Below are 57,671 nucleotides of genomic sequence, written 5' to 3'. Positions count from 1 at the left end.
GTGGGTATCCACTGTCCGTAAATCGCCGAAAAATTCATAATGCCAAACTTCCTTCAGCAGCTGTTCCCGGTCAAATACTTTATCGGGAGACTTCGCCAGGAAATAAAGCAATTCATATTCTTTCGGTGTTAAATTTACCTCTTTGCCTTCAGCTGTAACACGGTGCGCGTCATGATCGATTGTCAGCTGAGGGAATACTACCAGATCTTTTGAGGTAGTGGATGCTGAAACGTTTGGGAAAGAAACCGATCTTCTGAGCATCGCTTTAACCCGCAGGACCACTTCTCTCGGACTAAACGGTTTGACGATATAATCATCCGCTCCGCTTTCGAAGCCTCCGACACGGTCTGCTTCTTCCCCTTTTGCAGTCAATAGAATGACAGGAGTCATCTGCTTATTTTCACGCAGTTCAGCAAGCACTTCCAAGCCGTCTTTTTCCGGCATCATTACATCCAGCAGGATACAGTCATACTGTTCGGAAAACGCTTTCTCCAATGCTTCTGCACCATCTACCGCTTCATCAATTTCATAGCCTTCACGAGATAAATACATATTCAGAAGCCGGCGGATTCGATCCTCATCGTCGACTACTAATAACTTCACAGTTTCTTCCACAAATCATTACCCCTTTCGACAGTCTTCTATGTTCTATTGTACAATTTATCATCTTTAAAAGAAATAAAAAGACTGCATGACAATATTTGCCATGCAGTACGCTTATTATGCGTATGAATGCAACCCGGCAATAATCAGGTTTACCGCAATCAAGTTAAACATAATAATAACGAAACCTATTACCGCTAGCCATGCTGATTTCTGACCTTCCCAGCCGCGTGACAGACGCAGGTGAAGGAATGCAGCGTAAAACAGCCATGTAATAAGAGCCCAAACTTCTTTCGGGTCCCATCCCCAGAATCTCGACCATGCCTCATGTGCCCAGATCATAGCGAAGATCAGCGCACCTAAAGTAAAGACCGGGAAACCTATCAACACAGCACGATAGCCGATTTCATCCATCAGCTGAGAATTGGCCTTTTTCGCAAGCGGCTGGAATACCGCCGCTAATGGCTTGCGTGCAATTAGGCGCAATAGGAGATACAGCACGGAACCAACTACGATAGACCACACGAGAGTGGAAAGCTTTTGTGCGTTTAGAATAGGTGGCAATTCAATCAATGGTGTCATACCATCAGGTGTCATCGCTTCGTATTCATTCATACCGAATAACGGTGGAACATGATACGTAATTTCTGACGGCGCTTGATTTTTATCTATATACGTGAATTCCGCTTCATAATTCATTACCTTGAATGTAGTGGATGTTACCACGAAACCAAGTACAAGAATCAACGTATACATAACTGCTTCAATCCAAAAACGCTGCTTAGATTTCTTAGTCATATCGATATTTTTCACTAAGAACACCAGACCTGCAATCGCACTGATCGCAAGGATTGATTCACCAATAACCGTTGTGATTACATGGATGAACAACCATTTACTCTGCAATGCAGGAATCAGCGGAGTAACTTCCCGCGGAAACATTGTTGCATACGAGATAATGATAATCGCAACCGGCAAAGCAAATAATCCGAGCGACGGTGTTCTGTAGATAACATACAACAGAATGAATGCTCCTACGAGCATCATCCCGAATGCAGTCGTGAACTCGAACATATTACTAAGCGGCGCATGACCTGACGCGGCCCATCTTGTAAAGAAATAACCTAAGTGAGTTAGGAACCCGATGATTGTAATGATTAGACCGATCGTTCCCCACTTGCTGTTATGATACGCTTTTTCTGTATTCGATTTTTTAATAGCTCCTCCAAAAAACAGTGTCGCTACTAAGTAAGAAATAAATGATACTAAAAGTAAGTTACTACTGACAGCAACTAAATCCATTACTTTTCGTCCCCTTCCTGTTCAAGCTTGTCTAACTCAGGATCTTGACGATCAATATAAGCAGGCAAGACGGCAGACTCTTTTAATTTATCCAGCTCTTTTCGTAAAGAGAACCAGTTTTTATTTGTATGCGCTGCAATCAACAGATGACCGTCTGCATCTTCTTGAATCCATATTCTGCGATGCTGCCAATACATTCCTTGAATGACGCCGATCATGAAGACCAGTCCGCCCAATAATAAAATATAAAGTGTTTTATCTTTGCGAATCGTTAAACCAGAAATGTTTCGAGTTTCAGCAGCCGCAAACTTCACGGCATAGTCGTTTTCCTCAACTTCTAAAGTCTTTTGGATCGCAACAAAACTTTTTTCACCTTCTGGTTTGTCAGGAGTGTTCATTTGGAAAATAAACGCCGGATTGTTTGGTACAGGTGATTTGGAATAAGGTTCCCCGTCTTTAATGCCGTCATAATCAGGATAGAATCCAAGCATGTTGACAGTAGTTCCATTTCCAAAATCATATTTCTTTTCAGGATTGCTTAAGTCGATGGTAAATTCACCCAATGATTTTTCCGTAGACTTATTAACAAGATTAAACTTCATAGATTTCAATTCGTTCAGCTTGTAATCCATCTGGAAAACACTGTAGCCATTAAATGTTAGCGGCTTATTTACCACAATGGAGTAATCCTTTACCTTCTCTAAGTCGGCACTTCCCGTCAAAGCCCCTTCTTTTTCTTTATATAGGGTTACATCCGTTTGATAGTTTTTTACGACGCTTCCTACTTTATCAAGCGCATCTCCGAAAACTTCCGCTGCTTCTTCTTTTGTATAATTTTCTAAAATGAAACCGCGATTTTCAAGAACATAGCCGTCTGCACCAATAATATTTCGGGTTTCCCCTTCGCGCAGCCACATCGTTTCATCTACATAGAAACCGGGTATTCCCCGTAATAGTACACCGATAAAAAAGATTATTAATCCCGTATGGTTTACATAAGGACCCCAACGGGAGAATCGATGCTTTTCAGCTAAAATCGCACCGTTTTCTGTTTTCACGTTGTAATGAAGCTCTTTCAGTTTCTTTTCGGCATTAGCAAAAGACTCATTTGTATTCGCAATGTCGCCTTCTCCAAAAATACGCTGACGTTTCATGAAGGATGGATGACGGCGGGTGCGTTGTTTTTTTAGTGATTTATACAACGGTACGACACGGTCGATACTTGCTATAATTATAGAAGTTGCCAGCATGCCGATTAATATTTTAAACCACCAGCTATTGTACATATCATAAAAACCAAGTTGATAATAAAGCTTTCCGACAACACCGTACAGGCGTTCATAGTATTCCAAATACTCCGCATCAGTTGTTGCCGGTACATAGAACTTCTGCGGGAATATTGTACCGATTGCAGAAGCAATAAGCACAGCGGCAATAATGCTCACACCAATTTTCACACTCGAGAAAAAGTTCCATATCTTATCGACGATGGAACTGCTATATGTTTGAGATCTTCTGGAAGATCCTTCATACCGCATGTCTACAACGTCACTTTTCTTCGCCTTTTCAGATAAAGGACGCCCGCACTTCTCACAAAGCTCCGTACCATAAGGGTTTTCATGACCGCATTGGCATTTAATATTGCTCATTGAGTAACAAACTCCTTACTTCGGTTGAATACTTTCTAAGTACTCCCTAATTTGTTCTTCTGTCATCCCTTGTTTGATAATTTTTGTAATCTTACCCTCAGGGTTGATCAAGAAAGTAGTAGGCAGCGGTTTAATATTGTAAAGATCCATTACCGATTTATTCTTATCCCATAACATTGGAAATGAGAGACCCATGTCATCTCTGAAGAGCTCAACCTTAACTTTTGGCTCCCCGACATTCACTGTCAGTATATGTACGCCCTTCTCTTCGAAGTCTTTATACATATCCTCCATATGCGGCATTTCTTTCTTACAAGGCGGACACCAGGTACCCCAGAAATTTAAGAATACACCTTCACCTTTATAATCTGATAAGCGATGTGTATTTCCATCCAGATCCACAAGCTCAAAATCAGGAGCTTTGTCTCCTTCCGCTAATACTTTTATTTTATCCTTTGAAGTAATCGCGTATACAATAATTGCTGCCATAATTACCAGAAGGACTGTCCTGTAAACCAGCCGATTCTTCTTTTTATTCTGTTTGTTGGCCAACCGCTATACCTCCCGTCAAATTTACGTTCAACAGCTATTATACCAAAACGAAAAAACAGTTTACGAAGCACTAGTGATAGGTTTGTGAACTTTTACTGCTTTTATTAGCCGATTCTGCCGGTTTCCGCAAGTACACGAAGCTGTTTAAGTTCATGCGTTGTCAACTCTCTCGCTTCTCCTGCGTTCAAACCACGCGTCGTTAAGTTTGCAAACTGTTCACGTTTTAATTTTTGTACGGGACAGCCTATCGCATCGAACATTCTACGGACTTGTCTATTACGGCCTTCGTGGATCGTAATTTCGACAATAGCAGAATTAGTTTTCTTATCAACAGTCGTCATTTTCACTTGTGCAGGTGCTGTCATTCCATCTTCGAGTTCAATTCCTGTCTCTAGTTTTTTCAGGTTTTCCCGTGTTGGAATACCTTTCACTTTCGCGACATAGCGCTTTTGAATTTCAAATTTGGGATGAGTCATTAAATAGGAAAAGTCTCCGTCGTTCGTCAGCAACAAAACGCCTGACGTATCGTAATCTAATCTGCCGACAGGAAAAATTCGTTGGCTTACTTCGGGTACCAGATCAATGACCGTTTTACGTCCCTTTTCATCATCGACAGTGGATATGTAGCCTCGCGGTTTATAAAGTAAGTAGTAGACAGGAGTTTCTTTCGTTAATTGAACATCCTCTACTGCAATTGTATCCATTCTGCTCACTTTTGTTCCAAGTTCTGTTACCACTTTACCGTTCACTTTAACTAAGCCGTCAAGAATCAGTTTTTCAGCTTTTCTACGAGACGCCACACCAGCTTGCGCCAATACTTTTTGTAATCTTTCCATGGGTTCCTCCTTGATGTTACATACATAGAAAAATTATGTCACACTTTGGGTCAAATGAAAAGAAGACTGACCTAGACCGGTCAATCTTCGAAATTGTTAATTTTATAGTTATTTATCGCTTTCGATATCGACTGCTACCGTCTTGATGGGTTCTTTTCCTAAATAGATGTTCCAAAAGCCTGTTTTTTGTTGTTCGTCGGTTTGTGGGATTTGTAACACATTCGACAACTTCTTCTTCTCTTCTTTGCTGACAAGCAGCTTAATTGGCTGATCAATGGATGCCGTAAGATGAGGAAAAACTTGATAGCGTCCCTTTTTCACTGCTGTATAATGCTGATATTCGGAAAATGCCTGCTGGGAAAGATGTTTATGCGTTTTCCAGTCATCTCCGTTATTCAGCGTCACCACAATAACGGACTTGCCATCTTTCTCAAAATAAGTAGCGAGTGTTCTGCCTGCTGCTTTCGTAAAACCTGTTTTGCCTGCAATTGCAGTGGGCTCGGATAAAAGTAAGCGATGTTTATTCTGCCAGCTGTTTTTCCCTTGTTCATTTTCAAATGGATAGTTTACTGTCGTGGCGATTTTTCGGAAGTCTGGATTTTTCATTGCATAATACAACATTTTGGCTGTGTCGTATGCAGATGAAAGATGTTGTTCATGGTGTAGTCCCGAGGGATTTGTAAAATAAGTTTGGTCCAGCCCGTGATGTTCTGCCTGTTCATTCATCAGATAAACGAACCCTTCTAATGAGCCACCTGCATGCTCCGCAAGTGCCTGTGCCGCATCATTGCCGGAGCGCAGCAACAATCCATACAGCAGGTCATGGGTTTTTACCGTAGAGCCAGCTTCCAGATAAATCGACGAGCCTTCTGCCGCAGCAGCTTCATTTGAAATAATTGTTTCCTGATTATCCGGTTGCAGTTCTAAAAACGTGTAGGCAGTCCACATCTTCGTGAGACTTGCAATCGGCAGCGGGGTATTTTCATTCTCACCCTTTAGCAGCCTTCCGTTCTCCGCATCAATCACTGCCCAGGAAGAACCTGATGCCTCAGTAGATAGTGGAATAAACAGTAGTAAACACATGAAAACGACTACAAACATCGAACGCTTTCTCAAGCATCATGTCCTCCTTCTCCCTGTAATGAAAATGCTTCCTGAAATTTCGTCATGAATAGATCAGGATCTTCTGTTTCCTGTTCTTCTTCCAATGAAAGCGGCGGGAGCTCAGCAATCGACCCGAGTCCGAACCGGTCCAGAAAGAACTCCGTTGTGCCGTATAAAATCGGTCGTCCAGGACCTTCCATTCTTCCGACTTCCTCGACAAAGCCCTTACCTGTCAATGAATATAATGCCCGCTCAGACTTCACGCCCCGAAGATCGTCCACTTCCACTCGTGTGACCGGCTGTTTGTATGCGATAATCGCCAGCACCTCAAGCGCCGCCTGTGTAAAGGTCGATGGTTTAGGATTTTCGAGCATTTTTTTGATTTCATCAGCCAGCTCGCTCTTCGTCACCAAGCGGAAGTTTCCACCATAACATTTGACTGTAATACCGTGTTTCTCGTCATCATCATAATTCTGCTGTAAGGCAGTGATAATCTGATCTGCCTGTTCTTCGTCACATTCTAGCAAAGCAGCCAGCTGAGCAAGTGTCAGACCTTCATCACCCGCCACAAATAAAAAACTCTCGGCTTTGCCAAGCTGTGTTGTTTCTATATCCATTTCATTCATCTCCCTGAATCAACGAGATTGTCAATTCTTCAAAATTATCACTCTGCCGGACTATGACTTCCTGGAGTTTCATAAGTTCCAGCAAAGATAAGAATGTTAGAACAAGCTCTGCAGTATTGGTCATGTCAAAAAGCTCATGAAATTCACATTCCCCGCCGCATGTTTCAAGCTTGCCCATGATAGCAGACATCTGATCACCGACAGACTGCTCCGTTTTTGTTATACTCGCTGTAAGAGGCAGACGAAGTTTCTTTCGTCGGAGCATCTTTTGAAACGCGCCGATTAAATCAAAGACATTTAGCTGTTCTTCTGTGTCCGGCATTGGTAATTCACCGTAATCTGCAAGGTCTTCAGGCTTTTTTGTGAAATGTTCATCGCGGTCTGCCGCAGATTCACGCAACGAGTTGGCGGCTTCTTTATATCTTCGGTACTCGATTAATCGGGTAATCAGTTCCTCCCGAGGATCTGCTTCTTCATAATCGAACTCGTCATCAAATGCTTCTTCTTCATTTACTGGCAGCAGCATTTTACTTTTGATTTCGAGAAGAGTGGCTGCCAATACAAGGTACTCGCTTAATTCGTCTAATTTCAGAACACGCATGGCATGCAAATGCTCTATGTACTGATGAGTTAACTCTGCCATTGGAATATCATAAATATCAATCTCTAATCGATTGATTAAATGCAGCAGTAAATCTAATGGTCCTTCAAACACTTCTAGTTTTACACTATAGCTCATTTTGCTTACCTACCTTAACAGAAAGGAATGATTTAGTTGAACCCTTACTACCATCCTCTTTTTCTACATTTTATTGTGTATTTCAATGACAATCAAGACTATTTCGAATGCCACGAAGTTCTGGAGGAGTATTGGAAAATGCAGGACGGTTTTTCAAAGGATCATCCGCTGACTGCTTATATCCTGCTGGCAACCGGTATGTATCACTGGCGCAGAGGAAATGTGACAGGTGCTTCAAGAACCATGAACAGAGCGATGCTTCGCTTCCGGCAGATTGCGCCTGAATTTGATGTCTATCACGACGAAGTTGCGATAGATGAAATTTTGTATCATATCAAAAACAGCTTGGACTGCATGCAATCAGGAGATTGTTTTAACGCATTCCCGCTTCCTGTTTCACCAGCGCTTCTGGCAGCAGCTGAAAATGCAAAGTCTTCCCTGATCCTCTTGCCCAAAAACAGTGAGTCTGTCATTCATAAGCATATGCAGCGGGACCGGTCAGATATTCTGCTGCAACGCGAAGAAAAGAAGAAGGGCAGCAGTTAAAAATCTGCGCCTTCTTCTTTTCTTTTACAGCTTTGTATAAATTGCTCTGTAAAGTCGGTACTTTTACATTGATAGCCTGGATAGATCAATGCCAGCTCTTTGACCATTTCGTAGCCAATCCCTTCCCCTCGGAAAGATGGATTAACAGAAATGTGCTGGATTGTGTAGGTCTTATTGAGTTCATCCAGCTCTACACCAATCAGCCCGATATAATCTTCTGCTTCTTTGTAAAGAAATAGCTGGCTGTTCTCATCGCATAAATATTGCTGAATAGTCTCTTGTAGTTTTCGCAGCATTTTTTCGCTGGGTATATAAGAAAGAAAACCCATAGCAATTTTTTCTTGCGCTTTCTTAAAACGGATAAGTTTCAATAGTAACCCCTTCTTTTCAGAAATCCTCTGTACAGTTTACACGAACATTCCATTATATTCAACTCATCGCCTTATTGATAATTCGGATCGATGACAGGAACAACAAAATACCAATAGACGACACCCCAAATCATTGCCATCACAATAATTCCTAAAAACAGATAAAGATTTTTTTTCTTCATTCGTAAATCTCCTTAGCTAGTTGCTGAAGCGGGAGGTCTAATTTGATAAGGTCTTCAAATGTTTCCCGTCTAACGACTAGCTGATGCTGTCCCTTTTCGGCAAATACTACCGCAGGACGTGGCAGACGATTATAGTTGCTTGCCATGGAGTACGTATAGGCACCTGTACAGAAAATTGCAATCAGATCGCCTGTTTCAACATTTGGCAATAATGCTTTTTCTACTAGCTTATCGCCAGACTCACAGCACTTTCCTGCAATAGTCCATTGTTGATCATGAGGCTCATTCATTCGATTTGCTGCAGCACTTGAATAGTGCGCATCATATAAAGCAGGACGGATATTATCAGACATACCACCGTCAACCGCCACGTATGTGCGAACATTCGGCACTTCTTTCGTACTTCCGGCAGAATAGATCGTCGTCCCTGCGTCGCCTACAAGTGAACGGCCCGGCTCAATCCAAATTTCCGGAACAGGATACTCACATTCTTCAGACATCGCTTTGACAACCTCTGCCATTTCTTCTACATAGACCGCAGGCTCAAGCGGCTGATCTTCTTCTGTATAACGAATACCAAATCCGCCGCCTAAGTTTAACACAGGGCATATGAACTGATACGTTTCACGCCATTTGACCATTTTCTCCATCAGCACTTCTGCAGCAAAGCGAAAAGCATCTGTTTCGAAAATTTGTGATCCGATATGACAGTGCATACCGAGGAAGTTAATATATTCATGATTATGCAGCGCATTAAATGCCTGGTCAGTTTGTCCATTTTTCAGATCAAATCCAAATTTGGAATCTTCCTGTCCAGTTGTAATATAATCATGCGTATGAGCTTCCACACCTGGTGTGACACGGATCAGTACATTCATCTTTTGTTTGCGTTCTGTCGCAATTTCTTTGATGAGCATTATTTCTAAAAAGTTATCGACAACCATACAGCCGATCTTTTCTTCAAATGCATATATGATTTCTTCCCTGCTTTTATTATTTCCATGGAAATGAATTCGCTCACGCGGGAAACCTGCTGCAACCGCTGTATACAGTTCGCCTCCTGAAACGACATCTAAAGACAGTCCCTGCTGTTCTGCCAATTGATAGATCGCAATTGAAGAAAAAGCTTTGCTTGCATAGGCAACCTGTGCTTTAATGCCTTTGTCCTCAAATGTTTTCTTAAAAGCATTCGCTCGTTTCTTGAACAGCTCCGTATCATAGACCATCACGGGTGTCCCATATTGCGAGGCAAGTTCAGAAACATCGACGCCCCCTATTGCTAAATGACCTTTTTCATTCACCGTTTGTGTCCCATAAAGATGCATCTTACATCCCCCTCCCAAATTCTCTCTAAAACAATTACGCCTCGGCGTAATTGCGTCTGGATTTTGAATTGAGGCCTGCGCGAAGCAGGTCATGCAGTCGCTGCCGCACGAAGCGGCGGTTTTAGACTGCCTGCCTCCTTTCAAAATCCATGACATCCGCCGGAGGCTATACCTTAATTCAGCTATAATGATTTTTTGCTAAACGGAAAAATTCATATATATATCCTACCACTTATAGATCTGGAGGTCATCTGCTGAATTAAGGTAAACTTTATCATAACAAGATAGAGGGAGGCAATCTTCTATGGGAATGAACGTAAATTATGACATTCGGTCACGGTTCGGTGATTTCGTAATAAATGGCCTCGGGTCATCGATTGTCATAGGGAAACGTATCAAGACTCTCAGCAGTGCTTTTGGGAAAAACGGTGTGAACGGCCACAAATATGGCACATTCATCGGTTTCAGTGAGCATAAATAGAAGTACATTACTGCGAAAGCTACGAAAAATCCGGGTGCTCCGAATAAAGCCGTTGATACAAGTAAAAAGATGCGGAACACTTTCGTTGTAATGCTCAATTCGAATGAAGGAATGGCAAACGTTAAAATTGCGCTGACAGCGACATAGAGCACGACTTCCGAAGAAAACAGCCCCACGTCAATCGCTACCTGACCGATGACAATCGCAGCCACTAAGCCCATAGCGGTCGACAGCGGGGTAGGCGTATGAATGGCCGCCATCCGCAACACTTCGATTCCAACATCTGCCAGAATGAGCTGTACGAATAGCGGCACTTCTCCCCATTCATTCGGTCCGATATACTTGATCGCCTCCGGAACGAACTGCTTTTCAGTCGACAGCAAATACCAGAACGGCAGCATAACCAGACTTAGAAATGTACCTGTAAAGCGCACCATTCGAATGAACGTCCCGATCAGCGGCGCTTGCCTGTATTCCTCTGCGTGCTGCATATGGTGTACAAGTGTAACAGGCACGAGAATTACAGAAGGCGATGTATCCACGATGATCGCAATATGTCCTTCTAGCAAATGGGCTGCGCAAATATCCGCGCGCTCCGTATAGCGTACAAAGGGCATAGGATGGAACCCTTGCTTGAACAGGAATTCCTCAAGCGATTTATCGGTCATTGTCAGACCATCCGTTTCTAGATTATCGAGCCGTTCACGGACAAAATTCAGATGTTCTTCATTCGCTGCACCTTTCATAAAAGCGATGGCGATATCCGTCTTGCCTTTTACAGATGTTTCATGCATTTCGAATCGCAGTTCCGTCGCACGCAACCTTCTGCGGATCAATGCGGTGTTCGTTAAGATATTTTCCGTAAAGCCGTCTCGCGAGCCCCGAATTACTTTCTCGGTGTCCGGCTCTTCAGGTTGCCTGCCGGGATAGGAACGAACGTCCAATATGAACGTAAAGCCGTCTTTCATTACGAAGACGGCCTGTCCGCTCAAAATAGATTTAGCAATTGAATCTTCGTCTTTCGCCACTTCAAGTGCATGATACGGAAAGTAATCGACCATTGCACGATCTGTTTCTTCATCAGATGAAGCAGACTTGAATAATTCATTGCGGTATTGCATTTCTGTCAGTAAGGTTGTCAAGACCTCTCCATCTACCAGTCCATTTATATACAGAAGAAGTATTTCTTTATCCCACAGGTGGATCCGTCGGCGTGTCGCGTCAAATGACTCGTCTTTGCCGAACTGGTTGATAAACCACCTTTCCCCTTCTCTTATAGACGTAAACAGATTGTCGGTCAAATTATTTTCTCCTCACCTTCTCAAGTTGATCCTCAGCATTTGCACCCATCCAGGTTTTTATTTGCGCGAGGATTTTCTTCTCAAGCCGTGATACCTGAACTTGAGAAATACCGATACGTTCGGCGATATCACTTTGTGTGCAATCTAAGTAATAACGCATGTAAATGATGGTTTGGTCTCGTTTATTCAGACGGCTAATTACATCTCGCAATGGTATATGATCAAATACTCGCTCCGACCGGTCGTCACGTAGTTGATCCATGAGCGTCAAACTGTCTCCTTCACTTTCATACAACTGTTCATGAAGCGAAGCAGGATCCCGCAATGCGTCCGTCGCTAAAATAATATCTTCTACTGTCACTTCAAGAATTTCCGCCACTTCTGAAATCGAAGGAGACCGCCCTTGTTTCTTAATGAAATCATCCGTCGCGTGCCGAATTTTGTAGCTTAATTCGCGAATGGTCCTGCCTACTTTCACCATGCCGTCATCGCGCAGATAGCGCTGGATTTCTCCGACAATCATCGGCACAGCATATGTTGAAAACTTCACTTCATATGAAAGGTCAAACTTGTCTATGGATTTCATCAAGCCGATACAGCCAATTTGAAATAAATCTTCTAAATCCGCACCACGCGAAGCAAATCGTTGAACAATGGACCACACTAGCCGTGTGTTTCCCTCTACCATCATTCGCCTGGCTTCTTTGTCACCCGCTTGTGATTCTAGGATGAGTTCCCGCATTTTCTCTTGTGACAATAGAGCGTGCTGCTTCTCAACAGATGCTTCCATATGTCACCTCATTCTGCTTACTTCTATAATGGGAGAAAAGCTTTTTTCAAATGTTACGACGGTCCCGTTTCCAAGGGTCGAATCTACACGGATACAATCGGCAAAACTCTCCATAATGGTGAAGCCCATACCCGAACGCTCCATTTGAGGTTTGGTCGTGAACATCGGCTCCATTGCCTGTTCCACATCAAAAATCCCCATACCTTCATCTGTTACGGTCATTTTAATATTACGGTCTTCAATTGTTGCATGGATTGTTACAAGGCTTTTGCCGTCACATTCATAACCGTGAATAATTGCGTTTGTAACAGCTTCTGACACGATCGTTTTAAATTCTGATATTTCTTCCAGTGTCGGATCCAGCGGCGTGATGAAACAGGTCATCGCCATTCTTGCGAGTGCTTCATTTTCTTCTATCGCCAGAAACGATAATGTTAACTCATTTTTCATGTACAACCCCTCCGATTTCGTCGATTGCTTGTTCGACTGTACATTTTCTAATTGCATCGCCAAGTCCCGAAAATTGAAAGATCTTTTCCATTGTTGGTGACGGATTCAGTATCAATGTTTCACCATTGACGGGTGCCAAATCGCGCATTCTCCCTAAAATTAATCCAATTCCTGCACTGTCCATGAATCCTAAGAGGTTCAGGTCCCATATGATTGCGTTGGTTTTTCCTGTATAAATTGCCGTGGATACTTCTGCTCTAATTTGATTGGCTTCATGGTTATCGAGTTCACCTGCTAACGTTATTACGACGACGCCATTTTCCAATTGGGTAATATTTGCCATATGTTTAAACGCCTCCTTCATGAAGGTATCATTACATATTTAGAACCCGAATCCTTTACTTTAGACAAAACTAGTCATCAGCCCCTATAACTTCTTAGTTTGCGACAGGCATTAACAGTCCTAATATCGCTTCGGCGCTGGCGAATTGCCTTACGCCATGAGCCAGCCAGCACGTATTCTCAGTATTTATTAAAATGACTAGGTTTTTTAAGAACTATTGTTGAGTATGTACAACGAAAATCATTTCTACACATAGATAACAAAAAAAGCCATACAGTCTGTCCAAATCCTTTTTCAAGGGTTCAGACAGCTGTATGGCTTATATTTTTTAAAGTGTGTGGATTAGTGATGGTGTTTGTATTTTTTCTTTGGTGATGCTGATGTGGTCCTGGAGCAGTTTGATGGAATCTTCCGCGTTTTTTTTGTTGGTATGCAGAATAGCTAATGTCTCGCCTTCTTTTACGCTGTCTCCGATTTTTTTCTGGAGAACAATTCCTACTGCGAGGTCAATGACATCTTCTTTTGTGGCACGCCCTGCACCGAGCAGCATGGCTGCGACTCCAACTTCGTCCGCATCGATTTCGCTGACGTAACCGCTTGTCTTAGCCGGCACTTCAATTTGATACTCTGCTTGAGGCAGAAGTTCTGGATTTTTTATGACTTCTGGATTTCCACCTTGCGCTCTGATTAGCTCACCGAACAAGTTAAGTGCTTCACCATTTTCCATGACGCTTTGCAGCTGACTCCGTGCGTCTTCTTCTGTTTCCGCTTTATTTGCGGCTAGCAGCATTTTACTGCCGAGCACGAGACAAAGTTCTGTCAGGTCTTCCGGTCCATTACCTTGAAGAGTTTCGATCGCTTCTTTGACTTCTAAGGCATTGCCGATAGCGAGACCTAATGGCTGACTCATGTCGGAAATGACAGCGCTCGTATTGCGGCCAACCTCATTGCCGATTGCTACCATGGCATCAGCCAATTGCTTCGAATCTTCCAGAGTCTTCATGAATGCACCAGCACCCGTTTTAACATCGAGCACGATGGCGTCTGCGCCCGCTGCCAGCTTCTTGCTCATGATAGAGCTGGCAATCAGAGGAATGCTGTCTACAGTCGCTGTAACGTCCCGTAACGCATATAGTTTTTTATCGGCAGGCGTCAAATTTCCGCTTTGTCCGATGACAGCAATCTTCAGATCATTAACTTGTTCAATGAATTGTTCTGTTGAGATTTCAACATGGAAGCCTTCGATTGCTTCCAGCTTATCGAGCGTCCCCCCTGTATGACCGAGTCCGCGACCACTCATTTTCGCTACAGGCACACCGCAGGCAGCTACTAGAGGAGCAAGGATTAAAGTCGTCGTATCGCCTACTCCTCCAGTAGAATGCTTATCCACTTTCACGCCTTCAATAGCAGACAGGTCAATCTGATCACCTGACTCCGCCATTGCCAATGTCAAATACCCCTGCTCTTCAGTCGTCATCTTCTGGAAATAAATCGCCATCAGGAACGCACTTGCTTGATAATCAGGAATGGAACCGTCTGTATAGCCGTTGACGAAAAACTCGATTTCTTCTTTCGTCAGCTCTTCGCCGTCGCGCTTCTTTTGAATAACATCAACCATTCTCATACTATTATTCCTCCTCAGTTAATGATGATAAAAAACTTTCGCCATATTCCGGAAGATCTACTTGGAAGTTCTCCGCAATGGTTGCTCCAATATCAGAGAATGTCTTACGGATCGGCAGTTTACCTGAAGCTCTATTGCTTGGTGAATACACTAAAAGCGGTACATACTCTCTTGTATGATCCGTCCCTTCATGAACCGGATCGTTTCCGTGATCTGCTGTGATGATTAATAAATCATTCGGTTCTAAAGCTGCCATAATTTCAGGCATTCTAGCATCGAACTCCTCTAGCGCTTTCCCATAGCCGATCGGATCGCGGCGGTGACCGTACAACGCATCAAAGTCTACGAGATTCACAAAGCTGATTCCTTCAAAATCTTTTTTCATTACATCAACTAATTTATCGACACCGTCCATATTGCTGCTGGTTCGGACAGCTTCTGTCACGCCTTCACCATTATAAATATCAGCAATCTTACCAATTGCAATGACGTCAAAACCTTGATCCTTCAGTTCGTTCATAACCGTTTTGCCAAATGGTTTCAACGCGTAATCATGACGGTTCGTAGTACGCTTGAATGTACCAGGTTTCCCAACAAAAGGTCTTGCGATGACACGGCCGACCAAATATTCCGGCTGAAGTGTCAATTCTCTTGCAATTTCACAGATTCGATATTGTTCTTCGATCGGAATAATATCCTCGTGCATCGCAATTTGCAGCACTGGATCTGCAGAAGTATAGACAATGATTGCACCTGTTTCCATATGCTCAGGTCCAAACTCTTCAATTACTTCTGTTCCGCTAGCCGGTTTGTTACAAATCACTTTGCGGCCCGTTTTCAATTCCAGCTCGTCAATTAATTCTTTCGGGAAACCGTTCGGATAAACTTTGAAAGGCTTGTCTATACGTAAGCCCATGATTTCCCAGTGCCCTGTCATCGTATCTTTACCAACAGATGCTTCTTCCATTTTCGTATAATAGCCCTGCGCTTCTTTTTGAGGAGACAGACCCTTAATCGGCGCAATATTCGCCAGACCAAGACGTTCTAGATTCGGCAGATGAAGACCGTCCATTTCTTCTCCAATATGTCCAAGTGTATTTGAACCAACATCACCAAAAGCTTCAGCATCCGGTGCTTCACCAATTCCTACAGAGTCCAAGACGATTAAATGAATTCGATTATAACGTAAATCTCTCATAATAAAACCTCCAATATTTTTACGCGCGAGGATGATACATGCTATAGACATCCTTCAGACGTTTTTTACTGACGTGCGTATAGAGCTGTGTTGTCGAAATATCTGCATGACCCAGCATTTCCTGGACTGCCCGCAAATCTGCTCCATTTTCAATGAGATGTGTAGCGAAAGAATGGCGCAATAAATGCGGAGAAATTACTTTACGGATATTGGCTTTTTGTCCAGCTTCCTTCAGTATTTTCCAGCATCCCTGTCTCGTCAAGCGTCTGCCATGCATATTGACAAACAATGCCTCCGTATCTTGTCCTTTTCCAATAAATTTAGGACGGGCTTCATTTAAATAGTCAGTACACGCTTCAATAGCAGAGCGTCCGAGCGGCACAATGCGTTCTTTGCTCCCTTTACCAAACACCCTTACAAACCCCATCGTCAAATGAAGATCAGCCAAATCAATCGCTATCAGTTCACTTACCCTCATTCCTGTTCCGTATAACAATTCCAGCAATGCTAAATCTCGTAATCCCTGCGGAACAGAACAATCTATTATATCCATCAATTGCTCGATCTCTGGAATTGACAGGACATCAGGCAGCTTCTGTTCAATTTTAGGAAGTTCCAAATGAATTGTACAGTCATGTGTTATCACTTGCTCTCTCACTAAAAACTGATGGAACGAACGAATAGAAGATATGTGCCGCGAAAGTGTACGCGAAGACTTACCGCTATCTTTCAGCTTCTGGATATACTGCAGTATAACAGCACGGTCGATCGAATTAAGCGTCTCCAGCTGTGTTCCTTTTAAAAACTGTAAATAAGAAGCTAAATCCCGTTTATACGATTTAATGGTATTTTGCGCGAGTTGCCGTTCTACTGTCAAGAAATGTATGTAATCTTCCAAAGCGAATTGTGCATCCTTCATCAAAATGATCTCCTCCTTTGCCGGAAAAGTAAAAAAGGACAGCACTTATGCCATCCCGTCGTCCTCTTTGCTTTTTTCTGCATCTTTACATCGTTTACAGATGCCGTGAAAAGTCAGCCAATGGTCTTTTACCGTAAATCCATAACGGCCTTCCACCACTTTCTCCACTTCTCCAAGTAAGTCTTCTTGAATCTCATCGACTACTCCACACTCTAAGCAAATCAAATGGTGATGGAAACGTGCTGCGCCTTCTTCTCGAAGATCATAGCGCGCCACTCCATCGCCAAAGTTAATTTTATCAACAACTTTTAATTCAGTCAGTAATTCCAACGTACGATAGACAGTAGCCAGTCCAATATCCGGCGCTTTCTCTTTCACTAAGAGAAATACATCTTCCGCACTCAAATGGTCTTCTTTATTTTCCAGAAGAACTGCTACAGTCGCTTCACGCTGAGGCGTCAACTTGTAGCTGGCCCCGTGCAATTGCTTCTTGATTCGTTCAATTCGGCTTTCCATACGACGCCCCCCTCAAATTGTCTCCATTATACCAAACTGTCTTTCAAGAAGACAATAGAAAGGAAATGTTTCGTTGATTCGGTGTAATAATAGAGTTATTTCAGAAAATGAAAGATCGATAGTTCCAGTAACTGAACGATAAATATCATACCGATCAGCAACGGTACAGCAGACAACGGTCGATCTTTTTTTACAGCAGGTGAAGCAAAAAACGGTGGGTGCAGCACGGTACACAAGATTAAAAACAGTAAACTTCCCGCCAGCTGAAACGGAAACCACCAGACTGCATACATAATGAATTTCATGCTGCCTGACAGTAAATATGTAGAAGACAGGCCAAACAGGACGCATTTCACGGCACCAAACAGCATAATGATGAACCGAAGCTTTTTATAGCGAGACAGGAAAAGCACTACCGCAATAAATAGAATTGTTGTAATGAACGGAGACCACATGGCAGCCTCCCGACCTTTTACTACACGCTGGTCGTACAAGCCGACAATTGTATCCATAGCGGCAACCGGCCACTCTCTAAATAGTAAAGCCCCTCCTATATAACTGATTGCGAGTATAACGAATAAATAGATAAAAGACAATGATCGAGCCATAGTACAGGACACCTCCGCATCGTTTTTACAACATATGCTTGTCCGTACTAATTTATCTTCAAATCATAGACTTTTTGCGTACCAAACCGCCACAACGGTTTTCGCGTCATAGATCCTCTCGTTTGCGATCATTTCCTCTGCTTCTTCTATCGTTACTTCGACTACATGAATAAATTCGTCTTCATCGCCGGCAGCAGGGTTCTCTACTACTTCTAAGTCTTCTGCTATGTACAAGTGTATGATTTCATCCGCAAAGCCCGGCGAGGTCGAGAAGGATTGGAGATATTTGAACGAGTTCGCTCTGTAGCCTGTTTCTTCTTCCAATTCTCTGATAGCTGTCAGTTGTGGTTCTTCCCCGGGCTCGATCTTTCCTGCCGGGATCTCCAGAATGGTGCGCTCAAGCGCTTTTCTAAATTGTTCCACGAGGACTAGTTTACGATTTGCAGTAATCGCAATAATTGCGACTGCTCCCGGATGTTTCACCAGTTCTCTCTTTGCAATTTTTCCGTCAGGCAGTTCTACTTCATCAACTTGCATTGAAATTACTTTACCTGTAAAGATCTGTTCTGTCGAGAGGGTTCGTTCCTCAAACTTCATAAAACCACAACCCTTTCCATTGGTTTTCTTGTCAGTATTCATTGTACCATGAATGGTAAAGGAGCGATGCAAATGAAGAAGCGAAAAGTAGGTTCAAGTGATTTATACGTTTCCGAGCTTGGACTCGGCTGCATGTCTTTGCCTACAGAACTGGATTCAGCTCGATCCGTTCTTGATGAAGCGATAGAAAATGGAATGAATTATTTCGATACGGCAGACCTCTATGATAAAGGGACAAATGAAGAATTGGTTGGAGCTGTATTAAAAGAAAAAAGAAAAGATCTAATCATCGCAACAAAAGCAGGAAACAAGTGGACGTCTGGTGAAACTGGCTGGAAATGGGATCCTTCGAAAGAGCATATTATGTCTGCTGTTAAGCAAAGTCTGCTGCGGCTGCAACTGGATTATATTGATTTGTATCAACTTCACGGAGGTACAATGGAAGATAACGCAGACGAGACAATCGAAGCGTTTGAGACATTGAAAAAAGAAGGTATCATTCGTGAATACGGTATATCTTCTATCCGTCCGAATGTCATTCAGCGTTTTCTTGAAAACAGTAGTGCGGTTTCTGTTATGATGCAATACAATCTGCTCGACAGACGTCCTGAGGAATATTTCTCGCTGATTGAACAACATGGCGCTTCTGTCGTGACACGCGGAACGATTGCCAAAGGCCTGCTGACAGATGAAGGTTTGGAACGCGTAAAAACAATGGATGGTTTTGTGTCCTATTCACAAACTGAACTGCAGCAGACTGTCCAGGCTCTTTCTGAAAAAACGACTGACCTTCATGCTGCTGCGCTGGCGTTTAATTTGAGGCAGCCGGTGATCGCTTCTGCTTTAATCGGTTCGAGAACATCTGAACAGCTCCGAGAGACACTTAATGCTTATAGAACACCGGTTGATCCTAATTTGTTGGCTGAGCTGACTAAGCTTACTGAGCAGCATCGCTATGATCAACATAGGATCGAAAGCTGAATACACGCGAGCCAAAAACGCCAATTCATCTTTGAAAAGGATGAATTGGCTTTAATTATATGCGGCCGTCGATTTCCGTCTCCATCGACTCCAAAATCGACCGATACTTAGCTATAGAGATTCCAAAGAATTATTTGATCATATTGGCCATCCCCTCTATTGTGAGCTACTGCAGAAACTCTTCCTTCAACTTCACCTCATACAGCCGCATTTCACACAAATCACCCTGATAGTCAAATACGCCTTGTACAATCAGTTCCCGTACTCTGAACTCAATCCACTGATCTCCGGTGTATTGCTCCATATGACCGATCACTTCGCCAATTAACCGGGCTGATTTCATGAATTCATGCTCACCCTGTTCCTGATGTAATCGTTTGGCACATTCAATGATAAAATCATCATGGCGGTCGCTGTCTGAGCCCCATAATTCATCATGTTCCCAGGTCCGCAAAAGGTCCTCCGTGAACAATACGTTTTGCCCTTCCTTATAAAGCGCGCGTCTTCTAACTGCTCTCATCGGACGAAGTTCAACGTGTTCATAGAGTTCAAGCAGCTGTTCAGGTGCCATTTCTCCGGATGTACGATAGAAGTAAACTTTCTCTGGTTGCACGTATACATGAAGTTCGTGAAATGCCTGCAACGTATTCATTTCATAAATATCATTCGGTTTATTATGCAGTAGATACATGGCAATGCGCAGACCAGTCTGCTCTGCAGCATTTTCTCCTGTCCAGATGATAACCTTTTGAGTGGGAGCGACTGCTTTTATTTGTTCCAAAGCTTTTCGCATATCTGATTCTTCCTGTTCAACATCACCGAAGAATGAATGATTATTTTCTCTAAACCACTGAACTCGATTCTTTACTCCTTTTTCTGTATGAAGCGCTTCAACAGGTCCTGTAGATAAGACACCCGGTACGACAATAATATCTTCTGTATTTTTGTAAGCTTTTTTACGGAAAGCCGCTTTTAAACTGCCCCCTGCCGACCCGCCGAATATAATGTGTACTGTTTCCGCCGTCTTCACTTCTTTGTTTGCAGTTTGAAGTAATGACTCTTTTACGGACCGCAACGTTTCATTCAGTTCTTGTTCGCTACATTGTTCAGAACGAATGAGCAACAGTTGCAAAATCGACTTCGCATCCCGTTCATCCAGCTTCGAAATCTCCTGTTTTAGTTTATTGATATTTTCCATTTTCTCCAACACAGCCCCATTCTTCATCGACTAATGAACTTGTAGCGAGCACATCTAAGCTCTTTGCCGGCTTCCGCTCCGCTCAACTAAATATTTACCAAAAAACTTGTTCCACAATAGTTTGCGATAGGTAAGCCTTTGAAGTTATCGCCAGCTCCCCCCCACTTCACATCGTACGTGAGACTTTCACCTCACACGGCGTTCCAACTAACCTATTTTTTGTGAATTCATCATTGTACCTCCCTTTTAAAAAACCAACTACAATTTCCTCCTCTGTTCTTTTGCCCGTTTGTTGAATAAAGAATACCCTTAATTCATGAAACACAGCCTTTACAATCTATCAACTAATTTTATCCTAATTCCTTTAAAGGATTTTTACAATAAGCACCTTCAAAGTTTAATATATCAACAAAAATGGGGACGCTATTCATATACGAATAGCGTCCCCATTTAGTTTATTAATTAATGCTTTCTTCTCAACAAGCAAACTCGTTAGTGAAGAACCAATGTTATCTTTGTAAAGAGTTATTTACTTTGTACAGAAGCACTTACCAAGACCGAAGAAGAACCTTCATTCATCGCAGGTGTCTGTGTGTTCACTACCGTTGTATTCTGCTCAGTCTGCTTCTTTTTTGAAGGAATCATGTTGAAAATGATGTTCAAGAAAATGGCTGTAATACTGCCGAGCACAATTCCGTTACTTGTCAAAATCTGTACACTGTCCGGCAATCCTGCAAATAAATCCGGTACAACCGACACACCAAGGCCAATACCGATTGAACAGGCAACGATCATCGCATTATCTTGAGATTTTGTGATGACTGGACTTAGCATCTTAATCCCTTGAGACACCACCATACCGAACATCGCTACCATTGCTCCGCCAAGTACCGCATTGGGAATGACTGTCGCCAAAGCAGCGACTTTCGGCAAGAAGCCTAAAGAAATCAACATAATCGCTGTTACAAGAATAACGCGTCGTGATTTCACACCTGACAGCTGCATCAGGCCGACATTCTGAGAAAATGTCGTATAAGGGAACGCATTGAAAATTCCCCCGATCACAGACGCCAAACCTTCTGCACGGTATCCTTTTTTCAGCTTTTCCTGATCGATCTCTTCCTCACAAATATCCCCCAGTGCAAAATACACACCTGTTGACTCGACCAATGAAACCATAGCTACCAGTACCATGATGATGATAGGCAATATGTGAAAGGTCGGTGTTGCTAGATAAAACGGCATCACCATATGCACATAAGAGGCTTCCTGGACATTAGAGAAATCTACAATTCCAAGGAATATAGCCGCCACCGTCCCCCCTACTAACCCCAGTAAAATTGCGATGGACTGTAAGAAACCAGTAGAAAATCTATAAAGCAATACAATAAACAGCAATGTACCGAATGAAAGACCAATATTTGTCATGGAACCAAAATCAGCAGCACCCTGTCCGCCGCCCATATTATTAATTGCTACTGGAATCAATGTGATACCAATAATCGTCACGACGGATCCTGTAACAATTGGCGGAAAGAAACGTACAAGACTTCCAAAGAGCCCGCTAATCATAAAGATGATTACACCGGAAGCAATGACTGAACCATAAATAGCAGAGATGCCATATTCATTACCGATCAAAATCATCGGGCCGACAGCGGTAAATGTACATCCAAGAACGACAGGAAGACCAATACCGAACACTTTATTACGGGAAATTTGAAAGAGCGTTGCGATTCCGCACATTAAAATATCAATTGAGACTAGATATGTTAGTTGTGTAGGTGTCAAACCAATCGCATTACCAACAATTAATGGGACCAGTACCGCGCCGGCATACATGGCCAGCAGATGTTGAAAACCAAGTAAGGTAGTTTTCATCAGATAGTTTCCTCCCCAACGAATTGGACTTTGCCATTTTGTAAAGACTGAACTTCAGCCAGTGATTCAACGCGAACACCCGCTTGACGTATCAGATCTGCACCTGTCTGGAATGACTTTTCAATTACGATTCCTACGCCTGCAATCGTCGCACCTGACTGTTGTGCGATGTCTATTAACCCCAGTGCCGCTTGCCCGTTCGCCAGGAAATCATCGATCAGCAGCACCGTATCTTCGTTTGAAATAAAGTCTTTGGAAACTGAAATATCATTCGTTTCTTTTTTTGTAAATGAATAGACTTTTGCGGAGTACAGATGATCTGTCAATGTAAGGGATTTTCGTTTTCTCGCAAAGACGACAGGCACACCTAAAATTAAACCAGCCATCGCTGCAGGAGCAATACCCGAAGATTCAATTGTGACGATTTTCGTGATGTTGTGATCGCTGAACCGTGAAACGAATTCCTTACCGATTTCATACATCAGTACAGGATCAATCTGATGGTTCAAAAATGAATCGACTTTCAATACCTCTTCTGATAATAATTTACCTTCTTGACGAATCTTTTCTTTTAACAACTCCACAATGTTGTGCTCCCTTCGAATATAAGCAAATATAAAAAACGCACAGGCCAATCCCTCATATAAACTATGAGAGAGCGGCATCTGCGCTGTAAAGATGAAAAAGCATTTTCTTGCCGAACGGCAAAAAAAGCTGTTTTCAAACTCCTCATAGGCGATCCATTTACGGTAGACCGGTAGAAACTTGCGGGCCATATTCCCGCGATTATATGAGTCTTATTTAACTGAATGCTAACAGTATAGCACGATTCGACAAATTTTCAATATGTAAATTTTTCATAAAAACCGACAACTTTGTTGCAATCTTTTTTTCATTACGCAAATATAATAGACGACAAATAAATAACGACACCTACAGTAAAACTACTCGCTACAGTTGTAAACAGCACAATCTGTGCCGCAAGCTCTGCTTCTACATCATATTCCAGCGCCAGTGTCGAACTGTTGCGCGAAGTAGGGAAAGAACTGGCAATCCATAGCGACTGGGCGGTCACTCCATCCACTTTCAGCAGCAGAATGAGCAGCAATGCTACGACCGGCGATACAATCAGACGGCCAAACGCACTGAGGAAAATCAGCCGGTTCCATAACGTTTTCACTTTAATCTGTGCAAGTTGAGCGCCCAGTGTAATCAAAGCAATCGCAATAAAAGCATCCGATAAATGACTGACCGGCAGTTCGATGAAACCAGGCAGACGGATATCCGCCAGATTGAGCAGCGCACCGATCCACAGAGCGTGAATGATGGGCATCTTGATGAATTGCTTAAAAATAGAGGTTCCTGACTGCGTAGAGGAAACCAGATTAAACAATCCATATGAATACGTCAGCAAATTTTGATAGACAATGATGATGATTTGAATTGATACGCCAAGGGGGCTCGAATGAAACACCAGCTGACTGACAGGCAGTCCATAATTCCCTGAGTTGATCAGTACGATACTATTCTTCATCACGGCTGACTGCTGGCGGTTCAGACGCAGCATTTTACTAAAGACGTGCCCGATTATAATAAGTGAAGAGCTGAATAAAACAACAAAAAACAGTACATCGAGCAAGACTTCAATATTAATGACAGTATGGTATAAATTCATGAAAACAGCAGCGGGAATCAAGCAATACGTTAGTATATTTCCTAACGCCTTGACGTTAAATGTAAATTTTATTTGCAAAACGACGCCAATTGCTAATAAAATCAGCATTGGTGTGATAACATTTACAAAGACTATGAGTAAGTACTCCATAAAGGATTCTCCTTTCTGCATTTGCAGCTGCCTACTTCTCAGAACAATCTTCATAGAAATATAGGAGGCTTCACAATTTTGAATTCACAACCAGAACGTAAGAACAAACATTTACATTTTCCAAGGAGTCAATGGATTCTTTTAGCCGGTATCTTATTTATTGCTTCAACTATTCGATCTCCGCTGACTTCGGTAGGTCCTATTATTGGATCCATTCGCGATCAATTGCAAATATCCAATTCATTAGCCGGATTTTTAACAACCATACCTTTACTTGCTTTTGCAATTGTTTCACCTTTTGTACCGCGTATTTCAAAACGTTTCGGACTGGCATCCACACTATTTTACGCACTATTAATCTTAATGGCAGGAATTTTGATGCGCTCTGAAGGCTCAAGCAGTCTATTGTTACTAGGCACATTTTTAATAGGTGTCGGGATTGCGTTTGCTAATGTTCTTTTGCCGAGTCTACTAAAATTGAGTTTCCCTTTACATATCGGACTAATGACTGGTTTGTATTCCGTTTCAATGAATATTTCTGCTACGCTCGCTTCAGGTATTTCTGCGCCTATTGCCAATCAAACTTCATATGGCTGGCAGGGCGCACTCGGAATTTGGGGCATTATCACGTTTTTAGCAATCATTGTCTGGGTTCCGCAAATACGCAAAAAGCCTGAGTCAGAAAAAGAGATTTCAAAAAACGTCAAAGTTCATGTAAAGACTCCACTTTGGAAATCTCCCATCGCTTGGAGCATCACATTTTTCATGGGCTTACAGTCCTTTTTATTCTACACGACTGCCTCATGGATCCCGGTGATTCTTCAATCTTCTGGATTTACGGATGAAGCGGCAGGCTGGATGCTTTCATTAGTTCAGTTTGCACAGTTGCCTATGCTGTTCATCATACCAGTAGTGGCAGACAAATTAAGAAACCAAGGAGTACTGGTCGTAGCAATTCTAGTCTGTTATCTGATTGGGTACGGCGGTGTACAATTCGGCAGCGAAAGCCTGACTGGTCTCTGGATGATCTTTATCGGACTTGGTGGAGGGGCAGCATTCGGTCTATCCATGATGTTTTTAACACTGCGAACATCAACACCCGAACAGGCAGCGTCGCTTTCAGGAATGTCACAGTCATTCGGCTATCTGCTGGCAGCAGTAGGGCCCGTATTATTCGGTTACTTGCACGACTGGACTGGCTCCTGGACAGTTCCACTCTATATATTTATGGTCATTGCATTCATCATCTTCCTAGCGGGGATGTATGCAGCAAAAGACCGGGTCATCTCTCAAGAACAGCAAACTTCATAAGTAAAGGAGCAAGTGCCTAGCGCATTTGCTCCTTTTTCATTTATTCAAATGAAATTTCAGCAGAAATCGGGCAGTGATCACTGCCGAGGATTTCCGAATGAATTTGACTCGCTTGCAGCGCAGGCTGAAGACGTTTTGACATCAAAACGTAATCAATACGCCAGCCAATGTTGCGCTCTCTGACGTCACGCATATAGGACCACCAAGTATAAGCGCCTTCTTCATTCGGTTGGAGAGTTCTGAAGCTGTCAATGAATCCTGCTTCTTGCAAGCGGGTCATTTTCCCGCGTTCTTCGGTCGTAAAACCCGAATTCCCGTAATTCGATTTGACATTACATATATCAATTTCTTCATGAGCGACATTGAGATCGCCGCAATAAATGACAGGCTTTTGCTTATCAAGAGCTGTCAGATGGGCATGTATTTCATCTTCCCATTGCAGGCGATAAGATAAACGCGACAAATCTCTTTTCGAATTTGGAGTATAGCAATTTACTAGAAAGAACTCTTCGAACTCCAGCGTCAGCACCCGGCCTTCCGCTTCATGATCACTGCCGTTTAATCCGTACTGCACCGAAAGCGGAGACTGCTTCGTAAAGACAGCAGTCCCTGAGTAGCCTTTTTTCTCTGCATAATTCCAATATTGTTCATAGCCTTCAAACGGCAGTTCAACCTGCCCTTGCTGACATTTGATTTCCTGCACACAGAAAATATCTGCCTCTGCCTGTTTGAAAAAGTCATTGAATCCTTTTTTTACACAAGCCCGTATTCCGTTAACGTTCCATGAAACAATTTTCAAATCTACACAACCTATCTGTTAAATCAATTAACTACCATTAAAACTGACTGCCAATTTCGCCGCCAGTTCTGCATTCGATTTCACTAATGCGATATTTGCTTCAAGACTTTTGCCGCCAGTCAGCTCCTGAACCTTTTTCAGCATGTAAGGCGTTAACTCTTTACCACTTATTCCAAGCTTTTCAGCTTCCTCTAAGGCATCTGCTACAAGGCGCTCCATATACTGCTGATCCATTGCGTATTCTTCAGGAATCGGATTGGTTATAATCGCACTACCCTCAAGACCCAAGTTCCATTTCACCCGCAACATCTCTGCCATTAATTCGATGTCGTCCACTTGATAGTCTACACTGTGTGAACTGCCTCTCGTATAGAAAGCAGGGAAAATGTCTGTCTGATACCCCATGACCGGCACTCCTTTGGTCTCCAGATACTCGAGTGTTTTGCCAAGGTCCAATATGGATTTGGCTCCTGAGCAAACCACCGCCACACTCGTCCGTGCAAATTCATCCAAATCTGCTGAAATATCCATAGTTTGCTCCACTCCACGATGCACTCCGCCGATTGCCCCTGTCGTGAATACACGGATACGTGCCAAGTCTGCAAAAAACAACGAAGCGGCGACTGTTGTAGCCCCTGGTTTTTTTGTTGCGATGAGATAGCTGATATCCCGTCTGGACGCTTTAACGACACCTTTACTGTCTCCAAAACGTTCCAATTCTTCATCAGTTAGACCGATTTTAATTTTTCCATCCATAATTGCAATCGTTGCCGGTACCGCTCCATTTTCACGGACAATCTGTTGTACTTCACGTGCTGCTTTGACATTTTCAGGATAAGGCATGCCGTACGTTATGATTGTTGATTCCAACGCGACAATCGGTTTGCCATATTTCATCGCTTCTTTAACTTCTTCTGAATAAGACACATATCTCCTCATCTGAACCTTCCCCTTTACCGTTCAATGACTCTATCTTCATAATAATCATTATATACTAATAGTTCAATGCTCAGCGTCAATTATCTGGGAGAGCGCGTAACTTTCTAAGTTCCAGCCAGTGTCCTCTGCAAGTACTAATTGTGATAGTAATTTACCAACCAAAGGACCCACTGTTAAACCTGAGGACCCTAACCCGTTTGCCGCAAAAACATTTTCATAGTCAGGCAGCACGCCGATGACCGGCATGAAGTTAGATGTATGCGGCCGTATTCCTACACGGACTTCCGCTATTTCGGCTTTACTTAGACCAGGGGCCATCGGGATTACATGGTTTAATATCTCCAGCACACCGCCGGCTGTCGGCTGAATAATAAATTCAGCCGTTTCTTCATGTGTTGCCCCTGCAACGAATCTGCCGTTCTGAAACGGTACGATATATTGTGTAGCCGGTGGCATGATGACGGGCCATGACTCTGTTACCGTTTCATCTGACTGCAAATGAAGTATTTGAGCTTTCTGACCGGATACTTGTAGTATCTTTCCTAGTGGTGCTGTAAATTCATTAACCCAGGCACCTGCTGCTAGAATAAATTGATCCCCTTTTATTGTATTTCCATCTACTATTACACCTGCAACCTGTCCGTCCTCTACAAAGGGGAACGCGGACCCCTTGATGAGTTGAACGCCTTGCTGGACCGCTGCACGTTCGAGAGCATCCCGCAACGCCTTGCCGTCCACTTTTGCGGCTCCTGAGATCCAGACTGCCTGATAGTCTTCAGACAGCAAGGGAAACCTTTCTTTCATTTGCTCTGTGCCGAGTAATTCCACATCGCCAATTTCAGGTGCAGTTTTTCTTCGTTCCTCTAACAATAAAACCTTTTTCTTCAATTTTTCAATATCCGTATGTATCGCCAAAGCGCCTGCTTGCTGATAACCAGTTTCCGTCTCTCCGGCTTCTTCTAATGAATGAATCAGTTCTGGATAATAGGCAGCTCCTGCTGAAGCGAGTGCGTACCATGCTTTATTTCTACGCTGGGAAGCCCATGGGCAAATGATGCCTGCAGCAGCTTTCGTTGCCTGCCCGGGCTCTTCCCTGTCGACGACAACCACTTCAACATCTCGCCCAGCAAGATGATAGGCTGCAGAAATCCCTACAATTCCTGCACCAATAATGATGATTTTTTTCAATAATTTCCACTCCTTTTTGTATACGTTTCAAAATCGACAAATTTTTCACTTTATTTTTTTAAAAAAAGCAGTATAATAAGTCTATTCGAAATTATATTTTCGGAATATTCTATATCTGAGGAGATCTGATGATTATGACGAGATTACCTATACAAATACAGCTTACGCAAAGCAAAAAAGAAAAGCCCGATCCTGGAACGTTAGTTTTCGGTAAAACATTTACGGATCATATGCTTGTCATTGATTACGAAGAAGGCAAAGGCTGGCACAGTCACCGCGTCATTCCTTACGCTCCTCTCACACTAGACCCGGCAGCGATTGTCCTGCATTACGGTCAAACCGTATTTGAAGGAATGAAAGCCTACAAATCCGAAGACGGAACGATCCGTCTGTTCCGACCTGAAGAAAACATGAAACGACTGAATTACTCACTTGACCGATTATGTATGCCGAGAATCGATGAAGAGAACGCTATGTATGCACTCAACCAGCTTCTGCAGATCGATAAAGACTGGATTCCTACTCTCGACGGGACTTCATTATATATTCGTCCTTTTGTAATTGCAACGGAAGCATTTCTCGGCGTAGCGCCTGCTAAAAAATATCAGTTCTATATGATTTTGTCGCCCGTCGGCTCATATTATAAAGAAGGCATTCATCCCGTCAAGATTTTAGTAGAAAATGAGTTTGTCCGTGCAGCAAAAGGCGGAACAGGCAGCGCCAAGACTGCTGGCAACTATGCATCCGCTTTAAAAGCCCAGGAAGTTGCGGATCAGCAAGGCTATTCGCAGGTATTATGGCTCGATGGTGTAGATCGAAAATATGTAGAAGAAGTCGGCAGTATGAACATCTTCTTCAAAATTAACGGAGAAGTGATCACACCCGCAATTAATGGTAGCATTTTAGAAGGAATTACACGAAAGTCTATCCTTCAAATGCTGCGTCACTGGGAAATTCCGGTCGCTGAACGACAAATTTCGATGAATGAAATCCGTACTGCCTATGAAACCGGCGAGCTGGAGGAAGTTTTCGGGACCGGCACAGCTGCTGTTATTTCCCCAGTTGGTGAACTGAATTGGGATGGCTACAAGATGGTCATCGGCAACGGCGAAACAGGCGAGCTTTCCAAAAAGTTATATGATACGCTTACGCAAATACAGACAGGCAAAGAAGCCGACCCATTTAATTGGGTGTATGAAATCAAAAAATCATTTGCACAGCTTGCCTAATATCTAATCAGCAGTTGTCCTATAGACAGTAAAGCGGCTCCTGTTCCATATCGGAACAGGAGCCGCTTTATTTTATACAGACAGCAATGCAGCGTCACTTGTCAGTTGCTCACCGCGAATCCGCTGGAACTCGTCCATTAGTTTTGCAATCGTTAAGTGTTGCTTTTCTTTTTCTGCAACTTCCAGAATGATCTGCCCCTTATCCATCATAATCAGACGATTTCCAAGGTCCAGTGCCTGCTGCATATTATGAGTAACCATTAGCGTTGTCAGCTGATCCTGTTCGACCAGCCGCTTAGTTAAATCTGTAATAAGCTCTGCCCTTGATGGATCAAGTGCAGCCGTATGCTCATCCAGCAATAAAATCGAAGGTTGTGTAAATGTAGCCATCAGCAGTGACAATGCTTGGCGTTCACCGCCAGACAACAAGCCTACTTTCGCTGTCATTCGATCTTCTAAACTTAAATGGAGGGTTTCGAGCGACGTACGGAAAAGATCCTTACGTTTCTTATCGACTCCGCGGTGAAGTGACCGCTGTTTATTGCGTGAATACGCCATCGCCAGATTTTCTTCAATTGTCATAGTTGGCGCTGTACCTGCCATCGGATCCTGAAATACCCGCCCCATCATTTTAGAACGCTTAAACTCCGCCAGTCTCGTAACATCTTTTCCATCAATTAAAACACTGCCGAAATCCGGTGTTAGAGCGCCGGAAATCATATTCATCATCGTGGATTTTCCTGCTCCGTTACTGCCGATGACCGTTACAAAATCACCCGGCTTCAAATGAAGGTTGATTTGATCCAGCGCAACTTTTTCATCAGGGGTCGCTTCATTAAAAACCTTATTGATTTGGTCGAGTTTCAACAATACTGTGACCCCCTTGTGCTGTTTTCATTTGCATTCGTTCTGCCTGTCGCTTTGCTTTGCGTGCTTTTTCCCGTCTCTTCTCAAGGATTTGTGGAATGATCAGCGCTGCAATAACAATAACAGCCGTAATTAATTTCATATCGCCTGAATCCAAGATCTTCACGCGCAATGAAAGTCCTAATACAATACGATAAATGACAGCCCCGATTACGACAGCCAGTGTCGTGCGGAAAATTGTCTTTGTTCCGAAAATAGCTTCTCCGATAATAACAGATGCAAGACCGATGATGATCATCCCGATTCCCATACCGTTATCAGCAAACTTCCCATACTGTGCAATAAGAGATCCGGAGAATGCAACAAGGGCATTCGAGATACCCAGACCTAAAATAACTAGTGTATCGGTATTTGCAGAAAAACTGCGGATCATCTTTTTATTGTCTCCTGTTGCACGGATTGCCAGACCTACTTCTGTCTGTAAGAACCAATCCGCAATGACTTTAATAAGAATCACGACAAGAATCATTAAAAACAATGTACCCCAAGTAGAAGGTAAATGTTCCAAGCCAAGTCCTGACAGGAAACCATTGATGGCTCCGTCAATACCCGTATCACTCCAGAAGCCCTGGAACTTGCTGAAGATCGTTTCCGAATTTAAAAGCGGAATGTTCGGACGGCCGACTGAATTGTCAGTCGTCAAACCCATTATCCGAAGGTTTATTGAGTAGAGGGCTATCATCATGAGTATTCCGGATAAAAGTGGGTTGATTTTTCCTTTGGTATGTAACAAACCTGTGATACATCCTGCAAAAAACCCGACCACGATAGCGGTCAGTGTCGCAACAAGCGGATGATAATCAAATACAATCATTGTAGCCGCTACAGCAGCCCCTGTTACGAAACTTCCGTCAACCGTTAAATCTGGAAAATCAAGCACCCGGAATGTAAGATACACTCCGAGCGCCATGATCGCATAGATGATACCCTGCTCAACTGAGCCAAATACAGCTGAAAACATGCAAGACCATCTCCTATATTATTCTACCGTTTCTGCGTTCCAGTCATCCTGAATTTTAAGACCGATCATTTCAGCAGTTTTACCGTTTAATACTAACTTCAAGTTTTGCGGCACTTGTACCGGAAGTGATTCAGGAGTGGCTTCACCTTTAAGGATTTTTGCCGCCATTTCACCAGCTTCGTAGCCGATATCATAGTATTCAAAACCGTAAGCTCCAAGACCGCCGCGTTCAACAGAATCAAACTCGCCGACCATCATTGGAAGTTTGTTGTCATTCGCTACAGAAACTACTGATTCAAGAGCTGATACCACTGTATTGTCTGTAATGATATAAAGTGAATCCACTGAACCAATCAATGATTCGGCAGCTTGTTTTACGTCAGCAGACGTGGCAACTGAAGCTTCCACTACTTCCATATCCATATCTTTTAAAATCTCTTTTACTTGGTCTACTTGTAGACGAGAGTTTTGCTCTCCAGAGTTGAAGATCATGCCTACTTTCTTGGCACTAAGTTCTTCTTTCAAAAATTTCATTGTGTTTGGAATCGCTTCAGGATGGTTATCGATTGTTCCTGTCACGTTGCCGCCCGGCTCTTCATTGGAAGCAACCAATTCTGCAGCTACTGCATCTGTTACAGAAGTAAAGACAATCGGAATATCTTGTGTAGCACTTGCTGCTGCCTGAGCGCTCGGTGTAGAGTTCGCGAAAATCAAGTCAACGCCAGCTCCAGCCAAGTTATTTGCGATTGTAGAGTTCGAGCTTTGATCATTCTGTGCGTTTTGCTTATCGTACTCTACATCCAGTCCTGCATCTTCAATAGCTTTTTGGAAACCTTCAAATGCAGCATCCAAAGATGGATGTTCGACAATCTGTGTTACACCAATCGTGTATTTTTTTGCATCGCTTTCTTTATCATCATTTTGATCGTCTGACGATGAACCTGATGACTCCTTATTCCCTCCGCATGCAGCCAATACAAGCACGATACTAAATAGTGCGGCTGCGTAAGTCATCCAACGCTTTTTCATTCAAAATCCCCCTATACTTTTCTCTCTATTACCTTGTCGATTTATTCAGATAAGGCAATAATTATACGTTATCGTACACTCTAGTTACCTATTCGTCAATGCATTATTCAATATTTTAAGTAAATTCCCATAAGTCAAGTAACTTTTCGTGAACTATTATTTATAAATTCAAACAACTTAACCTAAAAGAATCTCTTATACAAAAATCAGCCAAGCACATACCTCAGCGCTTGGCTGCGTTTCATCTATTGCTCTTATAATTCATAGTTTAAAAATTGCTTCGTGCGCTGCTGTTTCGGTGTCTGGAAAATTTCTTGAGGCGTACCTTCCTCCATAATCTTCCCTTCATCCATAAAAATTACGCGATTGGCAACATTGCTCGCAAACTCCATTTCATGCGTGACGACAATCATCGTCATATGTTCTTCAGCAAGTTTTTTCATAACGGACAGCACTTCTTTAGTCAGCTGAGGGTCCAGTGCAGAAGTCGGTTCGTCAAATAATAAAATATCTGGATTCATCATGAGTGCCCTGGCAATTGCAACACGCTGCTTTTGACCGCCGGAGAGCCTGGATGGCAGCTCGTCACGTTTATCTGCAAGTCCGACTTTCGCTAGTAACTCGATGCTTCTGTCGCTATATTCTTTCGCCTGTTCTTTTTTCACTAATTTTGGTGCTAGTTCAAGGTTCTGCTTCACTGTCAGATGGGGGAACAGATTGAACTGCTGAAACACCATCCCCATCCTCGCTATGATCTTTTTACTGTCTGCAGGCCTTGCATAGACACCGTCCCTTACCAGATCATCGCCGTCAACAGTAATACTTCCGCCGTTAACTTCTTCCAGCTGAATCAAGCTTCGCAGCATCGTGCTCTTGCCCGATCCAGATGGCCCGATAATCGCCAGCACATCATTTTTTTCTACTCCAAAAGTTAAGCCCTTCAATACTTCTAACGGACCGAATGATTTTTGTAAATTATTTACTTCAATGAAAGACATACATTTTCTCTCCTCAATCGTATTGCAACTTTCTCTCTAGATATTTGAATACAATCGTCAGTCCGAAGGCAATCAGCAGATAAATACCTGCTGCAATGAAAAATGGAATGATTGTAAAATCACGGTTGACTACAGTCTGTGCATAATGCAGCAGTTCAGGCACCGCTACTGCATACAGCAATGCCGTATCCTTGACTAACGATACAGATTCATTCGCAATAGGTGGCAGCGTAACACGGAACATCTGAGGTAAAACAACACGGACTGTTGTCTGCCATTTTGACAGCCCCAGTACTTGTGAGGCTTCATATTGTCCTTTATCAATCGAAATCAGGCCGCCCCGGAAGATTTCAGCGAAATAGGCCGCATAGTTCAGGATAAATGCCAGTGTTGCTGCAACGAACCGGTCTAAAACCAAGAACTCTCCAATTACCGGCAGAAGTGGCAAACCAAAAACAAAGAACAAAAGCTGCAATAACAAGGGGGTCCCACGCATGATATAAATATATGTCTGCGCCAAATACGAGATTGGTTTAATACTACTTCTTACGGCAAGTGTCAGCATGAAACCAAGCGGAATCGACAGCACAATTGCGAGTACAAATAGCAGTACAGTCGCTTTGGCGCCTTGCAGCATTGGTATCAGCATGGACATAAAATATTCTATCGTCATTTTTTATTCCTCCAAAAAACACTCATTGCAAATTTCACTATTTCATGAATAGCAGAGCTGCAGAAAATGATTCTGCAGCTGCTATCACCTTCTTAACGAAGTACCTTATCTTCACCGAACCACTCAGTTGAAATTTCAGCTGCGGTTCCGTCTTCATTCATCTTATCCAGTGCGTTTTGAAGGTTTTCAAGTAATGCTTCATTGCCTTTCTTCACACCGATACCGTATTCCTCAACCGCTAATGACCCGTCAAGCTTCTTAAAGACACCTTGTTCTGTTGTCATATAATAATCAATAACGACTTCGTCAATAACTACTGCGTCAAGGCGTCCAGTTTTCAAGTCCGTCAGCGCGAGAACGTTATCCGCGAACTCCGTGATCTTTTTGATTTTTTCATGAATCGGATCACTTTCAAGTGCCGGTCCCGCTGAAGAAAGAGCCTGCAGACCAACTTCTTTACCTTCCAAGTCTTCTACTTTATTAATGTCTGAATCCGCTAATGTCACGACTACTTGATTATTATCCAAATAAGGTTTTGTAAAAAGTACTTTTTCTTTACGTTCATCTGTAATTGTATAACCGTTCCAAATTAAATCGATCCGACCACTGCTCAGTTCAGTTTCTTTTGTTTTCCAGTCAATCGGCTGGAATTTTGCCGTCGCGCCCATATGCTCTACAGCCGCTTTAGCCATATCGATATCAAACCCGACTAATTCGTTTTTATCATCTCTAAAACCCATTGGCGCAAATTTATCGTCTACCCCAATCACAATTTCCTGACCTTTTTGATCTGTTGCCTTGTCAGTGTCTGATGCTCCGCTGTTCTTGTCAGAAGAATCTGCGCCGCATCCTGCAATTAGTACGAATACCGCTGTAAGCCAAACTGCTAAAAATGGTTTCTTCATCTATTTCCCCTCTTTCTTTTAACACTTTATCATAGTAAAGCGTTACTGTACTATAAAAATACCATGAGATACACAAAATGAAAAGACCCTAGCAGCTAATTTTCGTTTTTGGACATAAAAAGAAGAATAGACGGCAGCCTATTCCTCTTTTTAACTATTTAGTTCGACGAAACACTTTATGACCATCATAAGAAAATATGAGTGGTTTATTCTCAAGAACAGTTTCAAGATGAACAATCCGACCCCAAAGCCGATGAATAAACGGCAATACATGCTCGAGGTAAGGAAGGTCCAGCTCTATTTCTTCAAAGCGGTGAACCAAATAAAGTTCCCCGTTGCGCATATAATCGCCGTCCTCGACGACAATATATGGAAAACCACCATTCACACGCATATTGATCAGCTGACTGCGCACCGACTCTGCTTCATGATTCGATACCTTATACATATTCTCCTGTTTCTGAAATACATACAAATCTTCTTGTTTAATTAAATCATCCAATAAATAATTGCGGATAAAAGATGTATCATTTTCAATCTCACGTGCTTCAAAAATCTTTTCACGGCCTGTCATCACCTGTTCGCCGCGCTCTTTCGCTTTTAACCCAAGCAAATCTTGATTTCTCTCAATATCTTCATACATTTTAACGCCTAAGTAATAAGGATTAATTGAAGTTTTAGACGGTTGTAATACATTCGCATTGAGCTTCGCAAACTCAATCGTTTCTGCCGGAGTCAAATCCATCTCACGCAAGATTTTTTGATGCCAGTAAGATGCCCAGCCTTCATTCATAATTTTTGTTTCCAGCTGCGGCCAAAAATACAGCATCTCCTCACGAAGCATTGTTAGAATATCCAACTGCCACTCTTTCAAATTGCGGCTGTTTTCCAAGATGAACAGTAAGAGATCCTTTTCTTGCTGCGCGGGATGTTTTTTATGCATTTCGATGGCCTGCTGACCTGTAACTGCACGATGATCAAGTTTCCATAAATCATCATACTCACTTTTTCTCGGCTCCTGTGTCCCAAAGTTTTCAGCGGAAGGCTTAATATCCCTAACAATGCTTGGATCGACATGCTCCTGAATGGCTAATACCGCATCCAAAAACTCTTCCACCTGCTGCTTGCCATAACGTATTTCATAATCTGCAATACGCTCTGCCGTTGCCGCCATGCTTTCTACCATGTCCTTACGCGTCTTGGAAAAATAGATATTATTCTTAAAGAAATCACAATGTGCCAGCACGTGCGCGATGATTAATTTATTTTGTATGAGGCTGTTCGTATTAAGCAAAAATGCATAGCAAGGATTGGAGTTAATGACCAGTTCATATATTTTGCTCAATCCTATATCATATTGAAGCTTCATCTTATGGAACTGTTTACCGAAACTCCAGTGTGTAAAACGGGTCGGCATGCCGTATGCACCAAATGTGTACAGAATATCTGCAGGACAGATTTCATACCGCATTGGGTAAAAGTCGAGTCCGAATCCGCTTGCTATCTCTGTGATCTCTTCAATTGCCCGTTCTAGTTCCCGATATTCAGTCAGCGGAATCCCTCCGTTCGCTTTTCGAAAAACTTCTTCAGCGCAAAGTAGACATCACGATTTTTCTGCAATATATAATAATTGAATTTCGGATGTTCAATAGATTTATATGCTGACATCAGCGTTGACATTCTGCGGTGCTCATTGACTTCCGCATAGCCGAACATGTTAGAAATCCGCAACAGTTCTTCGACATATTCGAGACATTTACGGTTGTCACTTGTCATGTTTTCTCCATCCGAAAAGTGTACTGGATAAATATTATAACTGGACGGCGGATAGGATTCCTTAATCAGATGAAGCGCTTTTTCGTACGCTGATGAACATTTCGTGCCTCCGCTCTCTCCTTTATTAAAGAAATTTTCTTCGGTGACGACTTTCGCTTCGGTATGGTGCGCAATGAATTCGATATCCACCGTTTCATATTTCGTACGTAAAAACTTAGTCATCCAGAAAAAGAAACTTCTTGCCATGTACTTCTCGAACTTCCCCATTGAACCGCTCGTGTCCATCATCGCAAGCACTACAGCTTTAGACTGGTGCTTCTGCACAGGATTCCACGTTTTAAAACGCAGATCATCTTCGAGAATCGGTGCAATCTCCGCTTTCCCTTCCATCGCATTTCGTTTGATCGCAGACAGCAATGTGCGCTTTTTATCCAGATTTCCAATCAACCCTTTTTTCCTGATATCCGTAAAGTCAATATCTTCAATAGTCGTGACAGCTTGGTCTTTCTGTTTTAAATCAGGCAGCTCCAGTTCTTTAAACAGCATTTCTTCGATCTCTTCCATCGTCACTTCTGTTTCGTATATGTCTTGCCCTGGCTGATCTCCCGCTTCTTTTCCAGTGCCTTGCTGTCCTTTTTGCTGCTCTCCCTGCGCTACTATATCTCCAATTTTACTGTCGCCTGTTCCTTGACCAACATGCTTGGACTTATCGTGATTATAGCGTATCTTAAATTCATCCAAAGAACGAATTGGGATTTTCACCACATTTTTTCCGCTTGATAGAATGATATTTTCTTCACTGATCAAATCTGGTAAATTACTTTGCAATACTTCTTTAATTTTATCCAGATGACGTTGTTGATCCTGATGACCTTTGCGATGGAGAGACCAATTTTCCTCGGTAACGACAAATCGGCTTTTCTCGTTTTCTTCCATTCGAATCCCCGCCTATCTCTCGTACAATCTGTTTCCCTATTATATGCTGCAGACATTTGATTATTGACTAAATGTTCTGGAAACAAAAAACAAGGCCTATTTTTCAGGCCTTGTTCTCTTCATCAACGATTTAACAGACTGCCGACATAACGCAGTAGTTCATTAGCCGAAGCGGAGTTATATCCATGCTCATCGACCAGACGGGCTACTACTTCATTCATCTTCTTCAGCTGGGTCTCGTCAGGAGTAGCAGACGTTGTTGTAATCTTTACTACATCCTTCAAATCTGCAAATAGCTTCTTCTGAATCGCCTCGCGCAAACGGTCATGTGAACGATAATCGAAACGCTGATTTTTTCGAGCATAGGCAGAAATTCGGATTAAAATTTCTTCTCTAAATGCTTTCTTTGCATTTTCCGAAATACCAATTTGCTCTTCCAGCGAACGCATCAGTTTTTCATCCGGGTTCACTTCTTCACCTGTGAGCTGATCACGCAGCTTGTTTTTATTGCAGTACGCTTCCACGTTATCCAAATAGTTATCCATCAACGTTTTCGCTGATTCTTCATAGGAATAGACAAACGCTTTCTGCACTTCTTTTTTGGCAATTTCATCGTACTCTTTCCTCGCCATCGAAATATAATTCATATAAGTATCGCGGTCTTCCGCTGAAATCGATGCATGCTGATCAAAACCATCTTTCAGACTGCGCAATACATCTAACGCATTGATACTAGGCACTTCTTTACGAATAATTGCCGATGAAATCCGGTTGATGACATAGCGTGGATCAATGCCATCCATGCCTTCATCTATGAACTCATTTTTCAATTCTTCTGCGTCCGCGTCATTGAAACCTTCCACATTTTGACCATCATACAGACGCAGCTTCTTCAAGCGGTCGATTCCTTGCTTTTTCGATGCTTTCAATCGTGTCAAGACAGAGAAAATAGCTGCTACACGCAAGGCATGCGGTGCAATATGAACATGTGAAATGTCACTATCGCGAATCATTTTCTCATAGATTTTCTCTTCCGCACTCACTTTGAGATTATACGGAATCGGAATCACAATCAGCCGGGAATGCAGTGCCTCATTCTTCTTGTTGCTAATAAAGGAACGGTATTCCGTTTCATTCGTATGAGCGACGATCAGCTCATCTGCACTGATCAGCGCAAAACGACCTGCTTTAAAATTCCCTTCCTGCGTCAGCGATAGTAAATGCCATAGAAACTTTTCATCCAGCTTCAGCATCTCCTGGAATTCCATCATACCTCGGTTTGCGATATTTAATTCGCCGTCAAAACGGTACGCGCGCGGGTCAGATTCAGAACCATATTCTGCAATCGTGGAAAAGTCGATACTCCCTGTCAAATCAGCGATGTCCTGGGACTTAGGATCTGATGGTGTGAAAGTACCAATTCCCACTCTGCGATCTTCTGAAAATAACACTCTTTCAATTAGTACTTCTTCTATTTTGCCTTCATATTCTTCTTCGAGTCGCAGTCTGTTTAATGGAGAAAGGCTTCCTTCAACACGGATCCCGTACTCTTCAAAAAACGAATTTCGCAATGACATCGGAATTAAATGCAGTGGATCTTCATGCATCGGGCAGCCTTTAATCGCATAAACAGCCCCTTCATCTGTCCGTGAATACTCTTCTAAACCACGTTTTAACATGGTCACAATAGTGGATTTACCGCCGCTCACTGGTCCCATCAACAGCAATACACGTTTTTTAACATCCAGGCGCTTGGCAGCCGGATGAAAATATTCTTCTACGAGACGTTCAATGGATTCTTCCAGGCCAAATAACTCTTCATTAAAAAAATTATAGACTTTTCGTCCATTCTGTTTTTCTACTCCAGCACTTTCAATCATTTCATAAATTCTCGAATGAGCCGTTTGCGCAACTTCCTTACGTTCTTTCAGAAGGTCCAGATAGTCTTTAAATGTCCCTTCCCACTTCAACTCATGTTCTTCTTTACGGTAGTTATGCAATTGATTAATAATATCCAACGTCTCTCCTCCAATTATGCTATGATGTATCATCGTATGCCGTAAAAAGAAAAATGATTCACAATCGATTGCAAAGAAAGTTCAAATTGCTACTAGGTTCTTACTTGATATTCCGTTAAAATAGAATGTATAGGGTGTAGAAAAGGGGAATTTGATGAACAAACAGCATAAAAAAGAAAGTGTTGGTCATTTAATCAGGCGATATTTATTCATATCGATCGGAGTTGTAATTACAGCTGTTGCACTAGACTTATTTCTTATACCGAATGCGGTCATTGACGGAGGTATTATCGGTATTGCACTTATATTGAATTTTATTACAGGAGTTCCTTTTGGGATTCTGATCCTCATTCTAAATCTGCCATTTTTATTTTCCGGATATAAACATATCGGAAAGAACTTTTTCATTTCTTCTTCATTTGCGATTGCCTTGCTGGCTATTGTGGAATTTCCACTGAAAACCATCGGGCCATTCGTTACGGATCCACTGCTTGCTACAGTTTTTGGGGGATTACTGTTAGGAGCAGGTGTCGGGACGATCATCAGAAATGGCGGAGCACTTGACGGGACGGAAATACTGGGCATTTTATTGACGCGCAAGATTCCTTATAGCGTGGGCGAGTTCGTTATGTTCTTTAACCTCTTTATTTTCGGATGGGCGGGCTTTGTACTCGGTCCTGAAAAAGCCATGTACTCAATTATTACGTATTATATCGCTTCTAAAGCGATTGATATTGTGATTCAGGGACTCGACGAAACAAAAGCGGTTATTATTATTTCAGATGAATACGAAGAACTGGGAGAAGCCATTCGTCTGCGTCTCGGCCGCAGTATTACAAAATTACATGGACGTGGCGGGTATACAGACAATGAAAAGGATGTCATCTATGTCGTCGTCACCAGACTGGAGATTTCTAAGCTGAAGCAAATTGCGCACGATATTGATCCATCCGCGTTTTTGACGATCATGAATACGCAGGAAACACACGGAGCAACCTTCAAATCACCGATCCATTAAATGAGTTCCTTCTATATAATAGCAACAGCCACTCCGCATTTTACGGAGTGGCTGTTTTGCATCTATATAAGATGTGGAAAAAATTTGCATCTACTTTAGGCACGTTAATTTGCTGCCTATGCTAGAAACTTAACTCATCATATCTATTAATGGAAGACAATTGTTTTATTATCTTCTACAATGATCCGGTCTTCAATATGCCATTTCACTGCGCGTGCGAGTACACGGCGTTCAATTTTACGTCCAATCTTCTTCAGTTGGACTGTATCGTCGCGGTGATCTACCCGTTCAATGTCCTGTTCGATAATCGGACCTTCATCTAAATCATTCGTCACATAGTGAGAAGTCGCCCCGATCAATTTCACTCCGCGTCCAAAAGCTCTTTCATAAGGACGAGCCCCAATGAATGCCGGCAGGAAGGAATGGTGAATGTTAATAATTTGATTCGGGAAATGACTGACGAAATCAGGTGTTAGAATTTGCATATAGCGTGCCAAAATCAGCACATCCACTTTATACTCTTCCATTAACTTAATCTGCTTCTGTTCAACTTCTTGGCGAATGTCTTTATTCGCAGGAATGTAATGGAAAGGAATACCGAGTGCTTCCACCATCTCTCGTGAGTCTTCATGATTACTGACGACTACAGCGATTTCAGCATCCAAGTCTCCGTTCTGCCACTCCCAAAGAAGTTCCATCATGCAATACGGTTCTTTTGATACAAAGATTGCGGCTCTTTTTAATTCTGCAGCATATGAAAACTTGTATTCCATGTCATGTTCATCTGCTATTTTGCGGAAATCTTTTTCAATTGCTTCTTTTTGATCGAGCAGATCTTCTGAGTGGAATTCAATTCGAAGGTAGAATGTGCCGCCTTCAGGATCTGTTGAGTATTGACTGGATTCTACGATGTTTGCTCGGTGGTTCAGCAAGAAGGTAGAGACAGCCGAGACAATACCGGGCTTGTCGGAACATTTGATGAGTAATCTTCCGATGTTCTGCATTGCAGATGATTGTTTTTCTAGGTGTGTTGACATTTTACTTCTGGTTGACATGTATTCTCCATCTCCTACTGGGTAAGTTGAATTGACTGGTTTAATTATATAATGTCCTACTTCAACTTCTCTAATCAATAAATTCTCCAACTGCCTGAGATGGCAGCTGGAGAATGTTTTGCTTCAATATATAGTATGAAGGAAGTTGTACTTTTTCGCAAAGGTTTGTTATTAGGAAGGTTTGTCTAATCCTTTGCCCATTCCTTTTAGAAAATTGAGTCCAAAGGTTAGTGCCCGGTTGATATCCGGGTCGTTGACTGATTTTAGTAATTGAAGGGCACTGGTTTTCTGATTCTGTTCAATGCCCTGCTCCGCTTCATTCAATCCGCGCTGTGCACTTTTTGTCAACAGTTGGATGGTTGCCGGATCGATTGCCGTCAGTGCGCCCGCTGCTGCCATAACATTATTGAGCATATTGGTGACAGGTTCACGTGATATTTGTCCAACTGCAATTCCCGTAATTTTCTCTTTTGCCTGCAGCATCGCCTGCAATGCATCAAGTGCACCGATATCATTCAGTTCACCGGTGATCTCCATAATCTTTTGCAACGATTCTTCCTGTTGCGCAATTAATTTTTGTAGATCCGCCAGCTTCTCCTGCTGAATCTCCATCTCTGTTCGTTCAGTTCGTTTAATAGAAGTAATTGGTGCCGCCATTCCCTTTCACCCCCTGAGTTATTGATCGGTTAATTGTATATACCCCGGACGTTTCCATTTCCGCTCAACTTCCACACCATTTTGCGGATGCCTTTTCTTATCGCGGTGGTTACTCTTCGGTAATGGGTTATCGCCTTCTTTAGCGAGTACTTCCATCCGTACCTTCGTCTGCTTATAAGCAGGTGTGTTCGTACGTTGATCTGTCGCAGGACCTGTAAGGAAGTTGATTGCCGATTGTTTATGCACAGAGTTCATTGGCAGGAATAATTCGTTTTTCTGAACCCGGTCTGTAACAAGGGCCGGCAGTTTTAATGCCCCGTACGGAGAAATGAGGCGGACATAAGTACCTGTCACGACTCCCCGCTCTTTAGCCAGCTCCGGTGAGACTTCTACAAATATATTCGGAACTTTTTCCTGGATACCGTCTGATTTATTCGTCATATTTCCTTCATGGAAATGCTCAAGCATCCGACCGTTATTAATGTGTAGATCAAATTCATCATCGAATTTCACAGGTTCTACCCAGTCAGATAATGCAAAGCGCGCCATCTTATCAGGGAAATTGAAACCGTCTGTATACAGAAGTGGTGTACTTTCTCCTTCAAGGCTTCCCCAGAGGAAACTTCCCCAATCATCAAGCACATCATAAGATGCCTGACTGAACATCGGACTCAAACTCGTCATCTCTTCAAAGATGTCACGTGGATGCGTATAATTCCAATCATGCCCCAGGCGTTTCGCAACTTCCTGTATGATCCACCAGTCCTGTCTTGAGTTCCCTTTATTCGGCAATGCTTTATACAAACGCTGCACACGGCGCTCGGTATTTGTGAATGTACCATCCTTTTCCAATGAAGGAACGGCCGGCAGAATAACATCCGCATATTGCGCTGTCCGGGAGAAGAAAATATCCTGAACAACTAAGAACTCAAGTTTCGATAATACATCGTGAACATAGTTGGCATTAGAGTCGACTAATGCCATATCTTCCCCGACAATATACATACCTTTCATGATGCCGTCATCAATCGAATGAAGCATCTGTATATTATCCATTCCAGGTTTTCCTTCAATCGCGACACCATAAGCACGTTCAAACTTTTCTCTCGCAGCATCATCAGTAATATGCTGATATCCCGGAAGCCATCCAGGCAGACTTCCCATATCACAGGCACCCTGTACGTTATTATGTCCCCGAAGCGGATAAGCTCCAGCACCTTCGCGACGATAATTGCCAGTTGCCAAAAGTAAGTTTGAAATAGCCGCTGACGTATCAGAACCGCCTGTATTCTGCGTTACACCCATTCCCCATAACACACAAGTGCCGTCCGCATCGCGAATTAATTCTGCCGTGTGAATGAGCACATCTTTTGAAATTCCTGTTATTTCCTCTGCGTACTCGAGTGTATAGCGATCCAATACCTTTTTAAATTCTTCAAAGTGATGAACATTTTCATCAATGAAACGCTGATCATGCCATCCCTGATCAATCAAATATTTTGTAACGGCCATCAGCCATACCTGGTCAGTACCTTGTTGCGGCGTCATAAAAATATCTGCACGTTCCGCCATCTCATGTTTTCTGAGATCAGCTACGATCAGTTTTTGTTCATGCAGTTTATGAGCCCGTTTCACACGTGTAGCGAGAACAGGATGTCCTTCAGCCGGATTCGCTCCAACAATGATGACGAGACCTGCTTTTGCGATATCTTTAATCGTTCCAGCATCTCCGCCCATACCGACGGTTCTGAACAATCCGTCTGTCGCAGGTGACTGACAGTAGCGGGAACAATTATCTACGTTATTTGTTTCGAAAACCTGTCGCGCAAACTTTTGAATGACATAGTTTTCTTCATTGGTGATCTTTGAGGATGAAATCACACCGACTCCGTCACGGCCGTACTCTTTTTTAATCTTGCCTAACTTTTCAGCCACCAGATCCAGTGCCTCTTCCCACGAAGCCTCTACAAATGCATCGCCTTTACGAATCAGAGGTGACGTGATGCGCTCTTCACTGTTAACGAAATCCCAGCCGAATTTCCCTTTGATGCAAGTGGAAATCTGGTTGACCGGTGCATCATGTACTGGCTGGATCTTCAGAATCTTGCGGTCTTTCGTCCACACTTCATACGAGCAGCCGACGCCGCAGAATGTACAGACAGTTTTTGTTTTATTGATTTTGGATTCTCTCATCGCAGCTTCCACATCAGATACAGCCATAATACTGCTGTATCCAGGCTCGACATCTTTGATCAGATCGATCATTGGTTCCATCAGTTCATCATCCATCTTCGTCATGAAACCTGCTTCGCCAAGCATCGTTTTCTCCATCAGCGCGTTACATGGACAAACTGTAATACAGTGTCCGCAACCGACACAGGAGGAATCATTGATTTTTGCTCCGCCGTCCCACAACACAATCGGACGGTCGCGTTCCCAATCAATCGACAGCGTTTCATTGACTTGAAGATTCTGACATACCTCTACACATTGGCCGCAGGCGATACACTGGTTTGGATCGTAGCGGTAGAATGGATGGGTGAAATCAACTGCATCTTTTGAACACTTCGGCTCATATGGATACTTTTGATGCTCGACTTCCAACATCGCCACTGTGTTATGTACTTTACAGTTGCCGTTGTTATTATCACATACGGTACAATACAGCAAATGATTTTCTAGAATTCTATCCATTGCTTCTGTCTGGGCAGCCTTTGCACGCGTGGAAGCGAGCTGTACATCCATGCCGTCAACAGCTTTTGCTGAACAGGCGCGCATTAGTTCACCGTTCACTTCCACGATGCACGTATCACAAGTTTCAATCGGGTCGACTTCTGGTAAGTGACAAATCTGCGGATGCTCTATTTTATTAGCATTGATAATTTGAATTAACGTTGACCCTGGAGCAAAGTCAAAGGGCTTGCCGTTTATTGTAATTGACATGTCTGCGTCCCCCTTCTCAAATAAAAATCCACCATGAAAAAGCCGGAATAAACGGCATTTTCATGGTGGAGTAGTTTCTTAACAGGACTTGCTAAAGAACCAATCCGTATTTAATATAAACAATAGACAAATGATGATAATCTGGCAATCACATACCAAACTATCATCGACTTACTGTTTAGTATAAAGTAAAATGACGTTTAATACAATGCCTATAATTTAAAAGATAGACTATTCTGTAAATGGAATCGAGGGAAACTTATGAAAAAAGTCCATGCGTTCAATGATATTATCAGGAAGTTGCGAAAAGACCTATTCGGGAAAGGCCCTGAAAGAATTCATACGATTTTTGTTGATAATATGGCAGTATCAACACTCTATGGCAATTTGACGCCGACTGAAAAATTCATTGCCAGTACGTCTGAGGGAAAAGAAATGGTGCACATGGCAAGAACCGGTATGATCCAAGCTGTCTATGAGAAAGCACCGCCAGAAGGCTTGGAAGAATTGGTCGAGGCAAAGTTTTTACACTTATTCAGTGATTTCAAGGTTGATGATGATATTGCTGTCTCGGTATTTTTATTTGACAGATCGATCGAGTGAGAGGGGGAAAATGTGTGGAACAGCAGCAGAAACGGCCGATTATACGCTTTCAGAATGGACAATTTATTGCAAAGGAAGATCTAGTGGCTGTGGAATATGCGATTACCATCAGGTTGAATGATAAGGAGTTTGCCACCATCGTCTGCACACCTGAATACGTAGAAGACATGGTTGTTGGTTTTCTCGCTTCTGAAGGAATTGTACCAAGATGGGAGCAGATCAAAGAAATTCGCCTAGATAAAGAAAAAGGAATTATTGATGTGAGTACTGATATTGTTTATCCATTTTTCGAAAAATTGCAGAATAAACGCTATATTACGTCTTGTTGCGGAATGAGCCGGCAAGGGTTTATCTTTGCGAGCGATGTCTTAACAGCCAAAAAAATGGACAGCATTTCTGTGCAATTGACAACTAACCAAATTTTCTCGCTAATGAACGAAATGGAAGAGCAGGCAGAAATGTTCCGGCATACAGGCGGAGTGCACAATGCCGCTCTCTGCAAGCCTGATCAATTACTTTTATCAAGAATGGATATCGGCCGACATAATGCTCTGGATAAAATTTATGGCCATTGTCTGAAAAACAAAATTCCTGTGCGGGATAAAATTATTGTATTCAGCGGTCGCATCTCTTCAGAAATTCTTTTGAAAGTGGCAAAAATCGGTTGTGAAATTGTCTTATCAAAATCTGCACCGACCGAATTAGCACTGACACTGGCTGAAGATTTAGGGATTACGACGGTTGGTTTTATCCGCGGCACGTCTTTTAATTTATATACACACCCCGGGCGAATACTTTCAGATAACTTGGAACCTCTTCCAAGTACATACAAAAATTAATATTGACAATATTGTGAAATGGTACTAATATACAGCTTAATCCTAATTCGCACCTTAAATATCGCTAAAACAGATTTTGTTTATAGCAATTAATGGGGATTTTCCTAACAGATCTGTACAGAGAGAGACGTCTCCGGTGCAAAAAGTCATCATGATAAAACTAAATATAAAAGGGAGGGTATCGTATGAAAAAGACTAAGAACAGATGGTTAATCGCTTTATCTGCGGTAGGTATTCACATTTCCATCGGGTCAGTGTACGCATGGAGTAACTTTACCAATCCATTGATCGAAGAATTCGGCTGGACAACAAGTCAAGTGCAGCTGACATTCAGTATCGCCATTCTTTTCCTTGGCTTATCAGCAGCTTTTCTCGGTCACTTCGTTGAGAAGTATGGTCCCCGTAAGGCCGGCTTGCTGGCAGCGACGTTCTTCGGAATCGGTGTGACTGGATCAGGGCTTGCGATAAGCATGGGTTCTTTGCCTATGCTCTATATTTTCTATGGAATGCTTGGCGGTATCGGTTTAGGTGTCGGGTACATCGCCCCTGTTTCCACGTTGGTTAAATGGTTTCCTGACAGACGAGGACTTGCAACTGGCCTAGCTATTATGGGCTTTGGTTTCGCAGCAGCGATCAGCAGTCCAATCATGGAATATTTAATCGTCAATGTTGGATTGACAAACACTTTCTATATTCTCGGAATATCTTATTTCACGATCATGCTTTTGTCCTCTCTTTACCTCGAGAAACCGGAAGAAGGCTGGGCTCCTCCCGGCTTTATTGAAAAAGTCCGTTCTGGAAAAACAGAAGTCAAAAAGGATCTTGCCCAGTTAACTGCAAATCAGGCAGTTAAAACAAAGCGTTTTTATTATTTATGGCTCATGCTGTTTATCAACGTCACATGCGGAATCGCTATTTTATCTGCCGCTAAACCGCTGGCAATTGACAGTATTGGCATGACGACCGTTCAGGCCGCCGCTCTAGTTGGTGTACTCGGTATATTCAACGGTGCCGGACGTCTTGGATGGGCCGCCATTTCAGATTATATCGGCCGTCCGAATACGTATACGACATTTTTCGTCCTGCAGCTCGTTTTATTTGCCGTACTGCCATTTACGACAAATGCGATTATGTTCCAGATAATCCTGGCGGTCATTTACACTTGTTACGGCGGAGGTTTCGCTTCCATCCCGGCATTTATCGGAGATATTTTCGGAACGAAACAACTTGGCGCGATCCATGGCTATATTTTAACTGCCTGGTCAGCTGCCGGAGTGGCAGGCCCCATGTTTGCAGCCTGGATGAAAGATACAACTGGCAGCTATGAGAGCAGTCTGTTGTTCTTCGCCGGACTATTTGCTGTCGCCTTCGTCATCTCATTATTGATCCGCGTTGACATGAAGCGTCTTCGCAATGAACAGGAAGGTATTGATCCATCTGCAATGGCTCAAGCAGCCGCAACAAAATAAATAACAGCGCATCTCCCTCAAATCGAGAAAGATGCGCTGCTTTTATTTTTCGCTCTCTTTAAATGTGTCACCACCCTCTATAGTACCGAGCTTAAAGCCTCGTTCGAACCAGTAAATACGCTGTTTCGCTGTACCGTGAGTAAAGCTTTCCGGTACCACATAGCCTCTTGCACGTTTCTGAATTGTATCGTCACCAACTGCACCGGCAGCAGTGATGGCTTCCTGCAGATCTCCCTGCTCCAAGTAACCGTGTCCCTGCGCATGATGCGCCCAGACCCCCGCAAAATAATCCGCCTGTAATTCAAATCGGACCAAGTATTTATTAAATTCCTCTTCGCTGAGTTTCTGGCGCAGCGGCATCACCTGATCAGAAATACCAAGCAGCGTCTGAACATGGTGGCCGACTTCATGTGCTACCACGTAAGCCATTGCAAAATCTCCTGGCGCTTTAAAAGAATTCTGCAGTTCATTATAAAATTCCAGATCAATATATAATTTCTGATCACTCGGACAATAAAACGGACCCGCTGCTGCACTGCCAAAACCGCAGGCTGTCTGTACTTGTCCCGTATATAATACTAATGTCGGATTCTTATATGTCAGGCCTTCCTGTTTAAACTGCTCTGACCAGATGTCCTCCGTATCAGCCAGCACAACTGAAACAAAGTCAGCCAATTCTTTGTCCTGCTCTGTTTCGACATATGGCTGTTCATTGCCGACAGAAGATTCATTTCCTAATAGATCAGTTGGGTTACCACCAAGTATTAAAAATAGGATTATACCGACAATACCAAGCCCTCCGCCGCCTAGCGCGATTGCTCCTCCTCCGCTCCTGCCTCGTCTGTCTTCCACGTTTGAGCTCTTTCTGCGTCCATCCGTTTTCATAAAATCTCCTCCACCCTTTTTTCCTCTTGTGGAATGTCTGCTGAGCAAACTAAACAATTTAGCTTTTATTTCAACATACCCATCTTTAGAAGTGAGCAAACAAGCCAGCATTCACTAAGAATAATGAAATTATTGTGAAACGGTGGGATATCTATTTCACATGCCCGCTTTTTCATATATACTTTACTTTAGTATTGTAAACTTATGAAGGAGTGGTTATGTTGAGCAGTAAGAAATCTGTATATAATTTCAACGCGGGTCCGTCAGCGCTTCCGCGTGAAGTTTTGGAGAAAGCACAATCAGAACTGGTTGATTTTAAAGATTCCGGAATGTCTATTATGGAGATGAGTCATCGCAGCGCTACTTATGAAGAAGTACATAATCAAGCAATCGAGCGTTTGAAATCTCTTTTCTCTATTCCCGAGAACTACGAAGTACTATTATTGCAAGGCGGAGCAAGTCTTCAATTCGCTATGATTCCAATGAACTTTTTAGCTTCAGGAGAAAAAGCGGCTTACGTTATGTCAGGTGCATGGTCTGATAAAGCGTTAAAAGAAGGTAAAACAATTGGCGATGTGTACGAAGCAGCTTCTACAAAAGAAACTAACTACAATAAAGTTCCGGATCTTTCTGAAATTACTTGGAACGAAGAGGATGCTTATGTTCATATCACATCCAACAACACGATTTTCGGAACTCAGTTCCAGGAATTCCCTGAGACTAATGATGTTCCATTAATTGCGGATATGTCGAGTGATATCCTTTCACGTCCGATCGATGTTAGCAAGTTTGGAATGATTTATGCCGGTGCACAGAAAAATCTCGGTCCTTCCGGAGTAACGGTTGCGATTATCCGAAAAGACCTGTTAGAAAATGTGAATGAGTCAATTCCTACTATCTTGAAATACAGCACACATGCTTCCAATAACTCGCTATATAACACTCCCCCTTCATTCGGTATTTATATGTTGGGTGAAGTGCTTGGGTGGATGGAAAAACAAGGCGGCCTAGAGCAGATTCAAAAGAATAATGAGGAAAAAGCTAAGCTAATCTATGATGCGATCGACAACAGTGGCGGCTTCTACACTGGACATGCTGAAAAAGGCAGCCGCTCCCTGATGAATATTACATTCCGGGTAGCAGATGAAGTTCTAGAGAAACAATTTTTAGCTGAAGCAAAAGAAGCTGGTTTTGTCGGCCTCAACGGACATCGCTCTGTTGGCGGATGCCGTGCTTCTGCTTACAACTCTGTACCGCTTGCTGCATGTCAGGCATTAGAGCAGTTTATGAAGAACTTTCAAGCAAAACATCAGAAATAAAAAATCGGGGCTCTCTCTAATGAGGGAGCCCCGATTTTTTAATGGGTAATTATGCTGAATTCTTTAGAAAATGCCTGCTGCAGTGAACTAAATGTCTGAATGTTCGTAAAATCTAAGCCGAGTTCAGTAGAAGCATGAGCAATTTCTGGCCGGATCCCAGTAAGTATAGCTTCTGTGCCAAGAAGTTCCAACACTTGCGTAACTTGATATATTTGCTGTGCGACTAACGTATCAATAACAGTCACACCGGATAAATCGATGTATAAATGAATAATATCAGCTTCCAGACATTTTGCCGGAATACTCTCGAGCATAATTCTCGCACGCAATTCATCCATGTCCCCCACTAACGGAACCACACCAATTTTGTCAGTCAGCTTAATGACTGGAGAGCTTAATTCATTGATCAAGGTTTGCTGTGTATCAAACTTTCTACTAATAAATCTATTGTATGTTGCAGCAAAGTCTACATAAACTTGATCGAACGCACTATTAATTGTTTTGCTCCAGCGCACATAGACTTCAATTGTCACACTGTCCTCATGAAGATGATAAAACTCTTCGACAAATTTCCAGTAAGCTAAACGGACTTTACTCAAAGCCGACAATACATCTTCAATCGGTGTATTACTGTTAACTCTGCTGAGAGCTACCACTGCAGCCCATTTCTTTTTATTTTTCTCAAAAATTTCTGGATCATCTAACAAACTACTCGTAATAGTTAAATTCGTGAGCTTATTTTGCTCACGCAACGTTTCTTCCAGCTTATTATTCACATCAAGTGAATATATAGATCCATTTTCTACTTCCCTCATTGCCAACCAAGAGTCTGTAATATTGTTGAAATTAGCTAATAAGAACTCATAAAGTTTTACATCTAACTGTTTCATATTATTCCCCCCGCTAATCTTCTAGATATAATCTACATGTGCATACATTTAATCACAATTTCACCTGATCGAAATGACCAAGCGATGCTTTTCGAAATCGAAAATATTTAAAATCACACCGAGTGCTGTAATATATTTGTACAATGACTCATAATAAATCTGACCATACTCTTTTTCATACTGTGCAATGGGATAAGGATAATTTGTTTCTTCCGGAATAGGAAGATACTTCCACGGACGTGATGAATTTTTCGCCTTTTCAGCATGAGCTTCGTTTAAAATTGCATAAAAAAGCTCAACCTTGTCTTTAGGAAAATCATAACAAAGAATATAATCATTTTCAGCAAGCAATACCAAGTGATTTCTGATCCATTCTCCAATCTGATGTTCAAGGGGTGCTTGATGAACACTTTTACATTGTTGTCGAAGAATTGCTGTTTCGGTCATTTCATTGGGCACTTTTTTCGTAAATAATTCAGACCAGTTTACTATATCCTTTTCGCTGAGTAAATCGCTACATTACTTAATATTTTGCCCCTTGATCACCATATTCTTCTAAAAGTTCTTCAAAACTCTTATTTTTTTCCCGTTCTTTTCTTTCTTGAATACGTTTTACTCTTTCCTCCTCTTTTTTCTGTTCGTCAGCTGCTGCAAGTATTTGTTTTGTATCTTTTAGTTTCGCAAGTACATCCTCACCCAATAAGTCAGAAAGTGAATTTCCAGTTTCCTTCATTTCTTGCTTCGGCTTAGATACACTGATATTCTTCCCTTTTTTCGCCATATCTATCACTGCTTTCTATCTGTATTATATAATTCAATTTCAAGCGATTTGTAATGTAAATTCGCTAGGTATAACCATTGCCCTAATTCTTCTTTTTTACGTACAATAGAGGTAGGGAGGGATGTTATATGTTTAGTCTACCAAAAAACGTAACACTAATCGAGGTAGGACCGCGTGACGGCCTTCAAAACGAAAAAAATAATATTTCCACGGACAGTAAACTGGCGTATATCCATGCACTTCAGAAGGCCGGTATTAAAGAAATGGAACTCACCTCGTTTGTATCTCCAAAATGGGTTCCGCAGATGGCAGATGCTGATGAGATTGTCCGGAAAGCAAAAAAATATGGAAGACAAATCGTACTGACACCTAACGACAAAGGAGTTCAAACTGCACTTCAAGCAGGCGCTCAAAATATTGCTGTATTTGTTGGTGTCAGTAATACATTTAACCAGAAGAATATTAATCGCACGACAGAGGAAGCTGTTAACGCTTTACGTCCTGTTATTAAACGGTTGAAACAGCAAGGGCACTTTGTTCGTGCTTGTATATCCACTGCTTTTCACTGTCCTTATGAAGGGTGGATTAAACCTGAGCAGACCATAGCCCTATGTCAACAATTTATAGATATGGATGTAGATGAATTAAGTGTTGCAGATACAGATGGTATGGCGAATCCTGTAGTCAGCTACTCATTATTCAACAGTCTGAAAGAACGTTTTCCTCATATACTGATCACAGCTCATTTTCATGATACGCGAAAACTGGGACTGACGAATATTTATGCGTCTTTGCAAGCAGGTGTGGACCGCTTCGATACATCGGCAGGAGGTTTAGGCGGCTGTCCATTTGCTCCGGGTGCAACCGGAAATGTAGCAACAGAAGATGTTTTGTACCTTTTAGAGTCTCTAGATATCCATACTGGAATCGATCTGCAGAAGGTCATACTTGCGGTGGACGAAGTGGCCCCTCACCTTTCAAGACCCATAACCACTGCTATGTATCAATTAAGTAAACGAAAAGAATAAACAGAAAGGAGGTAATTTCTTGAAGCGCAGATTGATCTATATTTCAGGTATTATTTCCAGTGTGATTGCATCTATACTGACTATATTCGGATTTTTAGTCACGAATCAGTTGATGTACCTGAAAATAAAAGACTCCGAATTCATTTTGCAAAGAGAAACAATTGCTAAAAGATTTGACCGCCAGTGGTTTGAAACGGTGCGTAAAGATAATATGTGGATCCCGTCCCCTAATGGCTATAACCTTCGTGCTATATTTTTACGGCCGCTAGATACGACGCGGACAGTTGTCATTTGTCATGGCGTCACCGAAAATAAAGTAAATTCTATTAAATATGCGAGGCTGTTTGAGCGTCTGGGTTTCAATTCTGTCATCTTTGATCATCGCCGGCATGGTGATTCTGGAGGAAAGACAACAAGCTTTGGATTTTATGAAAAGATGGATTTGAAGGAAGTAGTTTCTGCGGTGCGCAAACGGGTTGGTAAACGGGCCTTAATTGGAATACACGGTGAATCGATGGGAGCTGCAACGACACTATTGTATGCCGGCACATACGAGGATCAGGCCGATTTCTATATTTCAGACTGCCCGTTCTCCGATTTCTCAGAACAGCTGCTGCATATAATCCGTACTGAATTTCCGTTTAAGACTTCCATGAGCCTTCGCGTTGCTAACTTATTTTTGAAGATTCGTGACGGCTATACCTCTGCTGCAGTGTCTCCTCGTGAAGTGATGAAATTTATTGATAAACCTGTCCTTTTCATACACAGTATGGAAGATACTTTTATATTGCCGCATATGACGGAAGAGTTGTATGAATTAAAGGAAGGCGATAAAATGATGAAGCTGTTCGAAAAAGGTGCTCATGCGAAATCGTATAACGATAATCCAGAGCAGTATTTACGTACTGTCCAGACGTTCCTGCATCGTTTTCACTTATGCTAAAATAAAAAACTCCGTAAAAGGTAATTAGCCTGTAACGGAGTTTTTGCTTATTTTTTTTTATCAGGCTTGTCTTGAACTTTGTTCATTTGTGCCATCATTTGATTGATTTTCTTTTGTGAGGGTTTCTGTCCCATTTGCATCATCATCATACGTAACATTTGTTCATTAATTGGTGGGTTTTCCTTCAAATAATTCATCATATATTTACGCGCGATGAAAAAGCCGAGTGTTACCCCACCGATCAAAGCGACGACGATCAAGAGAATTGCTATCCATAGTGTCATTGCTGCCAAACCTCCCTCATTAAAAATAGTTCGATTACATACTACCAAGAAGGATTATACAACATAGCAGCAGTGAATAGCAATAACTGTTCGCTAATTGTTCAGAAGTTTTCACATTACTGCGTCTTCTAAGATTATCCGGTCTGAATACTTAACCGGTTTCAGCCAGCCGCACTCTTCCTGCTCGTTCATCACCGCAAAAAAACGGTCTGTTGAACTGGAAAGAGCCACAAATAAATCTAAATCTAGCATTCTGGACCCTTGGCAATATACTTGGATACAGTGTGTTCCCATCTTGATAAAAACTTCACCTTTAATCAAATGTGTTAACCGATACTCATTATGGCAGGAATCAATGGCATCAAAGCTTTTACCAAGTTTTTGTTTGATCAGCTGATCCAGCTCCGATTCATTTAGTTGATCACATAAATATTCAATTTCCTGATAGTTAGTAGAAGGACCCACCGCTAACAAATCAAATAGTAACCGTTCACGTCCCATTATGAAGGATTGATACTCTGCTTTTATTTTGAAAATTTCATATTTCCTCATAACGAACACCTCCTGATTACTATCATAGAGCTTGTCTCACTAAATTCTTGTCAGATGGCGGAAAACTTCCTCACTATTATTGTCGGAAAGCTGCGAAATTCTTTTCATGAATTGTATAAGAAAAACACATCCTCCGTTTTCCAACGAAGAGATGTGTAATTTATAGGGATTATTGATTTTGAAGTTCTTTAAATTTCTTCACTACATTTTCTACAGTGAAACCATATTTTTCAATAACAAGATCACCAGGTGCGCTTGCGCCGAACGTATCAATTGCCAGAACTGCTCCTTCGTCACCGGCATACTTATGCCAGCCAAGAGACGCGCCCATTTCAATGGCCAGACGTTTCTTCACTGATTTAGGAAGAACGGAATCTTTATATGCCTGGTCTTGTTTTTCAAAGAGATCCCAAGATGGCATAGAGACTACGCTGACATCGATGTTTTGTTCTTTTAACGCCTGCTGAGCCTCTGCCGCTAAGCTAACTTCAGAACCGCTGGCGATTAAAATACCATCGGCAGTTTCTTTAGTAGCTGGGGACACGACATATGCCCCTTTTTGTACAAAGTCCATTGCCAGTTCTTTAGATTTAGGAAGTACTTTAAGATTTTGTCTAGAAAGTACCAGAACCGTTGGTGTATCTTTAGACGTGGCAGCTGTATACCAAGCTGCAGAAGTCTCATTACCGTCAGCAGGGCGAATAATTGATAAGCCTGGCATCGCACGCAATGAAGCCAACTGTTCAACAGGTTCGTGTGTAGGTCCGTCTTCTCCTACTGCCACACTATCGTGAGTGAAAACATACGTTACAGGCAAGCCCATCAATGCAGAAAGTCGAATGGCAGGTCTGACGTAGTCACTGAATACGAAGAAGGTTCCGCCAAAAACTGTGACTCCACCGTGTAAAGCCATTCCATTTAATGCAGTTCCCATTGCGAATTCGCGAACACCAAACCAAATATTACGTCCTTCGGCATTTTCAGCAGAGAAGTCTCCTGCGTTCTTAATGGATGTTTTATTTGATCCTGCAAGATCGGCACTTCCGCCAAATAGTGAAGGCATTGCTTTTGCTAATGCATTTATTGATTCTCCTGATGCTGAACGGGTTGCAACTGAAGCACCTGACTCATAGACAGGCATGCTTTCTTTGAGATCAGTCGGAAGTTCATTGGCCATTGCAGTTTTCAATTGTGCTGCCAATTCCTTATGCTCATTCTCATATTGACTGAACAGTTCGTTCCACTGTTTCTCTGATTTCACACCCAGCTCATCAGTTGTTTCTTTGAAACGGTCATATACTTCGCCTGGAACGTGGAAATCTTCCTCAAATGTCCACTTGTAGTAATCTTTTGTTAATGCTAATTCTTCTTCTCCAAGTGGAGCACCGTGAACGTCAGATTTACCCGATTTATTTGGTGAACCATATCCAATAACCGTTTTCACTTCAATGATTGTAGGACCGCCAACATTTCCTTTTGCTTCTTCAATTGCACCGGAAACAGAGTTGATGTCATTGCCGTCGTCTACACGAAGATAATTCCAGCCGTATGATTCGAAACGTTTCTTGATATTTTCAGAGAATGACATGCCTAGATCGCCATCCAATGAAATATCATTACTATCATAAAGTACAATTAATTTGTCTAGCTTCAAGTGGCCGGCTAATGAAATTGCCTCAGCTGCTACACCTTCCATCAGATCACCATCGCCGCAAAGTGCGTAAGTGTAATGATCCACGATGTCAAATCCAGGTTTGTTGTATGTTGCAGATAAATGTTTCTCTGCCATTGCCATACCTACAGCCATACCGATTCCTTGGCCTAGAGGCCCTGTTGTCGCTTCTACACCTGCTGTGTGACCATATTCAGGGTGTCCCGGTGTTTTTGAATCCCACTGTCTGAAATTCTTAATATCGTCGATTGTCAAACCATAACCGCTTAAATGAAGCAAGCTGTAGAGCAGCATCGAACCGTGGCCTGCTGAAAGAACAAAACGGTCGCGGTTGAACCATTGTGGATTTGATGGGTTATGATGTAAAAACTTTGTCCATAGCGTATATGCCATTGGTGCTGCACCCATAGGTAGACCCGGGTGTCCGGAGTTTGCTTTTTCGATCGCATCGATTGATAGCGTTCGGATTGTTGTTATTGCCAGTTGATCGATTTTTT

General features: G+C 42.4%; 57 protein-coding genes and 1 riboswitch (1 of these 58 running past the window's edge). Of the genes, 11 read left to right on the top strand and 46 right to left on the bottom strand.

The genetic code is table 11. From position 1 onward, the window contains the following. The 8 genes from Q1J64_RS13070 to Q1J64_RS13035 all read right to left on the bottom strand — a co-directional run. Positions 1-615, bottom strand: the 5' portion of a protein-coding gene (locus Q1J64_RS13070; protein ID WP_301109521.1) for a response regulator transcription factor. The gene continues 105 nt to the left of window position 1, outside the view; the window shows 615 of its 720 coding nt (coding positions 1-615); its start codon is at positions 613-615; its stop codon lies off the left edge, out of view. A gap of 105 nt (positions 616-720) precedes the next feature. Continuing rightward, on the bottom strand, positions 721-1,905 hold the full coding sequence (gene ccsB, locus Q1J64_RS13065) for a c-type cytochrome biogenesis protein CcsB (protein WP_301109520.1): 1,185 nt from the start codon (positions 1,903-1,905) through the stop codon (positions 721-723). Next, on the bottom strand, positions 1,905-3,554 hold the full coding sequence (gene resB, locus Q1J64_RS13060; protein WP_301109519.1) for a cytochrome c biogenesis protein ResB: 1,650 nt from the start codon (positions 3,552-3,554) through the stop codon (positions 1,905-1,907). The genes ccsB and resB overlap by 1 nt, the downstream gene beginning before the upstream one ends. Before the next feature lie 15 nt (positions 3,555-3,569). Next, positions 3,570-4,106 carry a thiol-disulfide oxidoreductase ResA gene (gene resA / locus Q1J64_RS13055; RefSeq protein ID WP_301109518.1) on the bottom strand — a complete coding sequence of 179 codons (537 nt, stop codon included), beginning with the start codon at positions 4,104-4,106 and terminating at the stop codon, positions 3,570-3,572. A gap of 104 nt (positions 4,107-4,210) precedes the next feature. Next, positions 4,211-4,942 carry a pseudouridine synthase gene (locus tag Q1J64_RS13050; protein WP_301109517.1) on the bottom strand — a complete coding sequence of 244 codons (732 nt, stop codon included), beginning with the start codon at positions 4,940-4,942 and terminating at the stop codon, positions 4,211-4,213. A gap of 108 nt (positions 4,943-5,050) precedes the next feature. Further along, on the bottom strand, positions 5,051-6,058 hold the full coding sequence (locus Q1J64_RS13045; protein WP_301109516.1) for a D-alanyl-D-alanine carboxypeptidase family protein: 1,008 nt from the start codon (positions 6,056-6,058) through the stop codon (positions 5,051-5,053). Beyond that, positions 6,055-6,663, bottom strand: a complete 609-nt coding sequence (gene scpB, locus Q1J64_RS13040) for an SMC-Scp complex subunit ScpB (protein WP_367183409.1) — start codon at positions 6,661-6,663, stop codon at positions 6,055-6,057. Before scpB ends, Q1J64_RS13045 begins: the two co-directional genes overlap by 4 nt. Before the next feature lies 1 nt (position 6,664). Beyond that, on the bottom strand, positions 6,665-7,411 hold the full coding sequence (locus Q1J64_RS13035) for a segregation/condensation protein A (protein WP_301109514.1): 747 nt from the start codon (positions 7,409-7,411) through the stop codon (positions 6,665-6,667). 75 nt (positions 7,412-7,486) lie between these two features. On the opposite strand from Q1J64_RS13035, the gene Q1J64_RS13030 reads away from it, so the two are divergent. Next, on the top strand, positions 7,487-7,957 hold the full coding sequence (locus Q1J64_RS13030) for a DUF309 domain-containing protein (protein WP_301109528.1): 471 nt from the start codon (positions 7,487-7,489) through the stop codon (positions 7,955-7,957). Here Q1J64_RS13030 and Q1J64_RS13025 read toward each other — a convergent pair. From Q1J64_RS13025 to Q1J64_RS12970, 12 genes are all read right to left on the bottom strand, one after another. Then, complete coding sequence (locus tag Q1J64_RS13025) at positions 7,954-8,328, bottom strand: GNAT family N-acetyltransferase (protein WP_301109513.1); 375 nt, start codon at positions 8,326-8,328, stop codon at positions 7,954-7,956. The genes Q1J64_RS13030 and Q1J64_RS13025 overlap by 4 nt on opposite strands. 178 nt (positions 8,329-8,506) lie before the next feature. Further along, the gene (lysA, locus tag Q1J64_RS13020) at positions 8,507-9,835 is read right to left on the bottom strand and encodes a diaminopimelate decarboxylase (protein WP_301109512.1); all 1,329 of its coding nucleotides are present in this window, start codon (positions 9,833-9,835) and stop codon (positions 8,507-8,509) included. 321 nt (positions 9,836-10,156) lie between these two features. Next, positions 10,157-11,617 (bottom strand): spore germination protein, encoded by a 1,461-nt coding sequence (locus Q1J64_RS13015; protein ID WP_301109511.1) that lies wholly within the window; start codon positions 11,615-11,617, stop codon positions 10,157-10,159. 1 nt (position 11,618) lies between these two features. After that, a complete protein-coding gene (locus Q1J64_RS13010; RefSeq protein ID WP_301109510.1) occupies positions 11,619-12,407 on the bottom strand; it encodes a SigF/SigG family RNA polymerase sporulation sigma factor in 789 nt (262 codons plus the stop codon). A gap of 3 nt (positions 12,408-12,410) precedes the next feature. Next, a complete protein-coding gene (spoIIAB, locus tag Q1J64_RS13005) occupies positions 12,411-12,857 on the bottom strand; it encodes an anti-sigma F factor (RefSeq protein WP_301109509.1) in 447 nt (148 codons plus the stop codon). After that, complete coding sequence (locus tag Q1J64_RS13000; RefSeq protein WP_301109508.1) at positions 12,847-13,200, bottom strand: STAS domain-containing protein; 354 nt, start codon at positions 13,198-13,200, stop codon at positions 12,847-12,849. The genes spoIIAB and Q1J64_RS13000 overlap by 11 nt, the downstream gene beginning before the upstream one ends. Positions 13,201-13,528: 328 nt before the next feature. Further along, entirely contained in the window at positions 13,529-14,824 is a 1,296-nt protein-coding gene (locus Q1J64_RS12995) for a pyrimidine-nucleoside phosphorylase (protein ID WP_301109507.1), read from the bottom strand. A gap of 4 nt (positions 14,825-14,828) precedes the next feature. Continuing rightward, positions 14,829-16,022: a phosphopentomutase gene (deoB, locus tag Q1J64_RS12990; protein ID WP_301109506.1), complete on the bottom strand. Its 1,194-nt coding sequence runs from the start codon at positions 16,020-16,022 to the stop codon at positions 14,829-14,831. Between the two features lie 19 nt (positions 16,023-16,041). Continuing rightward, positions 16,042-16,941 (bottom strand): site-specific tyrosine recombinase XerD, encoded by a 900-nt coding sequence (gene xerD / locus Q1J64_RS12985; RefSeq protein WP_301109527.1) that lies wholly within the window; start codon positions 16,939-16,941, stop codon positions 16,042-16,044. Between the two features lie 45 nt (positions 16,942-16,986). Beyond that, the gene (fur, locus tag Q1J64_RS12980; RefSeq protein ID WP_301109505.1) at positions 16,987-17,457 is read right to left on the bottom strand and encodes a ferric iron uptake transcriptional regulator; all 471 of its coding nucleotides are present in this window, start codon (positions 17,455-17,457) and stop codon (positions 16,987-16,989) included. A 95-nt stretch (positions 17,458-17,552) separates the two neighbouring features. Next, complete coding sequence (locus Q1J64_RS12975; protein WP_301109504.1) at positions 17,553-18,065, bottom strand: hypothetical protein; 513 nt, start codon at positions 18,063-18,065, stop codon at positions 17,553-17,555. Positions 18,066-18,128: 63 nt separating this feature from the next. Then, a complete protein-coding gene (locus tag Q1J64_RS12970; RefSeq protein ID WP_301109503.1) occupies positions 18,129-18,662 on the bottom strand; it encodes an NUDIX hydrolase in 534 nt (177 codons plus the stop codon). 72 nt (positions 18,663-18,734) lie between these two features. Here Q1J64_RS12970 and Q1J64_RS12965 point away from each other — a divergent pair, with 72 nt between their 5' ends. After that, positions 18,735-19,643, top strand: coding sequence for an aldo/keto reductase (locus Q1J64_RS12965; RefSeq protein WP_301109501.1), 909 nt, complete (start codon positions 18,735-18,737; stop codon positions 19,641-19,643). Between the two features lie 166 nt (positions 19,644-19,809). Here the strand turns inward: Q1J64_RS12965 and Q1J64_RS12960 are convergent, their stop codons facing one another. From Q1J64_RS12960 to Q1J64_RS12945, 4 genes are all read right to left on the bottom strand, one after another. Next, entirely contained in the window at positions 19,810-20,841 is a 1,032-nt protein-coding gene (locus tag Q1J64_RS12960) for a DUF1835 domain-containing protein (RefSeq protein ID WP_301109526.1), read from the bottom strand. A 525-nt stretch (positions 20,842-21,366) separates the two neighbouring features. Then, complete coding sequence (locus Q1J64_RS12955; protein WP_301109500.1) at positions 21,367-22,722, bottom strand: nucleobase:cation symporter-2 family protein; 1,356 nt, start codon at positions 22,720-22,722, stop codon at positions 21,367-21,369. After that, positions 22,722-23,306, bottom strand: a complete 585-nt coding sequence (locus tag Q1J64_RS12950) for a xanthine phosphoribosyltransferase (RefSeq protein WP_301109499.1) — start codon at positions 23,304-23,306, stop codon at positions 22,722-22,724. Before Q1J64_RS12950 ends, Q1J64_RS12955 begins: the two co-directional genes overlap by 1 nt. Before the next feature lie 128 nt (positions 23,307-23,434). After that, positions 23,435-23,536, bottom strand: a riboswitch (purine riboswitch). An 81-nt stretch (positions 23,537-23,617) separates the two neighbouring features. Beyond that, positions 23,618-24,547, bottom strand: a complete 930-nt coding sequence (locus Q1J64_RS12945; RefSeq protein WP_301109498.1) for an AEC family transporter — start codon at positions 24,545-24,547, stop codon at positions 23,618-23,620. A 78-nt stretch (positions 24,548-24,625) separates the two neighbouring features. Here Q1J64_RS12945 and Q1J64_RS12940 point away from each other — a divergent pair, with 78 nt between their 5' ends. Further along, on the top strand, positions 24,626-25,858 hold the full coding sequence (locus tag Q1J64_RS12940) for a CynX/NimT family MFS transporter (protein WP_301109497.1): 1,233 nt from the start codon (positions 24,626-24,628) through the stop codon (positions 25,856-25,858). Between the two features lie 40 nt (positions 25,859-25,898). Here Q1J64_RS12940 and Q1J64_RS12935 read toward each other — a convergent pair whose 3' ends face one another. The 3 genes from Q1J64_RS12935 to Q1J64_RS12925 all read right to left on the bottom strand — a co-directional run bounded on the left by Q1J64_RS12935 (position 25,899) and on the right by Q1J64_RS12925 (position 28,784). Beyond that, positions 25,899-26,657 (bottom strand): exodeoxyribonuclease III, encoded by a 759-nt coding sequence (locus Q1J64_RS12935; RefSeq protein ID WP_301109496.1) that lies wholly within the window; start codon positions 26,655-26,657, stop codon positions 25,899-25,901. A 27-nt stretch (positions 26,658-26,684) separates the two neighbouring features. After that, complete coding sequence (locus tag Q1J64_RS12930) at positions 26,685-27,596, bottom strand: pseudouridine-5'-phosphate glycosidase (protein ID WP_301109495.1); 912 nt, start codon at positions 27,594-27,596, stop codon at positions 26,685-26,687. A gap of 63 nt (positions 27,597-27,659) precedes the next feature. Further along, complete coding sequence (locus tag Q1J64_RS12925; RefSeq protein WP_301109494.1) at positions 27,660-28,784, bottom strand: NAD(P)/FAD-dependent oxidoreductase; 1,125 nt, start codon at positions 28,782-28,784, stop codon at positions 27,660-27,662. A gap of 134 nt (positions 28,785-28,918) precedes the next feature. Here Q1J64_RS12925 and Q1J64_RS12920 point away from each other — a divergent pair, with 134 nt between their 5' ends. After that, a complete protein-coding gene (locus tag Q1J64_RS12920; protein ID WP_301109493.1) occupies positions 28,919-30,013 on the top strand; it encodes a branched-chain amino acid aminotransferase in 1,095 nt (364 codons plus the stop codon). Between the two features lie 72 nt (positions 30,014-30,085). Here Q1J64_RS12920 and Q1J64_RS12915 read toward each other — a convergent pair whose 3' ends face one another. The 9 genes from Q1J64_RS12915 to Q1J64_RS12875 form a co-directional block, all read right to left on the bottom strand. After that, a complete protein-coding gene (locus tag Q1J64_RS12915; protein ID WP_301109492.1) occupies positions 30,086-30,883 on the bottom strand; it encodes an ABC transporter ATP-binding protein in 798 nt (265 codons plus the stop codon). Continuing rightward, the gene (locus Q1J64_RS12910) at positions 30,858-31,901 is read right to left on the bottom strand and encodes an ABC transporter permease (protein ID WP_301109491.1); all 1,044 of its coding nucleotides are present in this window, start codon (positions 31,899-31,901) and stop codon (positions 30,858-30,860) included. Before Q1J64_RS12910 ends, Q1J64_RS12915 begins: the two co-directional genes overlap by 26 nt. Before the next feature lie 18 nt (positions 31,902-31,919). Continuing rightward, positions 31,920-32,930, bottom strand: coding sequence for an ABC transporter substrate-binding protein (locus Q1J64_RS12905; RefSeq protein WP_301109490.1), 1,011 nt, complete (start codon positions 32,928-32,930; stop codon positions 31,920-31,922). A gap of 254 nt (positions 32,931-33,184) precedes the next feature. Beyond that, positions 33,185-33,928 (bottom strand): amino acid ABC transporter ATP-binding protein, encoded by a 744-nt coding sequence (locus tag Q1J64_RS12900; RefSeq protein WP_301109489.1) that lies wholly within the window; start codon positions 33,926-33,928, stop codon positions 33,185-33,187. 13 nt (positions 33,929-33,941) lie between these two features. Next, the gene (locus tag Q1J64_RS12895; RefSeq protein WP_301109488.1) at positions 33,942-34,601 is read right to left on the bottom strand and encodes an amino acid ABC transporter permease; all 660 of its coding nucleotides are present in this window, start codon (positions 34,599-34,601) and stop codon (positions 33,942-33,944) included. Between the two features lie 92 nt (positions 34,602-34,693). After that, positions 34,694-35,506 carry an amino acid ABC transporter substrate-binding protein gene (locus Q1J64_RS12890; RefSeq protein ID WP_301109487.1) on the bottom strand — a complete coding sequence of 271 codons (813 nt, stop codon included), beginning with the start codon at positions 35,504-35,506 and terminating at the stop codon, positions 34,694-34,696. Between the two features lie 154 nt (positions 35,507-35,660). Next, entirely contained in the window at positions 35,661-37,058 is a 1,398-nt protein-coding gene (locus tag Q1J64_RS12885) for a SpoVR family protein (protein ID WP_301109525.1), read from the bottom strand. Further along, on the bottom strand, positions 37,055-38,218 hold the full coding sequence (gene yhbH / locus Q1J64_RS12880; RefSeq protein WP_301109486.1) for a sporulation protein YhbH: 1,164 nt from the start codon (positions 38,216-38,218) through the stop codon (positions 37,055-37,057). Before yhbH ends, Q1J64_RS12885 begins: the two co-directional genes overlap by 4 nt. Before the next feature lie 122 nt (positions 38,219-38,340). Then, positions 38,341-40,269, bottom strand: coding sequence for a PrkA family serine protein kinase (locus Q1J64_RS12875; RefSeq protein WP_483315952.1), 1,929 nt, complete (start codon positions 40,267-40,269; stop codon positions 38,341-38,343). Between the two features lie 118 nt (positions 40,270-40,387). Here Q1J64_RS12875 and Q1J64_RS12870 point away from each other — a divergent pair, with 118 nt between their 5' ends. Then, positions 40,388-41,254: a YitT family protein gene (locus Q1J64_RS12870; protein WP_301109484.1), complete on the top strand. Its 867-nt coding sequence runs from the start codon at positions 40,388-40,390 to the stop codon at positions 41,252-41,254. A gap of 146 nt (positions 41,255-41,400) precedes the next feature. Here the strand turns inward: Q1J64_RS12870 and purU are convergent, their stop codons facing one another. The 3 genes from purU to fdhF form a co-directional block, all read right to left on the bottom strand. Then, a complete protein-coding gene (gene purU / locus Q1J64_RS12865) occupies positions 41,401-42,291 on the bottom strand; it encodes a formyltetrahydrofolate deformylase (RefSeq protein ID WP_301109524.1) in 891 nt (296 codons plus the stop codon). A 189-nt stretch (positions 42,292-42,480) separates the two neighbouring features. Beyond that, the gene (locus tag Q1J64_RS12860) at positions 42,481-42,966 is read right to left on the bottom strand and encodes a helical membrane plugin domain-containing protein (protein WP_301109483.1); all 486 of its coding nucleotides are present in this window, start codon (positions 42,964-42,966) and stop codon (positions 42,481-42,483) included. A gap of 18 nt (positions 42,967-42,984) precedes the next feature. Further along, positions 42,985-45,909 carry a formate dehydrogenase subunit alpha gene (gene fdhF, locus Q1J64_RS12855; RefSeq protein WP_301109482.1) on the bottom strand — a complete coding sequence of 975 codons (2,925 nt, stop codon included), beginning with the start codon at positions 45,907-45,909 and terminating at the stop codon, positions 42,985-42,987. Between the two features lie 261 nt (positions 45,910-46,170). Here fdhF and Q1J64_RS12850 point away from each other — a divergent pair, with 261 nt between their 5' ends. From Q1J64_RS12850 to Q1J64_RS12840, 3 genes are all read left to right on the top strand, one after another. Beyond that, positions 46,171-46,512, top strand: coding sequence for a Na-translocating system protein MpsC family protein (locus Q1J64_RS12850; protein WP_301109481.1), 342 nt, complete (start codon positions 46,171-46,173; stop codon positions 46,510-46,512). Between the two features lie 14 nt (positions 46,513-46,526). Next, positions 46,527-47,351 (top strand): formate dehydrogenase accessory sulfurtransferase FdhD, encoded by an 825-nt coding sequence (gene fdhD / locus Q1J64_RS12845; RefSeq protein ID WP_301109480.1) that lies wholly within the window; start codon positions 46,527-46,529, stop codon positions 47,349-47,351. A gap of 185 nt (positions 47,352-47,536) precedes the next feature. After that, positions 47,537-48,820 carry an L-lactate MFS transporter gene (locus tag Q1J64_RS12840; RefSeq protein WP_301109479.1) on the top strand — a complete coding sequence of 428 codons (1,284 nt, stop codon included), beginning with the start codon at positions 47,537-47,539 and terminating at the stop codon, positions 48,818-48,820. Positions 48,821-48,862: 42 nt separating this feature from the next. On the opposite strand, the gene ypfJ is transcribed toward Q1J64_RS12840, so the two are convergent. Beyond that, positions 48,863-49,705, bottom strand: a complete 843-nt coding sequence (gene ypfJ / locus Q1J64_RS12835) for a KPN_02809 family neutral zinc metallopeptidase (protein ID WP_301109478.1) — start codon at positions 49,703-49,705, stop codon at positions 48,863-48,865. A gap of 218 nt (positions 49,706-49,923) precedes the next feature. Between ypfJ and serC the strand changes: the two genes are divergently transcribed. Next, positions 49,924-51,024: a 3-phosphoserine/phosphohydroxythreonine transaminase gene (gene serC, locus Q1J64_RS12830; protein ID WP_301109477.1), complete on the top strand. Its 1,101-nt coding sequence runs from the start codon at positions 49,924-49,926 to the stop codon at positions 51,022-51,024. Positions 51,025-51,062: 38 nt separating this feature from the next. Here the strand turns inward: serC and Q1J64_RS12825 are convergent, their stop codons facing one another. From Q1J64_RS12825 to Q1J64_RS12815, 3 genes are all read right to left on the bottom strand, one after another. Continuing rightward, complete coding sequence (locus tag Q1J64_RS12825; protein WP_301109475.1) at positions 51,063-51,914, bottom strand: STAS domain-containing protein; 852 nt, start codon at positions 51,912-51,914, stop codon at positions 51,063-51,065. 60 nt (positions 51,915-51,974) lie between these two features. Continuing rightward, positions 51,975-52,361 carry a hypothetical protein gene (locus Q1J64_RS12820; protein WP_301109474.1) on the bottom strand — a complete coding sequence of 129 codons (387 nt, stop codon included), beginning with the start codon at positions 52,359-52,361 and terminating at the stop codon, positions 51,975-51,977. 76 nt (positions 52,362-52,437) lie between these two features. Next, the gene (locus tag Q1J64_RS12815; protein ID WP_301109473.1) at positions 52,438-52,695 is read right to left on the bottom strand and encodes a YqkE family protein; all 258 of its coding nucleotides are present in this window, start codon (positions 52,693-52,695) and stop codon (positions 52,438-52,440) included. Positions 52,696-52,823: 128 nt separating this feature from the next. Between Q1J64_RS12815 and Q1J64_RS12810 the strand changes: the two genes are divergently transcribed. Both Q1J64_RS12810 and Q1J64_RS12805 read left to right on the top strand, forming a co-directional pair. Beyond that, a complete protein-coding gene (locus tag Q1J64_RS12810) occupies positions 52,824-53,723 on the top strand; it encodes a hydroxymethylglutaryl-CoA lyase (RefSeq protein ID WP_301109472.1) in 900 nt (299 codons plus the stop codon). 19 nt (positions 53,724-53,742) lie between these two features. After that, positions 53,743-54,666 (top strand): alpha/beta hydrolase, encoded by a 924-nt coding sequence (locus tag Q1J64_RS12805; RefSeq protein ID WP_301109471.1) that lies wholly within the window; start codon positions 53,743-53,745, stop codon positions 54,664-54,666. A 47-nt stretch (positions 54,667-54,713) separates the two neighbouring features. On the opposite strand, the gene Q1J64_RS12800 is transcribed toward Q1J64_RS12805, so the two are convergent. From Q1J64_RS12800 to tkt, 3 genes are all read right to left on the bottom strand, one after another. Then, complete coding sequence (locus tag Q1J64_RS12800) at positions 54,714-54,950, bottom strand: YneF family protein (protein ID WP_301109470.1); 237 nt, start codon at positions 54,948-54,950, stop codon at positions 54,714-54,716. Between the two features lie 111 nt (positions 54,951-55,061). Further along, positions 55,062-55,502 carry a sporulation inhibitor of replication protein SirA gene (gene sirA / locus Q1J64_RS12795; RefSeq protein WP_301109469.1) on the bottom strand — a complete coding sequence of 147 codons (441 nt, stop codon included), beginning with the start codon at positions 55,500-55,502 and terminating at the stop codon, positions 55,062-55,064. 169 nt (positions 55,503-55,671) lie between these two features. Continuing rightward, complete coding sequence (gene tkt / locus Q1J64_RS12790) at positions 55,672-57,666, bottom strand: transketolase (protein WP_301109523.1); 1,995 nt, start codon at positions 57,664-57,666, stop codon at positions 55,672-55,674. Between the last annotated feature and the right edge of the window lie 5 nt (positions 57,667-57,671).

It is taken from the genome of Sporosarcina sp. (assembly GCF_029257255.1).
In the GTDB taxonomy this organism is placed as follows: domain Bacteria; phylum Bacillota; class Bacilli; order Bacillales_A; family Planococcaceae; genus Sporosarcina.
This window is presented reverse-complemented; position numbering and strand designations above follow the sequence as displayed.

Excerpts from the sequence above, each read along its gene's own strand:
- ccsB (WP_301109520.1), bottom strand. The coding sequence starts at position 1,905 with ATGGATTTAGTTGCTGTCAGTAGTAACTTACTTTTAGTATCATTTATT.
- resB (WP_301109519.1), bottom strand. The coding sequence starts at position 3,554 with ATGAGCAATATTAAATGCCAATGCGGTCATGAAAACCCTTATGGTACG.
- Q1J64_RS13050 (WP_301109517.1), bottom strand. The coding sequence starts at position 4,942 with ATGGAAAGATTACAAAAAGTATTGGCGCAAGCTGGTGTGGCGTCTCGT.
- scpB (WP_367183409.1), bottom strand. The coding sequence starts at position 6,663 with ATGGATATAGAAACAACACAGCTTGGCAAAGCCGAGAGTTTTTTATTT.
- Q1J64_RS13035 (WP_301109514.1), bottom strand. The coding sequence starts at position 7,411 with ATGAGCTATAGTGTAAAACTAGAAGTGTTTGAAGGACCATTAGATTTA.
- lysA (WP_301109512.1), bottom strand. The coding sequence starts at position 9,835 with ATGCATCTTTATGGGACACAAACGGTGAATGAAAAAGGTCATTTAGCA.
- Q1J64_RS13010 (WP_301109510.1), bottom strand. The coding sequence starts at position 12,407 with ATGGAAGCATCTGTTGAGAAGCAGCACGCTCTATTGTCACAAGAGAAA.
- spoIIAB (WP_301109509.1), bottom strand. The coding sequence starts at position 12,857 with ATGAAAAATGAGTTAACATTATCGTTTCTGGCGATAGAAGAAAATGAA.
- Q1J64_RS13000 (WP_301109508.1), bottom strand. The coding sequence starts at position 13,200 with ATGGCAAATATTACCCAATTGGAAAATGGCGTCGTCGTAATAACGTTA.
- Q1J64_RS12995 (WP_301109507.1), bottom strand. The coding sequence starts at position 14,824 with ATGAGAATGGTTGATGTTATTCAAAAGAAGCGCGACGGCGAAGAGCTG.
- deoB (WP_301109506.1), bottom strand. The coding sequence starts at position 16,022 with ATGAGAGATTTACGTTATAATCGAATTCATTTAATCGTCTTGGACTCT.
- xerD (WP_301109527.1), bottom strand. The coding sequence starts at position 16,941 with ATGAAGGATGCACAATTCGCTTTGGAAGATTACATACATTTCTTGACA.
- fur (WP_301109505.1), bottom strand. The coding sequence starts at position 17,457 with ATGGAAAGCCGAATTGAACGAATCAAGAAGCAATTGCACGGGGCCAGC.
- Q1J64_RS12975 (WP_301109504.1), bottom strand. The coding sequence starts at position 18,065 with ATGGCTCGATCATTGTCTTTTATCTATTTATTCGTTATACTCGCAATC.
- Q1J64_RS12970 (WP_301109503.1), bottom strand. The coding sequence starts at position 18,662 with ATGAAGTTTGAGGAACGAACCCTCTCGACAGAACAGATCTTTACAGGT.
- Q1J64_RS12965 (WP_301109501.1), top strand. The coding sequence starts at position 18,735 with ATGAAGAAGCGAAAAGTAGGTTCAAGTGATTTATACGTTTCCGAGCTT.
- Q1J64_RS12960 (WP_301109526.1), bottom strand. The coding sequence starts at position 20,841 with ATGGAAAATATCAATAAACTAAAACAGGAGATTTCGAAGCTGGATGAA.
- Q1J64_RS12955 (WP_301109500.1), bottom strand. The coding sequence starts at position 22,722 with ATGAAAACTACCTTACTTGGTTTTCAACATCTGCTGGCCATGTATGCC.
- Q1J64_RS12945 (WP_301109498.1), bottom strand. The coding sequence starts at position 24,547 with ATGGAGTACTTACTCATAGTCTTTGTAAATGTTATCACACCAATGCTG.
- Q1J64_RS12930 (WP_301109495.1), bottom strand. The coding sequence starts at position 27,596 with ATGAGGAGATATGTGTCTTATTCAGAAGAAGTTAAAGAAGCGATGAAA.
- Q1J64_RS12920 (WP_301109493.1), top strand. The coding sequence starts at position 28,919 with ATGACGAGATTACCTATACAAATACAGCTTACGCAAAGCAAAAAAGAA.
- Q1J64_RS12910 (WP_301109491.1), bottom strand. The coding sequence starts at position 31,901 with ATGTTTTCAGCTGTATTTGGCTCAGTTGAGCAGGGTATCATCTATGCG.
- Q1J64_RS12905 (WP_301109490.1), bottom strand. The coding sequence starts at position 32,930 with ATGAAAAAGCGTTGGATGACTTACGCAGCCGCACTATTTAGTATCGTG.
- Q1J64_RS12900 (WP_301109489.1), bottom strand. The coding sequence starts at position 33,928 with ATGTCTTTCATTGAAGTAAATAATTTACAAAAATCATTCGGTCCGTTA.
- Q1J64_RS12895 (WP_301109488.1), bottom strand. The coding sequence starts at position 34,601 with ATGACGATAGAATATTTTATGTCCATGCTGATACCAATGCTGCAAGGC.
- Q1J64_RS12890 (WP_301109487.1), bottom strand. The coding sequence starts at position 35,506 with ATGAAGAAACCATTTTTAGCAGTTTGGCTTACAGCGGTATTCGTACTA.
- yhbH (WP_301109486.1), bottom strand. The coding sequence starts at position 38,218 with ATGGAAGAAAACGAGAAAAGCCGATTTGTCGTTACCGAGGAAAATTGG.
- Q1J64_RS12875 (WP_483315952.1), bottom strand. The coding sequence starts at position 40,269 with ATGATACATCATAGCATAATTGGAGGAGAGACGTTGGATATTATTAAT.
- purU (WP_301109524.1), bottom strand. The coding sequence starts at position 42,291 with ATGTCAACACACCTAGAAAAACAATCATCTGCAATGCAGAACATCGGA.
- Q1J64_RS12860 (WP_301109483.1), bottom strand. The coding sequence starts at position 42,966 with ATGGCGGCACCAATTACTTCTATTAAACGAACTGAACGAACAGAGATG.
- fdhF (WP_301109482.1), bottom strand. The coding sequence starts at position 45,909 with ATGTCAATTACAATAAACGGCAAGCCCTTTGACTTTGCTCCAGGGTCA.
- Q1J64_RS12850 (WP_301109481.1), top strand. The coding sequence starts at position 46,171 with ATGAAAAAAGTCCATGCGTTCAATGATATTATCAGGAAGTTGCGAAAA.
- Q1J64_RS12840 (WP_301109479.1), top strand. The coding sequence starts at position 47,537 with ATGAAAAAGACTAAGAACAGATGGTTAATCGCTTTATCTGCGGTAGGT.
- ypfJ (WP_301109478.1), bottom strand. The coding sequence starts at position 49,705 with ATGAAAACGGATGGACGCAGAAAGAGCTCAAACGTGGAAGACAGACGA.
- serC (WP_301109477.1), top strand. The coding sequence starts at position 49,924 with ATGTTGAGCAGTAAGAAATCTGTATATAATTTCAACGCGGGTCCGTCA.
- Q1J64_RS12825 (WP_301109475.1), bottom strand. The coding sequence starts at position 51,914 with ATGAAACAGTTAGATGTAAAACTTTATGAGTTCTTATTAGCTAATTTC.
- Q1J64_RS12820 (WP_301109474.1), bottom strand. The coding sequence starts at position 52,361 with ATGACCGAAACAGCAATTCTTCGACAACAATGTAAAAGTGTTCATCAA.
- Q1J64_RS12815 (WP_301109473.1), bottom strand. The coding sequence starts at position 52,695 with ATGGCGAAAAAAGGGAAGAATATCAGTGTATCTAAGCCGAAGCAAGAA.
- Q1J64_RS12810 (WP_301109472.1), top strand. The coding sequence starts at position 52,824 with ATGTTTAGTCTACCAAAAAACGTAACACTAATCGAGGTAGGACCGCGT.
- Q1J64_RS12800 (WP_301109470.1), bottom strand. The coding sequence starts at position 54,950 with ATGACACTATGGATAGCAATTCTCTTGATCGTCGTCGCTTTGATCGGT.
- sirA (WP_301109469.1), bottom strand. The coding sequence starts at position 55,502 with ATGAGGAAATATGAAATTTTCAAAATAAAAGCAGAGTATCAATCCTTC.